Consider the following 57,671-nt stretch of genomic DNA (forward strand, 5'->3'; position numbering starts at 1 on the left):
GCTAACCACAAAGACCGATGATGCAAAAAAATATTTTTTCGCAAACGCGAGTCAAACAGTAAATCTTGCTTCAATTAATATGACAACCCTTGCTAATGTTCCAGTTCCTATTCCTCCATTTGAAGAACAAAACGAAATCGTCCGCCGGGTGGAAGCCCTTTTCAAAACCGCTGATCAGGTGGAAGCCCGGTATAAAAAAGCCAAATCCCAGGTGGACAAACTTACGCAGTCGATCCTTGCCAAAGCCTTTCGCGGCGAGTTGGTGCCCCAGGACCCCAATGACGAACCGGCCTCGGAGCTCCTGAAACGGATTAAAGCGGAAAAAGCGAAAACAATCGCTGAAAGCAAGACTATAAAAATGACAAAAAAGACAACCCGGCGTAGAAAAAGCAGCGGTTCACTGTGAAAGCTCCAAATATGTACTGAAAATCTCCCCCGGCCCCTCTTTTCAAAAGAGGGGGGGTATTCCTCCCTTTGCCAAAGGGAGGACAGGAGGGATTTTTATACCGCTATTATCCTAAGACGATTAGATGGAGGGCGTTCCGGAAATTGCTGCCGAAGTTGCAACCTTTTCGGTGCTGTCTCATCTTTTTATAAATGTTCCTAAATAGGGAACAATTATATTGACATCCATTAGGGAACATCTTAATATATGCACATCATATCCCGGAAAAAATTAAAGGAATTTTGCGAAAGACCGGACGGCAGGGATGCCGAAGCTCCTCTGGATGCATGGTGGTACGAAGTGAAAAGGGCAAACTGGGAATCACCATCAGATATCAAAGATAAATACCGGTCGGCAAGCATCCTGAAAGACAACCGGGTGGTATTTAATATCGGAGGCAATAAATATCGATTGGTCGTCAAAATCAACTATTCCACCAAAGCGGTATTTGTCCGTTTTGTGGGGACACACAAAGAATATGACCGGATCGATGCGGAGGTGATCTGATGATCAGCCGACTCATTAAAACAGAAAAAGATTACAACCTTGCATTAAACCGTATCGAGCAGCTTATGGATGCAACATCCGGCTCCCCGGAAGCGGATGAACTTGAGCTGTTGACTGCCCTTGTGGAAATGTATGAGGATCAACACTTCCCCATGGATTTGCCTGATCCTGTTGAAGCCATCAAATTCAGGATGGAGCAGCTCGGGCTGAAACAGCAGGACCTGGTCCCCTTTATGGGAAGTCGCAGCAAGGTATCCGAAGTTCTGAACCGCAAGAAACCTCTGACGCTATCCATGATGCGGGGACTTAATAAGGGATTGGATATTCCGGCAGAGGTGCTTCTGCGGGAGCCGGGGGCGGTTTTCCCTGAAGGATTCTCTGATTTAGAGTGGTCCCGATTTCCGGTAGTGGAAATGGCCAAACGGAAATGGATTCCCGAAATCGATGGTTGTACGGATAAGAATGAGGAGTTGATGCGCGGTTTTATCAGCCGGGCAGGTGGTATTGAAGCTGTTGCCGGCGCCTGTTTGCGACAGGGATTTAGCGCCCGCATGAACGCCAAGGCGGACAAATATGCCGTTTCAGCCTGGTGTTTAAGGGTGCTGGAAAAGGCAACTGCGAGGCCGCTGGAACAAAAATACGATAAGGGGGTCTTAAGTTCCTCAGCACTTAGGGAGATTGCAAAATTGAGCTATTTCAGCAATGGTCCCCTTTTGGCCCGTGAATATCTGGAGAAACAAGGTATTCATGTAATCGTTGTCTCTCATTTGTCCAAAACCTATCTGGATGGCGCGGCCATGCTTTTGCCGGACGGCTCCCCTGTGGTAGGCCTTACCTTGCGCTACGACCGTCTTGACAATTTCTGGTTTTGTCTTTTGCACGAACTTGCTCACATTATTAAGCATCTTTCAAAAAACAAACAAATTATCGTTGACGATCTTGATCTGCGTAAACATGAGCATGCGGCCGCCGATCCTGTTGAACAAGAGGCCGATGAACTGGCCTCCGCTTCTCTGATACCGCCAAAGTATTGGGAAAAAATAAACACGCGCCCGATTCCTTCCGCCGAAAAAGTAAAAGCCCTGGCAGAAAGTCTTAAAATTCATCCGGCCATTATAGCCGGTCGAATACGATATGAATTGAATAACTTTCGGATTCTTTCACAACTTGTCGGGCATGGAAAAGCGAGGATGCTTTTTGAAACGAATGGGTAGAATTCATCATCAAGGATTGAATTCGGCATGAAGAAAATAAAAGACATACCAATATCCGACCGACCGCGTGAAAAACTTCAGCAAAAAGGGGCTGCGGCATTATCCGATCAGGAACTGCTCGCCATCCTTTTGGGCAGCGGCACTAAAACGCATGATGTCATGACCCTGTCCAATCGTATTCTGAAGGTTATGGACAAAACCAGCGCCAGTCCCACTCTTAAAGAACTTCAGAGCATCGAGGGCGTCGGTCCGGCCAAGGCCACCCTTATTGCCGCAGCTTTTGAATTTGCCCGCCGGCGCATTCGTCCGGAAGGGTTAAAAATATCCTTCCCTCCGGATGTCTTGCCGCTGATCCGTCACATAGCCGACCGCAAACAGGAGCACTTCCTCTGTGTTTCCCTCAACGGCGCCAACGAGGTCATTGCCACCCGCACTGTTTCCGTGGGCCTGGTCAATAAAACCCAGGTGCATCCCCGCGAGGTGTTTGCCGATCCCATCACCGACCGGGCGTCCGCCGTCATCGTGGCCCACAACCACCCCACCGGCAACCTGACCCCCAGTAAAGATGATGTTGAAATCACGAAGGAACTGAAGCGAGCCGGTGAAACCCTGGGCATCAAACTGCTTGACCACATCATTTTCAGCCATAAGGGGTATTATAGTTTTTTGGAAAAAAATGAACTTTGAACCTGATCACAAACAACAAATTTGCCGGTTAAATAAAAACGGTGTTGATTTAGATCTGTAAATTTGATTTTATCAGGAATCAAATGGCAACCGACCCCACTTTGATATATCATATAACCCATAAGGATAACCTTGGAAGGATTCTTTCAAATGGAGGACTGGTTGCGCAAAGCCAAATCAGCAAAGCAGATTTAACTTATTGTAATATTGCTCATAATTCCATCCAAGACCGGCGTTCTCAAAAATCAGTCCCATGTGGTCCAGGGGGATGCCTTCATGATTATGTGCCTTTTTATTTTGCCCCAAGATCACCGATGCTTTATGCGATCAGAATGGGGAATGTAACTGACTGCACAGCAGGTCAATCCGATATCGTATATTTAGTTTCAAGCGCCCAAAGAGTGAAAGCTGCGGGCATAGAATTCGTTTTTGCAGACGGCCACGGTATCATGGCTTTCTCAGAATTTTTTGATGATTTGAAAGACCTCGATGCAGTTGATTGGGATATTATGAGTGAAACATATTGGACAGACACATTAGAAGATCCTGACCGAAAAAGAAGAAGGCAGGCTGAATTTCTGGTTTGCCAAAGATTCCCATGGACCCTAATTGAAGAGATTGCTGTTATGGACAGCCATGTTGAATCAGAAGTAGAGACTATAATTTTAAGGGCTTCCCACAAACCTCCCGTAATTATTAGACCAGCTTGGTATTATTAAAAGGAGGGCAAGATGATTAAGCTATCGGAAGGAAATTTATTGGAAGCAAAGGCCGAGGCGTTGGTCAACACCGTCAATTGCGTAGGAATCATGGGGAAGGGTATTGCCCTTCAGTTCAAACAGGCATACCCGAAGAATTTCGAGGAATATGCCAAAGCCTGTAAAATAGGACAGATACGAATTGGTCGCATGTTTGTGCATAAAAGAAATGAAATGTTTTATCCTAAATATATAATCAATTTTCCGACCAAGAGACATTGGAAAGGCGGGTCACGGATTGAGGATATTGAGTTAGGCCTCAAAGATTTAACAAAAAAGGTAATAGAGCTGAAAATAAAGTCGATTGCGATTCCGCCGTTGGGATCAGGATTAGGGGGGTTGAACTGGCGGGATGTAAAAAAACGAATTAATGAAGCTTTTGAAGATATTCCCAATGTTGAAATCCTTCTGTATGAACCAAAAGGTGCACCAAAAGCTGATGAAATCCGAATCTCGACCTCAAGGCCAAGCATGACTAAGGGAAGGGCTTTATTAATCAGGTTGTTAGAAGTTTATAAAAGTCAGGGATATCGCCACACATTGTTAGAAATTCAGAAATTAATGTATTTCTTGCAGAAAGCAGGGGAAGATCTCAAACTCCGCTTTATGCGAAAAAAATATGGACCTTACGCCGAGAACCTTCATCACGTATTACAAAGAATTGATGGACACTTCATAAGGGGTTATGGCGATAGGAGCGGCGGTTCCGAGATATACCTCCTACAGGGAGCCGTTGAAGAAGCAAGATCGTCTCTTGAAGAAGATAAAGAGGCTAAAGAACGGCTCGAAGCTGTTGCCCGACTCATAAGAGGTTTTGAAACACCTTACGGCATGGAGCTTCTTTCTACAGTGCATTGGATTGCTATTGAATATCCTGAAGCTGCAAAAGATCCAGAAATAGCCGTAAGGAAAATCCAGGACTGGAGTTCCAGAAAAAAGCTTAAAATGAAACCTCAACATATCAAAAAAGCATGGGAAAGATTGAAAGAGGAAAAGTGGCTCAGTGCGGCCTAACCAAATATAAAAATTTCGTTCTGGAAAGTCCTTAATTTTTTTCAGATTATCTTAGAATAGCCCTCTATTTGATCGCAAATCAGTTATATCCCCAGGTACGCTTTTTTTTAACGGATTCATTCGAAAGCAGATTGGCGGCGAACTCCGACGGGATGGCGGTGCCACGGTGCGATGGTCGCCGGCGTTGGCGTACTCTGCGTCGGGTGAACCCGGCGCGACAGCGGATACGGGTTAGGTGCTGCCCCAGGGCTTGATGGCTTCCTTGAGCTTGTGGTAACCGTCGATGTAGCGCGGACGGTTGCCGCTGTAAATCCGGTCGAACGTCGCCAGTTGCGCGTCCAGCCATCCGGCCAGCTCGGTGTTGCCCGGATTGGCGGCCTTGTAGGCCTCGTTGATCAAGACAAAGTGGATGCGCGGATCGTAAGGCTGTTTTTCGCCGCCGACCGTTTCGTCCCCCGCCAGCAGGCGCAAGAGCATCGCGTCCGCAGAACCTAGGGTTTGTTCGAAAATCGGCGCGCCTTGCATGCGGTACATGACGCTGGTCATGTCCTTGCCGTTGGTCATGGTGAACCCCATATCCTTCCAGACATTTTGCATCTTGGCGCCGGTCTTGACGTGGTCAAGGACCATCTGGCCCCAGTCACGCAGCACATCGGGGGCGTCCGCCATCAGGTCCGTGAGCCGGTCGCCGTCAAGGTCAGTGGCATATATGATGCAGTTGCGCTGCCGGATCATGTCGTGCAGCAGGAGCCCGAAATTGGTGTCCGAGATGTGTTCGTAAATTTCTCCCCCCCAGCTTTCCATGCCGGCCTTGAAGTCCTTGGGCAGCAGCGCAACGATGGCATCGACGTTGGCTTTATGCTCCTCGTAGGCATCCACCGCGTACTGACGCTGGAGCTGGAACCGGGTGCCTTTCAGCAGCCAGCGCATGATGCCGGCGTTGACGGCGTCTTCCTGGGCCTGGGTCGGCTTGGTGGCGACCCGGCCGATTTGGCCGGTCTCATGGACCATTTTCAGAAACAGGCGCGCGGCGTACGCCATCCGGATGCCCGGGGTGTTCATTTCAGAGTGGATGGTGCCGGTGGCGCGGTCGACGCTGAATTTCTTCTTGTCCTGGGAGTAGGGCAGGCCGGGCATGAAACGGATGCTGGTAATCGAGCCATAGGGCCGCACATTGCAATAGACGCCGGCGGCGGTGCGCAGCGGGGCGTTGCCCGACTTGCCGGTCACCACCACCTTCCGGCCGTTTTCGTTAACCATAAAGTCGCCGGCCGTCGACCACTTCAGCGCGGTATAGTCGAGCTTGCCGAACCACTCAAGGGAGGCCAGTTTCGTGTCGTGCCGGAACTGGGCCATCATCGGCACACCTAAGAACGGCAGGCCGAGGACATCCAGGGCCATCAATGTGCCGTTCAGGGCGAACCGGTCGGTGAACGCATGCGCCACCGGCTTTACGCCGCCATGGGGGTTGCCGCCTTCCCAAATGATGGCACCGGTGCAGCCCCGGGGCTGCACCTTGGAGCGTTTGTAAATGCTGTCCAGATACTTGAACAGGTCGCCGCTTTCTTCTTTCTGTGCGATTTTGAGCAGATCCAGTCTTTCCGTCATTATTCTCAGTCTCCGTTTTGAATAAGAATTCCCTTTCTGGAAGGGAATGCATCAAAAATTTATGGGTCTGTGTAGCGCTCGTGCCGTCCGCAACATATGCCAGTTTATCGGTTGCAGCAACAATTAGGACGCAATTACCAAAAACAAGTTGTGGAGTCAATCGCAGTTTTTGTACAACCCCGATGACCTTTGGAGATCCCCGCTTTTGCGGGGATAATTTTCAACAAGGTTTCTCAGCTGATCATTCGAGAGATAGCGGCTTTGACCGGATAGACAGGGGCGACCCCATCATAATCCGCAGAGGGGATTATATTTAAAACCGGGTTGAAGGGGGGATGGACGTGTGGTGACGGCTATTTTTTTAGTCCCCGCCTGTCGAAATTCCGGATAGACCATCCCGGCGCCGGTCGCATGGACAGGCGCCGGGGTGCTTGGATCAGGACGAGCTCCTGTTGAACAGCATGAACGGCTTGAAAATTTTCAATAATCCATTAAGTTACACCAGTTGATCCGAGAGTTTCAACTCGGCGGCAAGCTGCCGGAGATTGGATACGACAATCGGTGCAAGGGGAATGCCTTTTTCCAGCCGTTCGTGAATTTGGTAATGCTCGATCTCGCCTGGCAGCCAGATGCGGTCGACCCCCTCCATGCGTTTGGATTCCCTGATTTCCCTGATCACCCGGTCCATCTCCTGTTTGAAGGCGTCAACAGGCTGGAAATTGTCCACGCGCATCGCCATGATCATATGACCGCTGTTGTTTCTGCTGGCGACGTCCTTGTTGAAGTCGACGACGTTCCGCCCGAAGGCCGCCCCGTTGAGCACTCCGGCCAGCATCCCGATGATGACATTCAAACCGTATCCCTTGTAATCTCCGATCGGCAGCAGCATTCCTTCCGACGACCGTCGGGGGTCCGTGAGCGGCTGACCTTTCCGGTCGATCATCCACCCGAGCGGGATCGATTCTCCCTTCTGGGCCGCCAGTTTTACCTTGCCGTAGGAGGTCATCGTTGTTGCGATGTCAAGGACGATGGGGGGTTCGCTTCCGGCGGGAATGGCAAAGGAGATGGGATTGGTGCCGAGAATCAGCTCGATGCCCCCCCAGGGCGCCATGTGGTTGGCGTTGGCTACGGTCATGTACATGCCGACCATGTCATGGGCAACCGGCATCGAGGAATAGACAGCGCCGGCCCCGGCATGATTGCCGTTGAAAGTGCCGACCCATGCCAGTCCCGATGCCTGGGCTTTTTGGATCGCAAGCTCTGTCGCAAAGTTCACCACCAGGTGGCCCATCCCGTTGTCTCCGTCCACGAGTGCGGTTACCGCGTTTTCCCGGACGGTATGAATATTCGGGTTGAGGTTGATTCCTCCCGCCTTGATCCGCTGACTGTAATGGTTCAGGCGGAAGATGCCGTGCGTATCCACGCCGCGCAGGTCTGCATCAATCATTCGGACGGCGCAAAGAGCCGCATCGGTCGGGGGAAGCCCCATGGCCGCAAAGGCGCTTGCGCCGAAATCCTCCAGCCGTTTTGCCGGGTAAATCCGTTTCTGTTCCTGTTCCGTCATTTCATTTCTCCTTCTGTGATCTCGACCGGACCCTTGGGCCTCTCGGCTGCTTTGGCAGTTCTCTGCAAGGTAAACAACGTGGATTTAAGCTGTAGTGTAATCTTATTAAATTCCCAGATACGCCTTTTTAACGGATTCATTGGAGAGCAGATTGGCGGCGGAATCGGTCAGGGTGATCCGGCCGGTTTCCATGACATAGCCGCGGTGGGCGACCTTTAGGGCCAGGTTCGCGTTTTGTTCCACCAGGAAAATGGTGGTCCTGTTTTCGCTGTTTATTTTTTTGATGATGTCGAATATGCGTTTGACCACCAGGGGCGCCAGTCCTAAGGAGGGCTCATCCAGCAAGAGCAGCCGCGGCTTGGCCATCAGTGCCCGGGAGATGGCCAGCATCTGCTGCTCACCCCCGCTGAGGGTTCCGCCGGCCTGATGCCGCCGTTCCGCCAGGATGGGAAACAGTTCAAAAATATAATCCAGGTCCCTTTTTATTTCCTCCCGGTCCTTTCGCAAAAAAGCGCCCATATCCAGATTTTCCAAAACGGTCAGATAAGGGAATATCCGGCGGCCTTCCGGCACCTGGCAGATGCCGAGGGATACGATTTTGTTGGGGGGCAGGCCATGAATGGGAGCACCCCTAAACAGGATTTCGCCGAAACGGGGCGGGACAATGCCGCAGATGGACATGAGCGTCGTTGATTTTCCGGCGCCGTTGGCGCCGATCAGGGCGATGATTTCACCCTCGGAAATGTCGATGTTGATCCCTTTCAAAGCCTGAATATTGCCGTAGAAAGTTTCGACATTCTTCAGTTCAAGCATCGGATTCGTCTCCGAGATAAGCCTTGATGACCGCCGGATTGTTTTTGATCTCCCGGGGCGTACCCTGGGCGATTTTTTTGCCGTAGTCCATGACAACGATTCGGTCCGACAGGCTCATTACCAGTTTCATGTCGTGTTCGATTAAAAGGATGGAGACGCCCTCCTGATCCCGCAGCCGCACAATCAGCAGGTCCAGCTCCCTTGTTTCCAGGGGGTTCATGCCGGCGGCCGGTTCATCCAGCAGCAGAATAAACGGATCGGTGGCCAGCGCCCGGGCGATTTCAAGGCGCCGCTGGGCGCCGTAGGGCAGATTTTTGGCAAATTCATTTACAAATTTTGTCAGCCCGATTTTTTCAAGGATGCTGTAGCTGTCGGCCACAACCTGTTTTTCTTCCGCAATCGTCGATTGGGGCCTGAAAACAGCGCCCATAATCCCTGCGGACATTCGGCAGTGGCGGCCGATCATGACGTTTTCAAGGACCGTCATGTTGGGAAACAGGCGGATATTCTGAAAGGTGCGGGCCAGTCCCTGGGCGGTGACCTGGTTGGGTTTTAAGTTGTTTATTTTTTTTAGCTTTTTCCCCGGAGGCGTGATCAGCATTTCGCCGCTGGTGAGGGGGTACATGCCGGTGATGCAGTTAAAAAACGTGGTTTTGCCGGCGCCGTTGGGGCCGATCAGGGCAACGATTTCACCCTGAAAAACCTCGAGGTTCAGGCTGTCCAGGGCCCGTAGGCCGCCGAAATCCTTGGTCAGGTTTTTAACTTCCAATATGGGATGTGCAACATTATCGTTTTTCATTATTATCGCCAAGCGCTTCGAACTGGTAAGTTCGGCGAACCGTACTGATAATGCCGCCGGGCCGAAACACCATCATGGCCACCAGGATGATGCCAAAGAGCAGCGTCCGGTATTCCGAAAATGCGCGCAGGTATTCCGGCAGCAGTATCAGCGTTAAAGCCCCGGTAATGACGCCGACAATGGAACCCATACCGCCCAAGACAACGATGCAGAGGATAATGATCGACTCCCAGATGGTAAAACTGGCCGGGTTGATGAAGGTGGTTTTGGCCGCAAATACGACCCCCCCCATCCCGGCCCAGGTGGCGCCGAGGGCAAAAGCGGTCAGTTTCGTTCGGGTCTTGTCGATGCCCATGGCCTGGCAGGCAATTTCATCTTCCCTTAACGCAATCCAGGCCCTGCCGATCCTGGAATCCTGCAGCCGGTTGACCACAAAGATCGTAAAAATGACCATCCCGATCATCAAAAAGTAGATAAAGATAGTGGATTGATGCAGGGAGAAATCGATGCCGAAGAAGCCCGGGCGGGGGATATTGGCGATGCCGCTGGGGCCGAAGGAAAAATCGTTCCAGTTTTCCAGGACCAAACGGATGATTTCCCCGAAACCCAGGGTGACAATCGCCAGATAGTCTCCGCGCAGGCGCAGAACCGGAAACCCCAGCAGGATGCCGAAAAAAAATCCCATGCCGGCGCCGATGGGCAGAGCGGCCCAGAAACCGATGCCGAAGTGGTAATTCAGCAGGGCATAGCTGTAGGCACCGACAGCATAAAAAGCCACATAGCCAAGATCGAGCAGCCCGGCGAGTCCCACCACGATATTGAGCCCCAGCCCGATGACGATATAGATCAGCGCATTGACCATGATATTGGTTTGGTACATTGAAAAGAGAAAGGGGAATGCGATGGTGAAAAGCGCCAGAACCGTCAGCGCCGGGATGAGAACTTTTGGTTTGTCAAAGGCCGATTGGAGCAAGGATTTTCCGGGTGCCGATCCGGATTGAACCTTTTTTTGCCCGGTTTCTTTTCGCTTGATGAGGTAACGCCATAAAAAGGACAGAAAAAAGCTGCCGACACCCACAAAAAAGAGGTTCCACCAGCGCCACTCTACCGTCTTATAGATCGTATTCACCCGGATGACCATGACGGGAAAGGTCAGAAACATGAACCAGATGGAAGTCAGCAGGGATTTTCTTATTTCTGCAAGACTTGGCATCATGCAATCACACCTTCTCGGTTTCGGATCGACCCAGGATACCGGAGGGTCTGAAAATCAGAATGAATACCAGGAATAGAAATGCAAACACGTCTTCATAATCGCTGGAAACATATCCGGTAAAAAAACTCTCGGTCCAGCCCAGGACCAGGCTGCCCAGGACTGCCCCGGGAATACTGCCGATGCCGCCCAGGACCGCCGCGACAAAGGCCTTAATGCCGGCGATGAAGCCGATGTAAAAATTGATCTGTCCGATATGGGAGGCGATCAGCACCCCGCCGATGGCGGCCGTGGCCGAACCGACGATAAAGGTAACCGAGATAACGCGGTTGACGTCCACCCCCACCAGCATGGCCATATCGCGGTCTTGGGCCGTGGCCCGCATGGCTTTGCCGATTCTGGTAAATTTGATCATCAATGTCAGGAGAATCATGACGGCGGTGGTTGTAATCAGGATGACGATTTCCGAAGACCGGATAATGTGGGCGTAGGGCGCAAGAAATTTAAATTCCGGGATCAGACTGGGAAAAGGCAGAAAGTCGGATGTCTGGGCCAGCAGGACATAATTTTGCAAAAACAGGGACATGCCGATGGCGCTGATCAGGGCGGACAGTCTGGGGGCATGCCGCAGGGGCTTGTAGGCTAACTTTTCAACCGTAAAGCCGTACGCGCTGGAATAGACCACTGCCACCAGGGAGGCGATTACCAGGATCGCCACCTGATTCCAGCCCAGCAGTGTCAGTACGCCGGCCACGATCAGGGCCGTAAACGCCCCGATCATATAGATTTCACCATGGGCAAAGTTGATCAGCTGGATAATGCCGTACACCATGGTATACCCCAGGGCGATCAGGGCATAGATGCTGCCGCGCGTCAAACCTCCCAGTAAAAGTTCGAGAAAGTAATCCATATGAAAAAATCATAAAAAATCAGGGGGCAGGCACATCTCCGCCCGACCCCTGATTTTTTTTCAAGTAACAGGATTATTTAATTTCAACATAAACGCCATTTTTGACTTGATACATGGAGAACCCGACGCCGGTGGCATCCCCTCTGTCATCAAAGTGGATTTTCCCCAGCGGGGTTTCGACATCCTGGGTGCGAAGCGCTTTGGCGACGGCGTCATAATCCGTTGAACCGGCCTTTTCAATGGCATTCAGAAGGGCCTGGGTTGCGGCGTAAGCATTCAGGAAAAATGCGCCGGGATCCGAACCATAGGCTTTTTTATGGGCTTCATTGGCGGCAATCGCCATGGGGTTTTGAGAAACATCTTTCGGGCCGGTGGCGTAAACCCCTTCCGCGTATTTGCCGGCGACTTTGATAAAGGTGTCGTCCTTTACGCCGTCATCGGAGATAAAGACGGTTTTCATCTTCTTTTTGCGCATTTGGGTGACGATCTTGGAAGCTTCCGGATGGTAGCCGCCGAAGATGACTGCGTCGGCATTGGCGCGTTTTATTTTCTGAACGACGGCGGAATAGTCCACCGCGCCGGGCGTAATGCCTTCATAGAGAACCACTTTGGCCCTGGAATCTTTTTCCAGAAATGCTTTGGCAAATTCTGCCAGCCCTTTGCCGTAGTCGCCCTTGTCATGAAGCACGGCTATTTTTTTCAGCTTCAGGGTGTCCAGGGCAAAATCAACTTCCAGTCGTGCCTGGGCGTCATCGGACGCGATGGTTCGGTAAAAGTTGGGATAATCGCCGCTTTGGGTCAGGGCCGGGTTGGTGGCCGAGGGGGACATGGCGATAATTTTGGAATCCTTGTAGATGCCGAGGGCTGCCTTGGTGGCGCCGCTGCAGATATGGCCGATAACCACATGCGCTTTCAGGGATACCAGCTTGGTTGCCGTGTTGGTGGCCACTTCCGGCTTACAGACATCATCTTCCACCAGCAGCTCGACCTTTCTTCCCAAAATGCCGCCCTTTGCATTGACATCCTTGACCACCAGCTCTGCGGCCTTTGTGGTGGGGATGCCGTATGATGCCAGGTCGCCGCTATGGGGACCGGCGACGCCCAGCCGAATGGGCTCTGCTGCGAAAGCATTTCCCATGAACATCAAAATCGATACCCATACGATCAATGATACTGCTATCGGGATTCTTTTGGTTAACATAACGCCTCCTTTGTGAAAAAAAATGAAATGTGAGTTTCAAATAGGGCTCGTCCAAATTTTTTCTATATACCATAAAGCTTACAAGTCAAGCAAAAGAAATTCTTAGGAAAATGAAATTTAAAAAACAGGTCTTAAAAAACTCTTGCCGTAATTAAAAATTGCTTGTAATTAACTATTTACGGATCAGCAAGATCGGTCCAGACAAAAATTAACATGCCAAAAGGTATTTTGCAGGAGTTGATTCTATTTTGAAAAAAATTGGTTTGGTAGTTAAAAACGATCCGGAGGCCATTCAGAAGGCGGATGAGCTTGAAAAATGGCTATGCTCGAAAAAAGTTCGGGTGATCCGAAAGGAAAGCGCGCCGCCTGACCGCAGGCTGAAGTCCCACCGAAAGACACAGGCGCCGGCGGATTTGTTTTGTGTTTTTGTTCTGGGCGGGGACGGCACTTTCCTGAGTGCGGTTCGCTGGATCGGCGACCGGAAAATCCCCATTTTGGGGGTGAAGTTCGGGGAGGTGGGGTTTTTAGCGGAAACGGCGGAAGAGAGTCTGTTCCGGGTCGCCGAGGCGATATTAGATAATGATTTTAAAACCGAACCCCGGATGCGCCTGAAGGTCACGGTGGACCGGGCGGGCCGCGAAAGTATCAGCGAAACGGTGCTCAATGATGTCGTCATCAATAAGGGGGCCCTGGCCAGGCTGGCCCAAATTAAAACATTTATTAATGAACACTATCTCACCACCTATCGGGCCGACGGCCTGATCATTGCAACGCCCACCGGTTCAACCGCCTATTCTCTGGCGGCCGGCGGCCCGGTCATTCATCCGGATGTGCCCGGCATCATCATGACCCCCATCAGTCCTTTTACCCTTACCAACCGGCCGCTGATCGTTCCGGATTCGGTGACGATCACCATCAAGCTGGCGGAAAAGTCTGCGGATATCCTCTTGACGTTTGACGGCCAGGCCGGCATCGAGATAGATGAGCACGATACGATTACCGTCCGCCGGGACCAGCACCCCATTCACATGATCACCATCCCGGGACAGGACTATTTCGATGTGCTCAAGGCCAAACTGAGGTGGAGCGGGGGCCGGGTCTAGAACCCATCTCAAAAACACCAAGCGTCCACTGGCTGCGTCATCTGCCGATTCAAAAGGAAGTGCATTAAACCATCTTCCCTTTTCCATGTTGACTCCTTTCAGCCATTTCTTTATAGTCAGCACTCACCACCGCGTTATTTATCATAACTTACTGAAATAATTTTAAATTAAACTTTTTCGAGTTCGTAGTTCAGCTTTAAGGTGCAGCTGCCTTTCGGCGCGAGTGCGGTAAAGTCAGCACTGCCAGACATGTAAGAAATCATGACTTGGATCTTTGTGGATTAAACCCAACAGTAGCGGAAGGACCAAATGATGATGCGTAAAGTAATGCGTGTTTTGAGTTTCAGCGGCTGTGTTATCATCATGGCGGCGATTTTAGGATGTGCTGCGTCGGGATCAAACATAAGTACGGGAAACACCCAGCCCGAAAACGTTGTTCCCTGGCCCGGCGGCGTGTATCAACCGAAGCTTCCGTCAGCCATCGAGACCCTCGATGCTGCGAAAAGAGAACTTGCGGCGCTTCTTCAAAGTCAACAGGTCGATGACAATGCCGGTATTAGATATCATGGCCAACTCGATTTCAATAAACCGGCCGATCAGAATAGCCTGGCAGCGTACTCGATGAGGGTGCAGGCCTACATGCTCATTCGTGATACCCGGGGTGAATTCAGATACATGCTACCGAAATCCGCCATTACGGCCCTGGATGATCGAATCCATGTGGGCCCGGTCTTTGCCTTTTTCTATACGGATTTGCTCGAAAGCCGCATCACAGTTGAAAAGAGCCGGGATGAAGAAATACGCACTTCCTGGCTGGGTACGGACCGGAAGATATATAATGATACCGATCCTGCGTTTGCAAAGTATGCGGAACCTTAACGGCCGCTATATCAGCGGCCCTATATGATCCAGTGCAGCAGCCTGATTTCATTCTTCTTTAAAAAGCAGGCCGCTGCGGAAAAATTTGCCGATGCCCTCTTTTTTGTACAGCAGACGCTGAAAAAACAGCATGACGAGCGACGCGCCCTTTTTGAATCAGAGGCGGCGCAATACCGCGCGCTGGCAATCAAACCGCCGATGTCGGAGGAGCAGAGAAAACATATTGTTCTGGCCAATGTATTGACTCAGCGCAAAGACTATGCCGGAGCCATCGACCTGTACCTGAAAGCCATCGATCTGGATCCGGTGTCCTATCCCGGGGCCTACTTCAACCTGGCCCTGCTTTATGCGCAGGTGCAGCGGCATAACAAGGCGATTTCCTTTATGAAGCAATACCTGCTGCTCGTTCCCGACGCTGCAGACGCCCGCAGCGCCCAGGACAAAATCTATGAATGGGAGCTGATGATAAATAAATAGGATTGTAAAAATGGACCGTATGATAAAAATTTTCTTTTTTACATTATTGCTGGCAGGCATTCTATCCGGCCGGGCCGATGTTCTGGCCCAATCCGTCCCCGGGGCATCCGGGCCCACGATAGATTGCGCGGGGTCGGCGGCGGCCTACCGCGCCCAGGGGATTCCCTGCGATTGTGTCGGCGGACGAATCGTTTGCAACAACTCCTCATCCGGGGGGAGTTCGTCCGGCAAAAAGTATAGCGCAGATCATGACGTCAAGATGATGGTGGTGGGCACCATATTCGAGAGCCTTTTAACCTCCCTGTTCATGGATGATACCGCCAGTCAAAAGGAAGCCCTTGCCGCACAGCAAAAGGCGGCTGCGCTGGCCGCCCAGCAGGCGGCGGCATTGGAAAGGGCCAAGGCTGCGGCCGCCCAGGCTGAATATGAAAAAATGATGCGGTTTTACAAACAGTTGGATGGCGGCGGGGGAGCGGCCTTTAAAACCTTGTCGAATTCAAACCTTGCCTTTAAAACCCTGGACGGGGACGCCGAGACCCTTGCCGCCAATGCCCGAAAACCCTTTGACACTCCTTTAGATACGGCAACGCCCGACTCCGGGACAATCACCGCAGGCGGCGCCACGCCCTTCTTTGGGGACACCATGCCGATCGAGCAAATTCAACTGCTGGTCCATCCCGAGAAGGACCCTAATGTGGTAGACCTCAGAAACGCGACGACCTATGTGGTCGAGAATATTAAAAATGATGGCCAGAAACTGGCTGCGGCTGCAAAACCGGATGCGGGAAAAGGCAAGGACGAACCCGCTAACCGATCCTTGGAGTGTGAGAAGCTATCTCAAAGGCTGAACGGTTATATCGACCAGAGGGCCAAGTTTCAGAAAACCATCCATCTGGCTCAGGATCAGTTGACCACCTGGCAAACCGCCAACCGCAATGCCCTGCTGAATGCCGCCAAAGAAGGACTGGAGGTTTACACAGGGCACCTGCTTGAAAAATTTACCCAAAGGGCCAAGGCGGCCGAACGTCTTCAGCGGATTTACGAAAAGAATGCCGGGAAGATGGCCCAGGACGGCCTGAATGTTGCTGAAATTCATGCCAAAATAGAGCGGTTGCGACTCCTTTCTTCAGCCGGCCGGATTGTTGAACTTGGCAGCAACATCAATGACTGGCAGGCCTTCATCAAGGACGGCGTATCCGGCCTGATGGCGCAGCTGACCTCTTCAAATCAGGAGATTCAGGCAATGATAGAAGATCCCAGGATGCAGAAATACTTCGAGACGGAAGCCCCGGAGTTGAAGGCCCTGCTCGACATCTCCAAGATTGCCGCCTCGAACAAGGTGTTCGGGAAGTGGGTTGCGAAAAAACTGCCTATCATTGCCGGCGTTGAGTTTGCGATCAATCAGGCTTACAATGCCTTTGACTGGTACCTGAGTTACGAGCGTCTGTCTGAGGCCCATAAAATCAACGGGCGCGTAATGAATTCCGCCAGATACATCCAGAAAAACATTGATGACACCTACCTGGCATTGGGAGAATGTCGCTGAGCGGAACGAACGACTTCACGTTGTGCGATGGTGGTTTTAGGAAATGGGAGAAAAACGACCCTTTCGGTTCACCCCTGCGTAGGCGGGGAACATTTGAAACCATATCCGAACCGCTCTTGGGCCAGATGACCCCGTTGCGATCGAAATAGGGCTTGTCGATTCCCTTGGAGATGGTGAGTTGGAAAAGGCCACCCGTTCAGCTGCAGGGACTTCACCACCTTGTTGGTTGCACCCCTAGCAGGTCAAAATTTACAGGACAGGAAATTTTCTTTTTCATCAGGATGAATAAACGCGATTCTTCCCCTTCTGTTTGGCCACATACAACGCATCATCGGTTCTTTATACAAGGGCTTCCATCTCCTTCCCCGGTTTAAATTGGGACGCACCCATGCTGACAGTAATGGTTAAAGTCTCATTTGTAATGAAAGAGAAATCCTGTGCTTCAAACCCCTTTCCGATTCTTTCAGCAACATTCATGGCTGCCTCGATCCCGGTTCCGGGCAAAAGAACTGCAAATTCCTCTCCGCCATACCGGTAGGGGGTATCTGTTTTCCGTAAAAAAGCCGCGATGATCCCTCCCGCAATTTTCAGGACTTTGTCACCGGTCAGGTGCCCGTACTGGTCGTTTACTTTCTTGAAGTCATCGATATCAATAAGCAATAAGGACATTGGCTGTTTATAGCGCATCATCCGGTTGATTTCTTCTTTCAATTTTCTAAAAAAATGTCTCGCGTTGTATAGTCGGGTGAGATCGTCAGTAATGCTTAGATTCTTATATTCTTCCTCGCTCATCAGGAGTTTTCTTTCCACCTCAAGGCGCTTGATCACCTCAGACTCCAGTTTTTGGATTCGGCGATAAGAAAACAACACGAATCCAATTGCCAAAAAGGAAGGCAGAAAAGCAGCAATTTCATCAAATTGAAAGTGTTCTAACGGACGGGAGAACATGAAAAGTTTTTCAAATGCATTCAGATACATCATTAATGCAGTGCCCAGGAATGCAAAAATAATGACGGCCAAAAGTTCTTTCAATTCAGAGCGCAGAAAGTTTTCAGCAACCCGGGGACCCATCGATTGATCCTCGGCCTGCAAATCATCTTTTTGCAGCAGTTGAATTGGCTCTAATTTCTGATTTTTTACGTTAGACGTAGCCATGACCGTCCCACTTTATATTTACCTACTGCCTTAAACCCGCATCAGTATTTCTGCCCACCGGTTCAGGCGGGAGATTCGGCCGGATCAAAAAGTTCTGTTGTAGCGACTTCACCACCTTGTCGATGTTTTCGATGCTTTCCCTGACCTCTTTGATTCCTTCAGCCGTTGATCGGGTAACTTTTGGGACGTCAAAACTTGCCGTTTCCATGTTGTTCAGGATGACTTTGAATGCATCCAGATTTTCTTTGACCTCTTTCAGAATTGCCTTAAGCTGCGTTATATTCTCAACCAGGCCTTCCCCCGCCGCCTGGATCGTTACCAGGTTCTCCTGAACCTTATCCATTGCCCCGGGCGTCTTGGCGGCAGCCTCATTGATATGGTCAAGGATCTCATCGATCCGGGTCGCTTTCTGGGGCAGCGTTGCGGTGGTAATTTCAATATGATCGAGAATCGCGCCTACTTTGGTTAAATTTTCATGGATGCTGTTTATGAGCTGATTGGATTTTAACAGCGAGCCGGCCGTTCCCTTGCCCGCCTGGAGCCCCCGGGCAATATTTTCAATATGGCCGATGGTGGTGGTGATGTCGTTGAGTATCCGGAAGAGGGGACCCTCGGGCTGGCGAATGATGTGGGCCAGCTCTGAAAAATCCTGGACCGCCTGGACGACCAATTTGGCGGTTTTTTCCACTTCAAATTCTTCCAGAAGGTCCGTAAGGGATCTTCTGGGGGAGGAAGGGATCAGACCGCCTTCGGGGATCAGGGGCGCATCTTTGTTTTTGCCGGGCTTGATGGAAAGATATTCGGAGCCGATAAAGGTCGGACTGCCCACGGTCGCCACGGCGCCGGTCCGGATCCTGGGGGCGTATTCTTCCAAAATCAACAACTCCACCCGGACCCGGTCGCCCAGGAGTGAAATATTTTTAATTTTGCCGATGTTGGTTTCCAGCAGTTTTACCGCGGTATCTTGCTGCAGGTTATAACTTTCGTCAAAGGTGGTATAATAGGGGACATATTTTTTAAACCAATCCTTGCCCCTTCCGATAATGACCAGTGTGGTGACAAGAAGCAGGACGCTGCAGATCACGAAAACACCCGCAACCCTCTCTTTGCTGCTGTATTTCAGTTCCATGTGTTTTAACCGATCCTGGATACGCTATTGAGAAAGCAATGTTAAACGGCCTTTGGATATTTTTATCTTTTTATTGGAAAATGATTTTATAAAAGCCCTATCGGACGAATAAAACACCACCGGCAGGTTTCGCCGGGTCATGCCCCTTATATTGTCCATAAAAAGGCTGAACTTGGTATGGTCGATGAAATCTTCCGGACGTTCCAGCACCAGCACATCCGGATATTTGGACAGCTCCCGGATGGTTATGGTGTTTTTTATGTCCTGGGGGTGCAGTTCTCCGGGGCGCCGTTCAAGTTTGTCAAATATATCGAATTTGCGGCACAATTGGGCCGCATGGTCATCCAGGGTTAACAATAGGGAATCTTCATGAAAGTATCGCATGAAGAGCAAGTTTTCACGTAACGTACGGTTGCTGATTAAGGCGGCATCCGAAGCAATATATCCTATTCGTCTCTTGCAGGAAAGCGAGCTGCGGTAGTCGGACAAATCAATTTTCACATCGTTAAAACAGTATGTCCCTTTCCGGGGCGATACAAGGGTGGCGAGTGCTTTTAAAAAAAGGGCTGCATCATCAATAGAATCGGTCTCGATTGAACAGCCGTCGCCGCTGGAAAGCGAAAAACTGAAATCATTTAAGCCGTTTCCGGCGCCTTCCGGTTCAAGGGTATAATCCGTCAATTCAATTATCGGCATATCATTTTTCACAGGTAAAATAAAACCGAAATAATGACATCTATGACCAAACAGCTGAAAAAGCATTCTATGGCCACTTTTGAAGTTTGCGCCGGAATTCCCGTTATCTTCATGTCGGGTTTAAACCCGTGGTAGAGACATATAACGGTAATGGATAGCCCGAAGAGAAGCGCTTTGATAATCCCCACCAGGATGTCGGTGAATGTAATCGCCGCCTCGATTTGTCCAAAGAGATTTTTTATGGGAATATAAGTGAAAATCCACACTATCAGATATCCGCCGATCACGGCCACCAGGTTAAAGATAACAAAAAGACAAAGAATGGCGGCCGTTATCCCCACGAGTCTGGGAAGACAAATAATTCGCAGGGGGTCGATGCCGGCCATCTCAATGGCTTCCATTTCATGAAATACCTGCATGTAGCCGATTTCGATGCTGACGGCGGTGGCGGTTCTTAATATGACAACCAGCGCCGTTACAAGGGGGCCGATTTCGCGGACGACCAGTAAAACCATTATTTTGCCGAGATCATACTGGGCTGAAACCTTGGCAAACTGGACGATCAGCATGCTGCCGATGAGCAGTGCAACGGGTATGATGACGTAAAGCGCCTGATAGGCCGTAAAGTATATTTGTTCGAGGGTGAACTTTTTTAACATCGCCCGGCCGGTTGGGGGTCGATGGAAAATCAGCTTTAAAATACTGTAAATAAAAGCGAACAAATCAAGCATATGATCGACGGCTGCCAGGGTCCGCCGTCCGATGTGACCGGCCAGTTGATTCATGGGTAATCTGTCGTCTCGTTCACGCAGCAGGCGTGGTTGTGTAAATCCTAAATCAGGTAGTTGACAATTAAAAACTCTTACAATATAAGAGGGAGAAAGATCAACAAAATTAAATAAATACCTGTTTTTCTCAAAGAGCGTCTTCTCCTCCTGAGATTTTTTTATTGTTCTTAAAAATAATGCAGCAACTCTCAATGGGGGTCTGTATCGCGGTCCGTGAGGGTTGTTGTGTTTTTACCGGTAATGAATTTAGGCCGACGGTCTGGGTGAATCTGTTTTCCGGAAAACGGTATTTTTATGAAGATCAGTAAAAAACTCCACCCGTTTATGCTGACGATGCTGGCCGTTATGGCAGGGATCGGTGCGTATTTGTTCGGAATTCCTTTTCTCGACGTGATGGAGCTTAAAACCATTGACTTGCGGTTTGAATCCCGGGGAAGCAAAGTTCCCGGTCCGGAGGTAGTGCTGGCAGTCATCGACGAGAAAAGCATCGCCCGGGAAGGCAAATGGATCTGGCCCCGTTCGAAAATAGCGGAACTTGTCAATCGGCTATCCGCTTACGGTGCAAAAGTGGTGGCTTTTGACATCGGTTTTCTGGAGCCCGATGAAAATGCCGGCGGGCGGGTCATCGAGCAAATCATTGAAAAAATCAACACAAGCGGCGGGCAAAATCAGGCGATTCAGAATTACTTGAAAAAATTAAAATCTGAATCGGATAATGACCGCCGCCTGGCGGATGCGATCCGAAACTCAAGCGCAAAGGTGGTGCTGGGATATTTCTTCCAGATGGCCCCCCACGGGTCAGACCAGTTGTCGGCGGAAGAATATCATCGGCACCAGGAAAACGTCAAAGGCTCCCGGTACCAATTTGTTCGGTTTAAGTCTGACAATGCCCGCAAGGTCAAATTGATGGAGCCGGCGTTGCCGCAATCAAACATTACGGCCATTTCAGAGGCAACGGATTATGCCGGTTTTTTTAATATGGAAGCGGATCGGGACGGCGTTGTCCGGTGGATTCCAGCGGTTTTTAAATACAAAGACACCCTTTATGCCCCGCTGGCGGTGATGGCCGCCGGGGCTTTTCTGGACAGTCCGCCGTCCCTTCAAGTGGCTGATTACGGGATTGAATCCTTGCAGGTGGATCGGATTTCCATTCCCGTCGACGAACTTGGGCGCATCATGATAAATTATCGCGGCGGCGCTAAGACCTATCCGCATATTTCAGTTACCGACATCCTTAACGGAAATGTCGCCGAGGCGGATTTAAGGGATAAAATCGTCATCGTCGGCGCCACGGCCGTGGGAATTTATGATTTAAGGGTAACGCCTTTTTCCAGTGTTTACCCCGGAGTTGAGATTCACGCCAATATCATCGATAATATCCTGTCAAAAAATTTTTTGTACCAACCCTCATGGGCGGCTGTGTTCGATATTTTTGGAATCATAGCGACCGGATTAATATTGGGCTTTATTTTGCCGCGTACGGGTGTTTTTACAGGTATTCTGTCCAGCTTAATGGTCTTTGCCGGGTATATCTTTGTGTGCCAGTTGTTTTTCACGCAAAAGGGATTCATCCTCAACCTGGTATATCCCCTGGCCGTTCTGTTGATGGTGTATGTCATTATTACGGCATACAAATATTTGGTTGAATCCCGGCAAAAGCGGTTTATTAAAGATGCTTTTTCCACTTATCTGGCCCCCTCGGTGGTCAAGCAGCTGATCGATTCACCGGAAAAGCTGGTGCTGGGGGGCGAGAAGCGTGTCATTACCGCTTTTTTTTCAGACGTCCAGGGCTTTACCAGTATTTCGGAAAAGCTGAGCCCTGAAAAGCTGGTTGAAATTTTAAATGAATTCTTGACGGAGATGACCGATATCATCCTGAAAGATGAAGGAACGGTGGACAAATTCGAAGGGGATGCCATTATTGCATTTTTTGGCGCGCCCAACGAACTTGAAAATCATGCGGCAACGGCCTGTGCCGCCTCCATCGAAATGCAAAAAAAGCTGGCCAAGCTCCGGGCAAAGTGGAAGGCGGAAGGAAAGTCCGAACTCATGATGCGGATCGGTCTTTGCAGCGGCGCGGCCGTCGTCGGCAATATGGGCTCCAAAAATCGCATGGATTATACCATGATGGGCGATACGGTGAATACCGCCGCCCGCCTGGAGGGCGTCAACAAGGTCTATGGCACCTACACGCTGGTCAGTGATACGACTTGTCATGCGGCCGGCCAAAATTTTATATTCAGGGAAATCGACAAAATCAATGTTGTCGGGAAAAAAGAACCGATCACCATTTATCAGCTGTTGGGCTATGCGGGCGAAAGCGATGAGCGCATGGATAAGGTGCGCGATTTTTATGCACGCGGTCTTAAAGCCTATCAATCCCGGGAATGGGAACAGGCCATCGGTTTTTTTAATGAGGTTTTGAAAATTGCCCCCGAAGACGGCCCCAGTCTGAGCTTGCGGGGTCGCTGTCAGACGTTGCATGAAAATCCTCCGGGGAAAGACTGGAACGGCGCTTTTGTTATCAAACACAAATAAAGTAATCCCTGCCGCAATAGAATTTTGTATCTGTTGCACTTTGGTCGTTCAAATTTTAAACCCAGACTCCGGCGTTCGGGCAAAATTGCCGAAACCTACATTTATTGATGGAAAATTCGCATAAAACGGAGCTGTTTTTGAGATTATTTGTCGCATAAAACGAGTTCAATCATGTATTAATTAATGGTGTTTTTAAAGATTTTAAAATGTTTGCAAATAATATATTATAATCAATTCAAACGGATTAACTGGTTTAAGGACCGGCTCGGTTTTTTGCAGTTCTGCTTTAAAAGTATATTTTTTAAAATACAGGGCTTGGCATGAAATATGAATAAATAATCGATCTGCTCAGGTAGGGTTAATGCAGAAGGGCCGAAAATATTCATGGGAAATCGATCACCTGGTGGGGGTCATTATCAGCAAAGAGAGAAAATAAGCGGATGCTGAAAAAAACAGTTTTGATCATAACGACGCTGGTTTGCTTTTTCCCGACCGCCTTGCCGGCCGGGGAGCGGGTTACCGCAAAGGGGATGAGTTTTTTTGAGGCCGGACGCGAGGTCGTTGCCCGCGAGAAGGCCATGGACGAGGCCAAGCGGGCTGCCATTGAGCAGGCTGTCGGTACGATGGTTGAATCCAGGACGGTGGTGGAGGATTTTCAGGTCGTTAAAGACCAAATCTTCAGCCGCACCACCGGGTATCTCAAGAACCTGAATGTCCTGGAAGAAAAAAAATCGGATCTCGGCACCTATGAGGTGACGATTCATGCGGAGGTCGAAATAGCAGACCTGGTAAGCGATCTGGACCGGTTTAACAAAATTATAGGCTGGCAGAAAAACCCCCGGATTGCCATTGTCATCGAACCGAAGCCGGCAAATGAATATCTTGCCGCCGCCCAGAAAACGGTCGGCCTGCTGACAACCAAATTAAAGGACGACGGCTTCAAGGTATTTAAGTATTCCGGACCAAGTGATATTCAAATGGGATTGCTGGTGAGCCTCAACCTAGAACTGAGCTCGAAAGGGACAAAATTTCAGGACCTCGACCTGACCTTGAACGAAGTCAGCCTCAGTGCCAATATCTATCGGCCCGGCGACGGCGAAATTGTCGCCGCTGCCAGCGCCGTCAAATCGCTTCCCGGTGAAAACCGGCTGCAGGCGCTGGACAAAGGCGCCCGGTTCTGTGTGGACAACATCTGGAGGGATCTGCGCCGAAAACTGACGGCAACCTGGGAAAAAGAACTATACAGCGAGCGGGAAGTCTATTTGATCGTCAAAAATATTTCTTCCCACGCCGGGGCTGAAGAAACAGCCTTTATTTTTAAATCGGACGTCAGCGGCGTTCTGGATAGCGGACTGATCACGTATCGCGACCAAACGGCCGAGTTCGGCATAAAGTATCGGGGCTGGCCGGAGCAGCTGTTAAATGAACTGCAGATGTCTTATTTTAAAAATAAATATTTTGACGCCGACCTTGAAGCGATCAGCGGGAATAAAATCCTAATCAGAATAAAATAATATGTTGCAGCAGGAGGGGAGTTATGTCTCAAAAAAGATATTTTCGTATCGGAACCGCCCTGTTCATGGCGCTTTTCCTTTACGCCTGTGCCGCGGGTCAAAAACAGTATGATATCGGAACGCAGCTGGGACAGGCCGGCAAGTACAAGGAAGCCATTGCCTATTTAAAGCAGGCCATTGAACTGGAGCCCGGCAACACCGCCTATCAGAAGGCCCTGGCCGATCTCATCGACAGCCATGTCAATAAATTTGTCGCCCAGGGGACGCAGGCTTTGAATTCCGAGTCGCCGGTGACATTGACGGCCATTAACCGGGCCATGGACCAACTGCAGCTGGCCAGGGAAATCGCCCCGGATTCTCCGGCCGTGACAGATCTTTCCGCAAAGATCGAAAGCCAGCAACAAGTTCTGCTGGAAGATATCCAAAAGCTTTATTCCCAGGCAAAGCAAAATACGGCCGCGCAGGAATGGGTCGAAGCCTATTTCAACCTGCAGCAGATCCAAAACAGATATCCCAATTATGAAGACTCCTTCCAACTCTTAAATGAAGTCGCCAATAAGGGATCAGAGGCGTTTTATCAAAAGGCCCAAGCCCTATTTGACCGGGAAGATTTTAAGGGGGCCGACGAGTACCTGCGTAAAGCGCTTTCGTTAAGGGGGGACAGCAGGCCCGCCCGGGAAATGCAGGCGCTTATCCGGGAGCGTAACAACAAGGAATATTTTATCGGCCGGGCACGGGAGGCGATTACCGCGCAGAAATGGGATCGTGCCGTCGGCGCCTACGAGCGGGCGCTGGAATACGACCCGGAAAACAAAGACCTCCGGCAGCTGATTATACAGGTTCGCACCAAAGCCGGGGAATTCAATATTCGTAAATCCAAGGAGTTAATGGATCAGGGCTGGCTGCTGCAGGCTTTTGAAGCATACGCGTCGGCCGTCCGCAACATCGATGACCCCAAAGACTTTAAGCTGAACAGCCTGCTCAAGGACCTGACGGACCGGGCCGTTTATGCGGCTGAGCAGTTCAAAGAGCAAAACCGTTTCGGTGCAGCCTGGTTCTGGTTTGAAAAAATAAGAAATGTCGATCCCCAGTACAAGGACATTTTCTTTTTGACCCAGGCGATGGAGGATCAGATCAAGCAGCGGGTCCAGAAATCCATCGCGGTTTTTGATTTCAACAGCCCGACGGACAATAAAGATGCCGGCGTCATTGTTGCCAACAACCTGATTACAAACTTATTCAATAACGCCAGCGGCGACATTAAAATCCTGGAAAGAGAAAATTTAAAATCCATTCTGGAAGAAATGAAACTGGGACAGATCGGCGTGGTTTCGGCAAACTCGGCCAAGGAGATGGGCCGGGTATACGGAATCGATGTCGCCATTATGGGTAGCGTGTTGTTGTATAAAGTGGATTCCTCCGTTTCCCAGGGAACCAAGTCGGTCCGTTATCAGATCGGAACCAAGATCGAAGACAACATTGAATACCTGAACTGGAAGGCCAAGCATCCGACCCCGAATGAAAAGCAGCTGGCCGAGGCGCCGCCGGCTAAAGTCACCGTCCCTGAGATTGCCGAAAAAGATTATCAGGTTTCCAATCACAAAAAAGTCGGATTTGTACAGCTGTCTTTTCGGATTGTGGATGTTCGCACCGGCGAGAACATCCAGGTCCGGACCATCGAGAGCAAAAAAACCGTTCAAGATGAAACCAGCGCCGGACTGCCGGAGGCAAAAGTCAAGTTTGACCCCCTGGATATTCCGACGGATACGGAACTGCTTCAAAAAATGACGGATGAGGTGGTGTCGGAACTGGGAAGGGAAGCCTTGCGGCCGTTGAGCAATCTTGAGAAAACCTATTTCCAGGAAGGGGAGAAGCTTATCCGGCGCCGCGACAGGCTGGAGGCGGCTGAGAATTTCATAAATGCGGTTTTTGACGAAAGATTAAAACAGATTCAGGGATCTCCCATGACGCAACAAGCGTTGGAAAACCTGGATGATATTTTTCGGAATTATAAAATAGCCATTGGAGGGTGAGCCATGTTCCGTGTGCGGAACACCTGCATTTTGCTCTTTGCGGTCTGCGGCTTGCTTTTGCTTCCTGCAGCCGCGACCGCTCGCCAAAATGCCCTGGCTATTTTCAACCTGATTCCCACGAACATAGAAGCGATGGGATATAACGGCGATATTTTATATGCGCTGATCTCCACCCTGGAAAAGGAGAAAAATATCGAACTCATGCCCCGGCGGGAAATGGAGGAAATTTTGTTTCACGCCGGAATTGTCCAGGGGGACAATCCCGAGATGATTCTTAAGGCCGGAAAGGTTCTGGACACCAATTTCATTCTGTTCGGCCAGGTGACCAAGGCCGGACAACAAATTCAGGCCCGCCTGAAATTGATGGACATCAAGAAGAATACCGTAGTAAAAACCTGGACGCCCACATATTCGGGACGCGAAGCCATCTTAAGCGGGGTGCCGGAACTTGCCAGGGAACTGAGCGCCAGCGTCTTAAAGAGTCCCCAGACAGCCGCCCCCCCTCCGGCCGAACGGATCGAGCCCCGGATTGACATCACTAATTTCCGGGCCGAATTCCGGGACGGTAAAGTGGTTTTAAAATGGGAGGTCGATTCAAGCCGACCGGCGGTTGGGTTCAACCTGTATCGCTCTGAAACCCTTGAGGGGCCCTATCAGTATCATGGCAAGGCTACGGAAAACATGTTTGTCGATGCCAATATCAAAAGGGGACGGTCCTATTTTTATCGAGTGGGGGTCCTGCTTGCCTCCGGAGAAGAGATAAAGGGGAGACAGGCGGCCCGGATTCAGAGCGTGGGCGAGAAAATACCGCATCCCCCTTTAATTTTAGAAAGCAGGGGACACATTGGCAGAGCGGTCATAAAATTTGTGCCCTCGCTGCAGAATGAGCAGGAAAAATTTAGTATCAAGGAATATAAAATTTATCGACAGAAACAGGTGGACGGCAACTGGGAAAATATTTCAACGATCGAGGCCAAGTTGTCCTCCCAGTCCGAACTGGCATTCAGTGTTGAGGATACCCGGGAGCTTGACGACGGCCGGACTTACATATATGCGGTCGCCAGCGTGGACCAGGAAAAACGAGAAAGCCCGTTGTCGGATACGGTGTCCATTACCACGGTGGAAAGGCCGGTTTTGACCCTGGTAAAAGACAATCTGCTCCGGCGGACGATTTTTTCCTGGCAGCCGATCCAAAATGTTGACGGTTATTATCTATACCGACAAGGGGATGGAAAGGATTGGGAAAAGGTCGGCCGGATCAACGATGCGGCGGCCGTAAAGACAGAGGACACTTCAGAACTTGAAGACGGGCGGTTTTATCGGTATTACCTGTCGGCCTATGACGCCAAGGGTGAAACCGGCCCATCCAAACTGGTTAAGGCCAAAACAAAAGACTTGCCCCTGCCGCCGGCAGATCTGCTGGCGGAGAGCGGCCTGGTAAAGGCGGTCCGCCTGAGCTGGACCCCGCTGAAGGATCCGGATGTGGGGGGATATTTTATTTACCGGGGCACCCAACCGGAAGCGCTCAAACAAATCGAAAAAATTAATAGCCATACGGTCGGCGCCTATCAGGATAAGGGTGCGATGTTTGTTTCGCTGGAAGATGGGGCCACTTACCATTACGTGGTCTCCAGTTTCAATCTTTTCGGAGCGGAAGGAAAGCAGACCCCGGCGGTCACAGCCAAAACCAAACCCCGGCCGGTTCCTGTAAGGGGCCTGTCGGTCAAGGCTGAACAGCAGCAAATCAGCGTGAATTGGGCGCCGAATCCTGAAGGGGACATCCAGTCCTATATCCTTTCCCGCAGCCGCAATGGCGGGTTTTGGTCTGATATTTCAACCCTGGACGGAGACAAAAACAGTTTTGCCGACAGTGATTTAAGGCCGGAGTCCGAATATCGCTATAGGATAATCGCCCAGGATAAGGACGGACTTCAAAGCGATCCGGTTGAAAGCGATGGAATGTTAAGCCCGATTATAAAGCTGAAAAAGTAAACCCTGCAACAACAGGGGAAACATAGAAGTTGGTTCGGAATGAAAGATGATATGCATTCAACAGGAGTCCATGCCATGTTATCGATCCAAAGAAGGTATTGTTTTATTCTGCTGTTTATAGCTGCGGCAATGGCCATGAGCTGCGCGCATGTGTCCACCGATGGAGACACACTGGGTATCGTCGCAACCAGTGAGGCCTTTAAATGGTTTGACGGTGAATTTGAAAATACCCCTTATTTTTTAAAGCACAAACCCATATCCGTGGCCGTGCTCCCCTTTGCGTATTCAGGCAGTAAGGGCTATTCCATCGAAAACAAGGAGGAGAGCCCTGCAGATATCGTCCGGCGGGGGTTGTATAACCATGTGTCTTCGCTTCCCTTCAGAGACTTGGAGCTTTTCAGCACCGACCGGCAGCTTAAAAATGCGGGCTTTACTGATATTCAAAAAATCAACCAGCTCATCAGTGAAAACCCCAAAAAACTGAAAAGCATCCTCGGGGTGGATGCCGTTGTCTCGGGTCAGGTGACCCATTTCGACCGGATCTTTTTGGGCATCTACTCGCAGGTGGCAGTGGGTTGTGAAGTCAAAATGTGGGATTTAGACAGCGGGAAGCTGTTGTGGCGTGCAAAACACGTGAGCCGGGCCCACGCCGGCGGCCTTTCGGTCAATCCCATCGGCCTTGCAATGGCGACGGTGGCATCCGTATGGAACCTTCGCAAAACCGAAATGTTGAGTCAGACCGATGAACTTTTTCGCGAAGTTGTCTCCACCGTCGATGTGCCCCAATCGGCCCTGGCGGTTCAGTCGCCGCCGCCCCGGATCGATCTGTTTGCAACGATGAATTCGGGAAAAGCTTTTACCCTGGGCGAAAAGGTCGCCTTCAGACTGATCGGAGACCCGAACGGCGCCGCGTATGTGGATCTGGGGGATTTCAAATCCGCAATCCAGCTGACGCCTGTTTCAGCAGAGATGAAACAGGCCCTGCAGGCGGAAGTTTTAGAGGTGATCAAAAAGAATTACAAGGATACCGGTCAGGAGCTGACACCGGCGGTAATTGAGGCGGTCCGACAGGAACTGGGGTCGCGCGAAGTGTATGAAGGCAGTTATACGGTTGAACCCCGGGAAGAGGCCTATGGCCTGATGGCAAAAGGGTATTTGGTGAATTCCGCCGGTGTTCAAAAAACGGCGCTGGATGTGGCCCACACCATTGATGTGGACAGCCTGCCGCCCAAGGGCGTGGCCGGATTGACAACAGCATCTCTGGACGGCAAAATTATGGTTCGCTGGCACCCCAACAGTGAAAATGATCTGGTGCTTTATGAGGTCTGGTCCAGCACGACCCCTTTGAGCGGGTATTCCCTCAGCCTTAAAAGTGAAAAAAATGAGGCTTTGGTTCAGGGCCTGGCGAACTTTTCAAAGATATATATTCAAGTCCGGGCAGTGGACAAGGCCGTCAACAAGGGCCCATTCGAAAAGTATGTGGAAGCCGTTCCCCTGCCGGAGCCCGGCCTCTTTAACTTGCCCCAGCCCGGACCGATGTTGGGCGGCCCCATAAATGAAAAAATTTTACTGCTGGCTGAAAAAAGTCCATATACAGTTCAATCCGACCTAAGCGTCAATCCCAATGGTGCGGTTTACATGGCGCCCGGCGTCACACTGGTGTTTGCCCCGGATACGGCCTTGGTGGTTGCCGGCGGCGATTTGTTTGCTTATGGCAGCGGCGAAAAGCCGATTCAATTTTCTTCTCAATCCCAAAGCAGGCAGCCGGGGTCCTGGCGCGGCGTGGTTCTCAACGGCGCCAAGCGAACGGATTTGCGGCATGTGACCATCGAGGGGGCTGTTGTGGGATTGACCATCCGCGACAGTGCGCCGTCCATAACGGCTGCGACGGTACGCGGATCTTCACAGGCCGGTCTTCATCTCAAAGACAAAGCCAAGCCTAACATTGTGTGCTCATTATTTAAGGACAACGAAGGCCAGGGAGGCGTTGTGATTGAAGGTGAAGGGGTCTCTCCCATGATCCGAAACAACGTATTCAAAGGCAACCTGCCATTCCAGGTGCAGAGCTACACGCCTTTGAAGATGAATCTGAGTGAAAATTTCTGGGGTCTTTCCGAGCCCCGGGCCGAATCGTTTTTAGGTGATGTCGTCTGGCAACCGGCGCTGTCGACTCCCCCGGGGAGCTGCGCTGAAAGGCAGTGGTAATATTCGGAATGGATCCGAAACGGCAATTATAACCCTGCAGCAACAGGGTTAACCCTAACGTTTCATAAACAACATGGCAAAGAGTGGTTATCAATTCGATATTCTAATGAAAATACGAAAGCAGGCCTCATTTTTATTTCCAACCTCTGGTGAATTCAAAGGTTGGTGTCGATTTTTGCCATGTTGTTTACCCTTCGGGAAAGCCGGAGAACTCCAGATCCTGTGTTGCCAAGGGTTGGCAGTAGGGCTGACTACGGCTTCACCCTTGGCGTCTTGGCTCTGGCGCCCTCCGACTTTTGCAACGATAGGGTTAAGACCAGGCCGCAACAGAAAAGGGAGGTATGCATGAAGGTCCGAATAAAAGAAATCGGGCTTGGCTTAATCTTCTTGGGAAGCCTTTTTATCAACCAGCCATGTCAGGCCCGTGAGCCGGATTTGGAACCGGTGGGTCAATACGGCGCTATAGACTGGATAGGTCAGAAAATCAGAGCCACCGGAATCGGGGCGCCCTCGGCCGAAGCCGGTCAGAATCCGGCCCAGGCCAGGGCGATGGCCAGGCGTGCGGCCGAAGTGGTTGCCCGGCGGAACCTGCTGGAGGTGATAATGGGGGTACGGATCGACTCAAGGACTACCGTGGTCGACTATGCCGTCAAGGATGATACCATTGTCTCTAAGGTTAAAGGTGTGCTGGATAATTCTGTGGTCGAAGGTTTTCGCTACATGACCGACGGTACCGTTGAAGCAACCGTCAGCATGCCTCTCGGCGGACAGCTGAGAGGGATCCTATTGCAGGTTCCGGGTCGACCGGATACGGCGCCGGCGGCACCCCCCCCGGCTGAAGCCGTTGAAAAACGAATGTTTATGCTGGAGGAACGGATTCGGGTGCTGGAAGAAAAATTAAGCGGTTTTAAACGGCTCAATTTTGAACAGGAGCAAGCGATTCTGCTTTTCAGACAGCTTCTGGCGGCATGGGGAGACTACCTGTCATCCAGCCCGCAACTCATGCCGGCGGGTTATGTATCGGACAGCGATCTGGCGGCATTACGAAATGAAATCATTCTGCAGGGAGCTAAAATGGCCGAGCTGTCGAAGAGGCTTGACGACATGTCCAGCCGGGTAAAAGCGATGGAAACATCTCCAAGACAGCCGGACCCAGCCCCTAAAACCATGGAATCGAGGACGTCTCCTTCTTATACGGGACTGGTGATCGATGCCCGCCAAACCAACTTTAAACCGAGCCTTAAGCCCGAAATATTTTTTCAGGGACAGCTCATTTATCCGGGCGATTACGTAAATTTAGAAAAGGCGATTCGCAACGGCTATGTCCGCTACTATCGCAAAATAGAAGGCGCCCAGCAAAGCACCCAGGCCGGCAATCTGCCCCTTACCATTACCGCTAGGGAAGGCAGCCTGGGTCCGGGCAGTTTGGAGATCGGTTCGGAAGCGTATGGGACTTTAAGAAAGATGATGCAGACAGCCGATAATTTCATGACAAATTGTAATGTGGTGATTGTGTTTTAATGTGATATAAATCATATTTACTTGGTATATGACACTGTATAAGTCTGAGCGGATTAGAGGAGGTACTATGAGAAAGTATAAAATGATCGTGATTATGTTCTGCCTGGCACTCATGTTTCCTGTTTGGGGAAATGCGCAAGAGTGGCAGGACCTGGTCGAAAAAATGGGGAGCGGCAACATCAATTGGACCAAGGGACTTGTGGTGGCCAAAGGGATTGGGGCGCCGCCGCAACAATATTACGGCAAACCCCAGGCACGACCGACAGCGTTAAGGGCTGCACGTCTGGATGCGATGCGAAACATCCTTGAAGTCATCCAGGGCGTGCGGATCGATTCCACAACAACCGTGAAAAATTTTGCAACCGAAAGCGATGTCATTACCTCCAAGGTTGAAGGCATGGTCCGGGGCGCCAAGGTGGTCAAGCAGGAATATATGTCGGACGGAACCGTGGAGGTTACGCTTGAGATGAGCCTGCATGGCGGTTTTTCCCAGCTGGTTCTTCCGGCTGAAATCAGACAGGTGGAAACGGTTAAACCGATGACGCCGGGGCCCGCGCAGGAGTCTGCGACGCCTTCAGTTTCTTCCGAAGTTTATACCGGCCTGGTGATCGATGCGCGCGGACTGAATGCCAGGCCCGCCATGGCGCCGAAAATCATGGACGAGACCGGGCAGGAAGTTTATGGCTCCGCCTATGTCAGCCGGGAGTTTGCGGTTCAGCAGGGCATGAGTGGCTATGCCAAGGAAATCGACGCCGCGCGGCAGAATCCCAGGGTTACCGATAATCCGCTGATGGTCAAAGGGTTAAAAACGGATGGACCCGGCGGCGCTGATGTGGTTATCAGCAATGCCGATGCCGCCAAACTTCGGAGCGCATCAGAAAATCTTTCATTTCTGAAAAAGTGCCGGGTCATGATTGTGGTGGATTAAGTCTTCAGTTACGAGAGGCATCCGAATGGATCTCATAATAAATATACCGATTCGCCTGCTGGAAAAATATTTGCCGAAGCGCAGCAATTGCTTTCCGGCAGCTTGGTCAAGGAGGTTTTATGCTGTATAGAAACAAATTTCTCTACCTGTCGATGGTATTGATATGCCTGCTGGCGTTGGCGGCATGCGGCCCGAAAGCTGATGCGCCCCAGGCAAAACTGGATACTCCGGAACATCATGTCAAGAACGGTAATAAGTTGCTCGAAAACGGAAAAATCGATGCGGCTTTTTTTGAGTTCAACCGCGCCAAGGAGCTGGATCCGGAATATGCACCCGCCTATATCGGCTTGGGGCTGGTGGCGGCTTACCGGGGGGATTTTGCAAGTGGAATAAAAACCATGAAGACCGCCCGAAAGTACAGCCGCGATGACGAGCAGAAGCGATCCGTCAGCGTCGGTTTCATGCGGGTTTATATTATGGGCGGCGAAAAGATCGACAAAGACTGGCTGGAGCTGGTGGAAGATGAATTCAGCACAGCCAAAAAGAACGGGCCCAACCACCCGGAGGCTTATTATTACATGGGGGTCGCCTATAAATTATCTTTTGAGTTTGCCAAGGCTTCGGAACAGTTTAAGAAAGTCCTCCAACTCAACAGCGGTTTTATCGCCCAAGCGGACCGGGAATACGCGTTGACACAGAAGATCGAAAGGGCCATGCCCGGCTCCATTTATGGGAAAAAGATCGCCATTCTGGAGCAGATAACCCGTGCGGATGTTGCCGCTCTTTTTATCGAAGAGCTTAAAATCGATGAGATCTATGCCAAAAAAACACCGAAAAAATTTGATTCGTCTTTTAAAAGTCCGGATAAAGGGTTCGTCTCCGGACAATATGTTAAGGTGGCGCCGGCCATTGACATCGATGACCACGTCCTGAAAGCCGACATCAACGCGGTGATCGAAATCGGCATCAAAGGTCTGCAGCCGTTTCCCGACCACACCTACCGGCCCAACCAGATGGTCAGCCGGGCTGAATTCGCCATGATGGTCGAGGATATCCTGATCAAGATTACCCATTCGGATGCATTGGCCACGCAGTTTATCGGCAGCAAATCACCCTTTCCGGACTTGCGATCTGACTTGCCGTATTTTAATGCCGTAATGACCTGCACGACTCGGGGCATTATGACCGCAAAGGACATTCGGACCGGAGAGTTCGATCCGATGGGTCTGATATCAGGCGCCGATGCCCTTTTGAGCATTCGGGCGCTGAAAACACAGCTGTAACCATCAGGAGTGGAGTCCATGAGGCTTTTTTTTAAAACAGCGCTAGCGTTAATGGTAATCTGGTTGTTTTTGAACCCGTGTTTGTCACAGGCCCAAAGCAAGGCCGTCAGCATCGAGACCGCGGGCGGCCAAACGGTCGTTACAATGCTGGAGGGGCGCGCGTTTTTAATCAAGGAAGATCTGACCCGGATTCGTTCCCTGGCCCGGGGGGATTATTTAAAACAAAACGATCGCGTGCAAACCGAAAAAAAATCCAGGATCGAACTCAAGCTGCCGGATCAAAGTTATATCCGCTTTGACGAAATGACCATCTTCGTCCTCAAATCGGCATCCTTTGATCAGGAGCAAAAGCAGCGGGATATCGATGTGGCCATGATTTTAGGTAAATTGTGGGCCAAAGTGGCCAAGTTTTTAAACAAGGAAGACCGCTTTGCGGTTTCGGCCCATACAGCCGTTGCCGGTGTCCGGGGAACCACCTATCGGATGAATGTGGACTCGGATAACTCGGCCATGGTCAAGGTGTATGACGGAGAGGTCGAGGTCAGCGGCAGAAGACCGGAAACCGCTGCTGCGCAACCCCCCAGGCTGGGGGAACCCTCCGTCATCCAGGGTCCGCGGCCGATTCCCGGGCCGCATCCCGTATCCATGGAGCAGTGGACCCGTATCGTCGGCGCCATGCAGCAGATCAACATCCAACCGGACGGCACCCCGTCGGAACCCTTTCGATTTTCAGCAGAGGCCGACCTGGATGATTGGGTGCGCTGGAATATTGACAGAGACCGGTAAAGGGCTGACAGGATTTACTGGAGAATCAGGATACTTATGGCCTTTCCTCAGGAAAGGCCATAAGTTTTATCTCTGTTGATATTATCAAAAAACCTGCAAAACTATAAATTGAAACCTTATGTCCCCATGGTCCATGACGACAGATACTTTTTCTGTTCGGCCGTCAAGTTGTCAATGCTGATCCCCATGGCGGTGAGTTTTTCCCTGGCGATGGACATATCGATATCCGCCGGCACCGGATACACATCATTGGCGAACTTTGTTTTGCTTTTGACCATGTATTCGATACTGAGGGCCTGGTTGGCGAAACTCATGTCCATCACGCTGGAAGGGTGGCCTTCGGCAGCCGCCAGGTTGATCAGCCGGCCTTCGCCGAGGACGTTGATGCGACGCCCGTTTTCAATGACATGCTCTTCCACAAAGGGGCGGATGGTCCGCTTTGATTTGGTAATGGTGGTCAGTCCCTCCAGGTCCAGCTCCACATTGAAATGACCGGAATTGGCCACGATGGCGCCGTCTTTCATGGTTTTAAAGTGTTCTTTGCGGATGACGTTGATATTTCCCGTCAGGGTGCAGAAAATATCGCCGACTTTGGCGGCCTGTTTGATGGGCGCCACCGTGAATCCATCCATGACCGCTTCCAGGGCGGCAACCGCGTCGACTTCCGTTATAATCACATTGGCCCCCATGCCCCGGGCCCGCATGGCCAGTCCGCGGCCGCACCAGCCATACCCGCAGACCACGAAACTGGAACCGGCTATCAGGCGGTTGGTTGCCCGGATGATGCCGTCGATGGTGCTTTGGCCGGTGCCGTAGCGGTTGTCGAAGAAGTGCTTGGTGCGGGCGTCGTTTACCGCGATGATGGGGTATTGCAAGACGCCGTCGGCCGCCATGCTTTTCAGGCGAATGATGCCGGTAGTGGTCTCTTCGGTGCCGCCGCGCACGTTGGCGATCAGCTCGGTCCGTTCGGAATGCAGTACCGATACCAGGTCGGCGCCGTCGTCCATGGTATAGTGCGGTTTGGTATCGAGGGCGGCGTTGATATGTTGATAATAGGTTTTGTTGTTTTCGCCCTTAATGGCAAAGACGGAAATTTTGTCATTCTTAACCAGAGAAGCGGCGGCATCATCCTGGGTGCTCAGGGGATTGGAAGCGCACAGGACGACGCCGGCGCCCCCCGCCTTTAATGTTTGCATCAGCGAAGCGGTTTCAGTGGTGACATGCAGGCAGGCGGCGATGCGGATGCCTTTTAATGGTTTTTTCTTGTTAAACCGGTCTTTGATGCGGTTGAGCACCGGCATGCTTTGGTTGGCCCAGCCGATTCTGAGCGCGCCTTCTTTTGCGAGTTTTATATCCTTTATATCAAAATTCATGATGAGTATTCCTCTCTTGTTTTGAAGCCATTAACAACCCCTACAGGCCTGCTTTTTCTCTCAGTTTGTCCGCCATGTTGGTCTTTTCCCAGGTCAGATCCGGATCGTTCCTGCCAAAATGCCCATAGGCGGCTGTTCTTCGGTAAATCGGCCTTAAGAGATCGAGATACTCGATAATGGCCGCCGGCCTTAAATCAAAAACCTCTTTAACAATTTCAACCACACGGTGTTTGGGGATCACGCCGGTTCCCATCAGGTCCAGCATGATGGACACCGGCTGGGCGACGCCGATGGCATAGGCGATCTGAATTTCGCATTTTTTGGCAATGCCGGCCGCTACAATATTTTTAGCCACGTGTCGGGCCATATAGGAGCCGCTGCGATCGACCTTGGAGGGGTCCTTGCCGGAAAAACAGCCGCCGCCGTGGCTTCCCTGTCCGCCGTAGGTGTCGACGATAATCTTGCGTCCGGTCAGACCGCAGTCGCCCATGGGCCCTCCGATGACAAACCGGCCGGTGGCGTTGATGAAATAACGGGTGTCGCCGTCCACCATGTTTTTGGGAATTACCTTTTTGATCACCTCTTCGATAATGGCCTCGGTCAGGTCTTCCCGGGTAACATCGGGTTTGTGCTGTGCGGCAATGACCACCGTATCGACCCGTTTGGGCGTACCGTTTTCATATTCGATGGTGACCTGGGATTTGCCGTCCGGCCTCAGAAAATCAAGGGGACCGTTTTTACGGACCGCCGCCAGCCGTTTACAGAGATGGTGGGCATACATGATCGGCAGGGGCATCAGTTCCGGCGTTTCGTCACAGGCATAACCGAACATCAGGCCCTGGTCCCCGGCGCCCTGATCCAAAGTGCTTTCTCTATCCACGCCCTGGGCGATATCGGGGGATTGGTGGTCGATGCTGGTAATCACCGAACAGGTTTGCCAGTCAAAACCCATCTGGGAAGAATGGTACCCGATATCGCGGATGGTGTTTCGGACAATCACGGGCATTTCAACATAGCAGGAGGTCGTTATTTCGCCGGCGATAAACGCCAGGCCGGTCGTTACCAGGGTTTCACAGGCAACCCGGCATTTTTTGTCCTGGGCGATAATCGCGTCTAAGATGGAATCAGAGATGGCATCAGCGACCTTGTCCGGATGTCCTTCCGTAACGGATTCAGATGTAAAAAAGAATTGTTCTTTACTCATTGGGTGTCTCCTTTGTTTTTTTCACTGGGATCCAGTATCCTGTTGTCGATCAGACGGGTTGCCCCTATCTTGACGGCGAGCGCCATTAATGCCGGTTTGTTAATGGTGGTGATGTCTTCAAGTGTTTCCGGGTCACAGACGGCGATATAATCAATGTCGGTTTGGGGGTGCGAAAGAATCCGTTCGGATGCGCCCTTAATCAGACGACCGGCATCATCAATGCCGCTGTCGAGCAGGACCTGGGCATTTTCTAAGGCCTCATAGAGACAGCGGGCATGGCGCCGCTGGTCCGGCGACAGATAACTGTTGCGTGAACTCATGGCCAGTCCGTCCGCTTCCCGGACCGTTGGGCAGCCGACGATTTCAATATCAAAGTTTAAATCCTGAACCATGCGGCGGATGACGGCCAGCTGCTGAAAGTCCTTTTGACCGAATATCGCCACCTGGGGGTTTACGATATTAAAGAGTTTGGTCACCACCGTGGCAACGCCGCGAAAAAAGTGGGGGCGGGAAATTCCGCACAGATGTCCGGGAAGGGTTTCAAGGCTGACAAATGTCTGGAATCCCGCCGGATAAAGTTCTGTTTCGGAAGGGGCGAACACACAATCCACGCCTTCTTTACGGGTCAATTCAAGGTCCCGGGAAAAATTGCGGGGATAGGTTTTTAAATCTTCAGTCGGCCCGAACTGGGCCGGATTGATAAATATGCTGACAATCAGGCTATCGGCCCTTTTACGCCCTTCCCGGATAAGGGCAAGGTGACCGTCATGCAAAAATCCCATGGTGGGAACAAAGGCGATGGTTTTGCCTTGTTGCCGCAGCAGGTTGGAATGCGTCTGCATTTCTGCAATGGAATAGATAATTTTAATGGATGTCACCTCAGCTTATTTGAAAAAACGATTATTTAGATCAATTCTATCGGAATGTCAACTTATGGAGAAAAAAAGCAGCAATTCTCTGTGGAAATGGTCAACGCCTGTTGTTTGCCGGGCAATTGCGTTTTAAACCGGGAAGCTCTTTGAGCAAAAAGATTGCCTAAAAAAGGGATTGAATATCAGGATGATTCTGGATCGCTCTGAGAAATTGTTCGGTGCGATGATCCAGCCGTTTTTTAATGATCCGCAGCAGCCGCTGGGTGAAAATATACCCCATGGAGGGATCCGCGTTCATCAGGGTCAACATTTTTTCTCTTCTGACCGAGTAAACTGCACAGGTTTCAGCGCAAACCGCATCGGAGGTATAGGCCCCGTCGTCCAGCATGGACGACCAGCCGAAGGAAAATCCGGCTTTGACCGCACCCACCGAAACGGTAACCTTTTCAGAAAGTCGTTTTTCTAAAAGGACCTTTCCCCTTGCCAGCATAAAAAAATAATCCGCCATATCGCCTTCTTTAAATATGATGTCATTCTGATGATACATCATCTGATTGACGAGCGGCATTAACTTGTCCAGCATCTGGTCGTCCAGATATTTCAAGATGACAATCTGCTTTAAATCTTCCCGCGAAACCATGGGTTGCTCCTTTAAGGACCGATAAAAATATAGGCGGCAGCCATATTGGCCAGGGCGACAAATGGCTGTGGATAGAAAAACAGAACAATTGAAGCGACAGCCGTCACAACAAGCGACACCAGGCACCAGGGCGGCGCTTCCCGGCCCTTGCCGTCGAACAGGGCGTCCTGGGGCGCACAGAAAAAGGCGCGATAGACAATCGGCAAGAAGTAAGCTGCGTTTAAAATCGAACTGGTCAAGAGCACCAGCAGCATGAGCCGCTGATCGGCTTCCAGCGTTCCTAAAACCAGATACCATTTGCTGATAAAACCGCCGGTGGGCGGCAGACCGATGACGCTCAAGGCGCCGATAAAAAAAGCCGCCATGGTCACCGGCATCTGTTTGCCGATTCCGGTCATTCGGCTGATATGTTTGGTTCCGGTGGCAACAAAGATAGCCCCGGCGCAGAAAAAAAGGGTTATTTTTCCAAAGGCGTGCATGGCGATATGGATCATGCCGCCGGCCAAGCCTTTGGGCGACAGCAGTGCCGCCCCCAAAACGATATACGAAAGCTGGCTGATGGTGGAAAATGCCAACCGCCGTTTCAGCTCATCCTGAGCGAGCGCGATCAGCGAAGCGGCGATAATGGTAAAAGCGGCGATGTAGGCAACGACCTCACCCATATGAAGTGATGATAAAAACTGCGTTCCGAATACGCCGGTCAGGACTCGCAGAATGCTGAAGACCCCCACTTTGACTACGGCAACCGCATGCAGCAGTGCGCTGACCGGTGTCGGGGCGACCATAGCCGCCGGCAACCAGGAATGAAACGGCATCATGGCAGCCTTTGCGAACCCGAACAACAGCAGCAGGAGAAGCAGGAAGGCTAAAGACGGTGATGCGGCGCCGGCCAGAATTCCCTGGCGTGCGAAATCAAGGGTGCCGGTTTTGCTGTAGATAATCAGCATGGCCGGCAGGACAAAAGCAATGGATAAGCCAACGATGTACAGCAGGTATTTTCGTCCGGAGCTTCTGGCCTCGCTATCCTGATGATGGACAACCAGCGGATAGGTTGCAAAAGAAAGCATTTCATAAAAAAGATAGAGGGTCAGCAGGTTTGCTGAAAAGGCTACCCCGATGGTTGCGGAAAGGGAAAGGGCAAAAAAACAAAAATAGCGGGTCTGACTGTGTTCATCCAGCCCCCGCATGTACCCGATGGAATAGGCGGATGTGATAATCCAGAGGAAAGAGGATACCAGCGCAAAAAGGATTCCGAATGCATCGACCCGGAACTTGATTGCGACGGCCGGCAGGATCCGGGCGACGGTAAATTCGATTTGATGGCCGCTGAGGATTGCCGGGAGCATGGACACGATAATCAGAAATTTTGCAACGGCTGCAACAAACGTCCAGGTTTCGCGCAGATTCGGTTTTCCGCTGACCATCAGCAGGATGGGGATCAGCAGTGAGATCAGAACGGCCAGCAAAGGTTTTATGGATATCAGTGTGTCCATATTCAGGTAATACCGGCTGGAATCGCAAATCGAATGATGTTGTTTACAATGTCGTCCGTATAAAATCCCAGAACAATCAGCAGGGCGGCTACAACCATCAGCGGCACCAGCATCTCTATGGGCGCCTCTTCAACCGGCGTACTGTCGGAGGAGTGGTGTTCCTGGGCCGGCTCAAAAAAGCCGATTTCAAAGATCCTGAAAAAGAGGACCACATTCACCAGGCTGCTGAATATCAAGGCAGCCACAAAACCATACTGGCCGGCATCAATCCCTCCCCAAATGAGATACCATTTGCTGAAAAATCCGCAGGTGGGCGGCACCCCTATAATGGATAACGCGCCGATTACCAGGGCCGCCATGGAAAAAGGCATTTTACGAAACACTCCCTTCAAATGGTCGAAAGAATCATGTTTCAGTTTAAATAAAAGGTTGCCCGCCGCCAGAAAAACACACAAGGTCATGGCGGCGTCGTTGATGATATGCAGAATCGCTCCGGTTATGCCGTTGCGATTGCCCAGCCACAAACCGCCGACCATATAACCGACTTCGGCAATAATAATGTACGCCAGCATCTTTTTCACACTTCTTTGTGAAAGCGCCAGGATCGAGGCCATCACAATGGCGATGGCGGCCAGCCATACAAAGGAGGTGCTTACTTTCAGGCTGGCAAATGTGAAACGAGGCGTAAAGACCGTCAGCGCGATTCGGATCATGACATATACCATCACTTTGGTGGTCAGGGGGGCGATCAGGCTGATGGATGCCGATGGGGAATAGGCGTACGCATCCGGGAGCCAGAGATGCAGGGGAAACATCGCCATTTTTATAAACAGCCCTGTCATGCAGATGATAAAGGCCAGCAGCACGACTTTAGAATGGTAAATCTCCGGCAGCAATGCGGCAATATCGGCCATGTTCAACGAACCGGTGGCCAGATAAAGATAGCCGATTCCCAGCAGATAAAAACTGGCGCCGATGGTTCCCATGAAGACATAGTTCAGGCTGGCCAGCGGCGCCCGGCCTTCCCCCATTCCAAGAAGGGCATAGCCGGTCAATGCCGCAATTTCCAGAAGAACGTAGAGGTTAAAAGCATCGCCGGTTACGACGATTCCCAGAAGCCCGGTGACAAACAGGACATAAAGCGCGTAAAACGGGCCGAGTTTTTCAGGAAACTCCAAAGCGACGCTGCTTCGGGTAGCCAGCAGATTAATAAAGGCGACCGCTGCCACCACAATCAAAACAATACTGTTTAAATAATCAATGTGGTAAGCGATTCCCCAGGGGGGCGACCAGCCGCCCAGATGGTAGATGACCTGCCCGTTACTGACGACCTTGAGAAGCAGCGCAACTGCGGAATAGAGCGATACGGCCATGGCAAATACTGCGATGGGGAAGCAGAGCATCCGCCTGATCCAGCCGGTTGCGGCAATCAAAAAGGCGGAAAGCAGTGGAACCACAATGATCAAGGCCGGAAAATGGTCGCTCATTTTTACTCCACCTGCTTTTTCAGGAAGTCATGGATCTCGTCTTCTTCCAGCGTATCGTAATGCCGGTAAACCTTTATGGCCAAAGCCAACGCTACGCCTAACGTCGCCACCGCCACGACGATGGCGGTGAGCATGAGAACATGCGGCAGCGGATTGATGTAGTCGCTGGCCCGGACGATATCAGCAGCGCCGTTGTGTCCATGGGTGATGATGGGGATGGTCGCGTTTTTTTTAACCCCGACGGACACATAAAAAAATATAATGGCGGTCTGCATGATGCTCATGCCGATGATTTTTTTCACCAGGTTTTTCTTGATGATCATGGCGTAGAGTCCCACCATCATCAGAATGATATAGCCCCAATAATTATATTTTGAAATCAGGATGGATAATATGTCGTCCATGTTCAGAGGCCCTCATCTTGCCTGCCACGGGAAGAAAGGTTGTAATAAATCCAGACCATGACCGCCATTACGGTGGTGCCGACCCCGATTTCGACAATAAGGATTCCGTGGGAGCGCGCGGTCACCGGATCAACACCCAGGATTGACGCCAGGGCGCCGTAGTCTAAAAAATTTGAGGCCAGCAACAGGCAAAGCGCGCCGGTGCCCGCATAAATAAAGACACCGATGGTGCTGAGAAGAGCGGCCGCCTTTTCGGACAGTTTTCGGTTTGCGGATCTCAAGTCATATGAAATTGCAAACAAAATAATGGCGGCCCCAAGGATCACCCCGCCCTGAAAACCGCCGCCGGGGCTGTGATGTCCATGGGCGATAACATACAGGGCGAAGATCAGTATGAAGGGGATAATCAGGCGGGCTGTGGTTTTAATGATCAGATCATGGGGAGCATACAGCGTGTCGATTCTTTCAAACACCTTGGAATCCTCCGGAAGTTTCGCCCCTTGTTCGATGCGAAGGGTGATGCCGGTGGGAATATGTCGGTAGTATCTTATTTCAGGCTCTTTACGACGGACCCGCAGCAGAAAAAAACAGGCAATTCCGGCCGTAAAAATTACGGTTGTCTCAAACATGGTGTCGTAGCCGCGGTAATCCGCAAGTACGGCAGTGACAATATTGGGGACGGAAGTTTCCGGAATGGATTTTTCAATATAATACGGCGAAACATGCCTGCTGGCCGGAGATTGCGGGTCCCCCCAGTCCGGGAAATCGGCTGTTCCGATCAGCAGCATCACGCCGCACAGTACAACGGTGATGAACCCAATGGTTTTATTCAATCTCTGGATCTCCGGGTTGTTCGAAAAACGGCGGCCACAAACAGGACGGTGCTGACGCCGGCGCCCACCGACGCCTCGGTAAAGGCAACATCCACGGCCCCCATGATGGACCACAACAGGCACATCATGAAACTGTAAGCCCCGAATAAAACAGCCGCGCCCAACAGGTCCTTGATGCTGATGGCCGCGATGCCGCTGATAATCACCAGCGTCAGGATGATGAAATCGAGCTGCCAGATCATTCCGGTTCCTCCTTATGCTCCTTGGTCCACGGCTGCAGGCCGGCTCTGGCGCCGGCATCCATAATCGCATGGGTCGCGGTGGGGCTGGTGATAAAAACAAAGACGACGATCAGCATGATCTTCAGACTGGTCAGCAAAGCATCCACGGAAAAATGGTTTAGGGTATAGCATGCCATTCCCGCCATGGCCATCAGCACCCCCATGGTGTCGAGTTTTCCCGCCGGATGCAGACGCGAATAAAAATCGGGGAAACGGATGATGCCGACGGAACCCCCCGTGAAAAACAGCAGCCCCAGGAGTAAAAAAATGACGGCCGCGATCACCATCGGTCAGCTCCTTCTCTCGGTGGCTTTAAGGCGAGGGGCCTCGTCATACAGGCCCTTGCGCTTATGAAAATAACTGGAAACCGCCAAGACGGCTATGAAATTCAGCATGGCATAAGCCAGGGCGATATCCACAAACATGTCTACCCGCTGATAGATGAGGCCGACCATTAATAACAGGACGACTGTTTTGCTGCCGATGGCGTTTGCGCCGATAATACGGTCAAGGATGGTCGGCCCGGCCACGGCGCGGTACAGCGGCATCAGCATCAGAATGCCCAGGTAAATGCCCGAATAAAGAAAAAAGGTATCCATTATTCACCGAAAATTTCAGCTATCCGAGCGTCCATGATCCAGGGCAGGGACTGCCCGGACTCCACGTCGATGGCGTGAACCGTAACATCACCGAAGATTGAAACATAAACCGTAATCGTTCCGGGGGTCAGCGTGATGGAATTGGCCAGCGTTACCAGGGACAGGTCACTTTTTAAGCGACTTCTAAAAACGATAATTTGCGGGTCGATCAGATCGATCATTTTGGGATGAAACGCAAGGTACATCACATGGATGTTTGCCACCAGCACCTGGTACAGCAGCCAGGGGACATACCGGATAAAGCGGAACCAGACAATCGGGAGTTCCTTTATTTTCAGATCAGGGAACAACAGTTCGCTGCCGAACACTGAAACAAGCGCACAGGATATGATGCCGAGGGAGATATGGAATCGGTCAAATTTGCCCGAAAAAAGAATCCATACGCTGAACATGATTATAAACGTCAGTATATGCGGGAGTACATTCTTTTTGGGTTGAGAACGAACCGGCGGGTCTTCCGTATCCTGAGAAAACGCGGGCGCATTCTGGTGGTTTTTTTGCTTTTCAGCCGTCACGTAAGATGCTCCTGTTCAATCGAGATGGTGAAGATTCGGGACCAATGCAAAACTCAAAAGCGCGACATGTGCATAACTTCAAGTAAAACCAACCATTTTGTTCAAATTATGTTATGCTTAAAGACAAAAAAATGTCAAATTTAATATTTCCCTACCAAGGCGCAAATCAATTTAAGGGCTCGTTTCAAATCGAGCTGGCTCATATTGAGGACCAGGTGGTACAGGTGCGGCTGGTCATAATCTTTCCTGCCGAACTTGCGATACAGATTTGCCCTTCGCTTTTCCCGGCGGTTTACCACCTGTTTTGCCTTTGCAGGCGGGAATCTGTAATGTTTTTGCAGAAACTTGAGGCGGTCCACTCTATCGGCTACCAACAGGACATGATATACACTTTTTTGATCTTTAAGGATGTATTGACTGGCTCTGCCGAGGATGACTGCATTTCCTTCCTTGGCAATTTTGGTAATGATCTGATTTAACAAATCAACGTAGATTTCTTCGTCAATCTAACCTTTCTGGGTGTCGGAACAGCGGTGCAGAAATTTTTTTCGGCCCGGTCCGGAAATAAACTTGAGCAGGGTGCTGCCGGCCTCCCTTTCAATGCACTCCACCCAGTCTTTGGATACCTTTGCTGCACGGGCAACCATTTGAATGATATCATCCTCGGCAAAATAATATCCCAGTTTCCGGGCGACCATCTGGCCCAGTGTTTTACCCCCGGCGCCGTATTGTCTTGAAATTGTAATTACCGCCATGTGTCCTCCTTCCGTATAAAGCGATTTCATCTATGAAGGGGGTATCAAAAAAATGTAGACAGTCTCAGGTAAACCAGCCCATAGAAAAAAAGAAAAAGTATTGAAACGCAGACACCCCATCCGATGGGAAACGGACGGTTTGTTGTGGAACTGATACGACCGGCCGGGTATTTGTCCGGCACGGCTTTACCCTGCAGCTTATGCCACAGCATTTCCAGTACGGTCAGAGGGTTCCGGCTGAAATCGGCAAGGCGGGCGGTTCCGCCGGTAGTGCAGGACCGGAGGGAGTTGCTGAACCCCTGCAGGGGAGAATGGCAAAACCGGAAGAGCGCCCGGCCGAACATCCGGTAAAACCAGTCGGTATCCAGAGAAACGGCCGGTTTGCCGGCCATTAATTTGTCGATAAAAATCCAGAAGGCGGCCGCCGTCAAGAGCAACAGTTGCAGTGCGGCGACGACATAACCGGCTTCATAAGGATGAAAGTCAACGGCATAGGGCAATAGATCATAAATCGGTTTTGGATAAATCCCTGTAAAAATGCACAGAAAAGCGGTCAACCCCATGGCCAGCAGCATGTTGATGGGTGGTTCCTTGGCCGGGGATATTTCGTCCGGTTTAGCGTCCGGCTTGCCGAACCAGGTGCCCCACGGGAGTTTCAGGCCGACGCTGAGAAAGGTGCCGATGGAGGCCAGGTGCAGCATCAGTTCAATTGCGGGCCGGTCGAGTTTCCCGGCGGCAGCCACCACCATGGTTTTGCTGACAAACCCGTTAAAGAGCGGCACCGCCGAAATCGAAAACGCGCCGACCATGTATAAGGCCAGGGTGAGCGGCATTTTGCGATAGAGATTATGTCCCTGCAGGTCGGTCATTTTTCTTTTTCCGGTAACATGGATCACAGCCCCGGCCCCCATAAACAGCAGGGCCTTGTAGAGAATATGGCAGAAAGCGTGGGCACTGGCCCCGTTGATGGCCATTTGACTGCCGAGTCCAACGCCGCAGACCATGTACCCGACCTGGCTGACGATATGGTAGGCCAGCAGCCGCCGCAGATCTTTTTCAAGGACGGCGTAGACGACCCCGTAGATCGTCATAACGGCGCCCAGCCAGACCAGAATTTCAACGCCGGCAAAGGAGCGGGCCAGGACATATACGGCGCTTTTCGTGGTAAAAGCCGTCATAAAGACGCTGCCGGTGATGGTCCCTTCGGGATAAGCGTCGGGCAGCCAGGCATGCAGCGGCGGCACCGCGGCATTGATGATAAACCCCGCCAGAATAAATTTGGCGGCGGTGGTGCCGAAGTCGAACATTGAAAATCCAATGGAGCCGGTTTGAACCACCTGCATCACGATGCCGGCCATCAGGATGCAGCCGCCGGCCAGGTGCACCAGAATATAACGAAACCCCGCATCCAGAGAGGCTTTTGTTCTCCCGTACCAGATCAGGAAGACCGAAGCGGCCGCCATAATTTCCCAGCAGACAAACAGCGTGAAGAGGTCGCCGCTAAACACCACGCCGAGCGAGCTGCCGACGTAAAGATAGGCGGCGACATGCTGGCCGTATTCTCGGATATGAATGGCGTAAAGGATACTGAGAAAAGAGATGATCACAAAAACATACCCAAAGACCATGCTGAGCTTATCCACTCTTCCCAGGACCAGCTCGTAGCCGAGGAACGGATAGGTCCAGTAGACACCGTGGGGCATGTAGAGAAGATCGATAAAGGCAATCACCGGTATCAGCAGCGCCAGGGTCTGCTTCATCTTTCTGCCGGGCAAAAAAGGCAGGATGAGAGCGCCGATAAAGTAGATAAAGGCCGGCGGGACGATGCTAATCATAGTAATCCTCGTCTCGCGTCAGCCAGCGGTGACCCGGCCCTTTGGCAAAGAGGATAATGACGATGCAACCGACGAAACCAAAAACAGCATCAAAGACGGGAATTTTTTGCCACCAGAAATGGGGATGCTGGTAAGGAAAGATAAAACCGAGAAGAGACACTGCTGCAATGCCGATATACAGGGCCAGGCGTAGTTTTTTCACCAGCGGTAATCCTCCAAGATCGATATTCGCGGTCCGGTGATTCTCTGGAGACAGCGACAACAGGTCGGTCAGTTTTCCAACGCGCTGAAGTTAACGGACATTAAAGGATCTATAGTGAAAAATCGGTTTAAGGTCAAGCGGGAATTTGGGGGTCGTTTTTAGTTGTAATAGATTTCCCCCGAATCAGATATTGATCACCTTGTCGGCCAACTGCATGGCGGTGACGATGTCCAGCATATTGGTCGTCTCGCCGGACTGTTTTCTTTCCAGAAGATTGAAATGGTTCAAGCAAGTGCCGCACACCAGAATCTTGAGCCCTTCCTTTTCGTAGTTTTTGAGATCCTCTATCACCTCCGAGCCGTCGATGGTCAGCTTCACACCATTGTTCACGAATACCAGCCGCCACAACTCGTTGCCCATTTCTTTAAGCGTGCGCAGGAAATTGAACATCAGCTTCCGGCCCAGGTCATCGTCTCCGAAACCCATGCGGTCGGTAGCGCACATGACCATGATCTTTTTTTCACCGGATTTTTTCTCCTCGGATAAACGGGGCGGTATATCGGGCGCTGCATCACAGGTCCCGATGACCAGGTAATCAGCCTCATTTTGTCCAAGCGTCGTCTGAAAACCCTGGGACTCCAGGAAGCGTTGAACATTCTGCTGGGAAGCGGCATTGTCGACAACAATTCTTACGCTTTGGAGATTTTCCTTCTGCAGCGCTGCTTTGGTTTGAAGCACAGGCGCCGGGCAGGCCAATCCACGGACATCTATTTCCTTCATGCTAAAACCTCCTATATAACTTTTATTTGAAATTTTGTTGTCGTAGGGTGTAGTGGGGTGACTGGCGCCTTATACAACCCATATTTTTTCTTCCGGACCGCTTAGTATTTCCCCAATCTGAGCCGCATCGGAGATGCCCGCATTTTTCAGGGCTTCAACGAGTTTGCCAGCTTGATGGCCGTTTATGCTAATCAGCAATCCACCCGACGTTTGGGGGTCGAACAGGATATCCTGCCGGGTACGCTTTACCGGTTCCGCAAAGGCGATCATCGGCTCCCGAAACTCCCTGTTCTTGTATGCACCGGCAGGGATCAGGCCCATAGCTGCAAATTCAAGGGCTTCCGCAATCACCGGCACCTGCTCGGAAAAGACCCGCGCGCTCATTCCCGACCCGCAGACCATCTCGGCCAGGTGCCCGAGCAGACCGAAGCCGGTAACATCGGTACAGGCACTGACGTTAAAATTCGACATGCTCCTGGTGGCGTCTCGGTTGAGCAAGGCCATCAAATGGGTCACTTTATCTGTGAGGTGCGCAGAAGCCATCCTTGCCTTGATGGCGGTGCTGACAATTCCTGTGCCGAGCGGTTTTGTCAAAATTATCTGGTCTCCCGCCTGCAGGTTCTTCTTGATAAGCACCCGCGCCGGGTGCACGAATCCGGTAACGGACAGGCCGTACTTTAATTCCTTGTCCTCAATGCTATGCCCGCCGATGAGAACCACTTCAGCCTCCGTCAGTTTGTCAAGGCCACCCTGGATAATTTGCCGAAGAATCGATAAATCCATTTCCTTGACCGGAAAGGCCACCAGGTTCATGGCGGTCTTTGGTGTTCCACCCATGGCGTAGACATCGCTCAGTGCGTTAGCGGCGGCAATTTGTCCGAACCAGTATGGATCGTCCACGACGGGTGTGAAGAAATCAACCGTCTGGATCAGCGCCAGGTCGTCTGAAATTTTGTAAACACCGGCATCGTCCGCACTGCCTAACCCCACGAGAACGTTCTCATCCGTCGGAAACACCATGCCGCGCAACACCCTGTCCAGGTCCCCTGGAGGAAGTTTGGACGCTCAGCCGGCCCCTGTTAACATCTCCGTCAGGCGCATTCTTTTTTTATCCTCCATGGGTGTCCTCCTTTATTTAAATCGCAAAAACGAGCGCATTCCCCGTCCCGCCATGGCGGGAATGCAGGGTTCTTCAATAAAAAAATTATTCCATGGAAATTATAAATATGTTAAATAGGTAATTATGATGTATAAATTTGCTTTCATCGAAAATCTCAATGCATATTATAAATCGTGTGTTATTTATCGGTATCCACGCTGAGGCTAAAATGTTCTCTTAATATATCTCGGCGAGAGGGATTTACTCATATTTTTTGAAATCGCATTCGGATCGTGCTATGATTTTTCAAACTCAAACAGCTTGATAAAAAAACAGGCAGGTGACTTTAATGGTTACAACAGTAGATGCAGTGTTTTCTCCGGACCTTTCCACAGCTTGTGAGCGGCCCTTGTTCATGGTTCCGGTGGCGGCCGGGTTTCCTTCCCCGGCTGAAGATTACCTTGAGGGTAAGCTCGATCTGAACAAATACCTGATTAAACACCCGGCCGCCACCTTTTTTGTGCGTGTAGCCGGCGATTCCATGATCGCAGCCGGCATCCACCCCGGCGATATCCTGATCGTGGACCGTTCCATCGAGCCGGCCGACAAAAAAGTCGTCATCGCGGTGATTGAGGGAGAGCTGACCGTCAAACGGATCCGCAGGCTCAAGGACAAAATTTTATTAATGCCCGAAAACGAAAACTATAAACCGCTGCAAATCAACGCGGAGATGAATTTTGAGATCTGGGGGGTGGTGACGAGCGTCATACATCCGTTATAGCCGGCTGGAAAGCTGGGAGGCCGGGAAGCAAGGAAAGTTCAAAAGAAAATTCCCTAACACCATAGCATCCACGCATCCTGGCATCCCGGCAAAACCCGGAACGTTTTCAAACCGTGAACCCTGGAATCCTGGATTCCTTCCTTTCAATTGGAAGACTAATCAGAAAAGATCGCTTTTATGTCCAAGGTTTTTGCACTGGTCGACTGCAACAATTTCTATGTTTCCTGTGAGCGGGTGTTTAACCCCAGGCTTGCCGGAAAGCCGGTCATCGTCCTGTCCAACAATGACGGGTGTGCGGTGGCGCGCTCAAACGAAGCCAAGGCGCTCGGTTTCCGGTTCGGCGTGCCGGTGTTTGAGATCCAGGCCCTGATAAAAACCCATGATATCCAGGTGTATTCCTCCAACTACGCCCTGTACGGCGACATGTCCCGGCGGGTTATGGAAACCCTTGCGCAGTTTGCGCCGGAAATGGAAATCTATTCCATTGACGAGGCCTTCCTGGACCTGTCGGATCTGCCGGGGGACGGTCTCACCGAATACGGGCGTCGCATCCAGGCCGCTGTCAGGCAGTGGACCGGGATTCCCGTTTCCGTCGGGATTGCGGAAACCAAGACCCTGGCCAAGATAGCCAACCGGCTGGCGAAACAATCGGAAAAAACGGGCGGTGTCCTGAATTTGACCGCTTCCCCCCTTCAGGACCGGGCGCTGGCCGAAGTGGAAGTGGCCGACGTGTGGGGGATCGGCCGCCGCTATGCCGAGTTTCTTAAGAAAAGCGGCATTATCAACGCCCGGCAGCTTCGCGATGCCGACCGGGAGTTTATCCGGGGCAGGATGGGGGTCGTGGGGACCCGTATGCAGCAGGAACTCAAAGGATGTTGCTGTTATCCCCTGGAAGAAAACCCCCCCGTTAAAAAAGGGATCACGGTCTCGCGAAGTTTCAAGGCGGGAGTCGAATCCCTGGCGCAGCTCAACGAGGCGGTTGCCGCCTATGTATCTCGCGGGGCCGAGAAACTCCGCAAGGAAAACGTCGCTGCCGGCGTTCTCATGGTTTTTCTGATGACCAACCGTTTTAAGCAGGAACGGTACTACTGCAACCTGGAAACCATCCGGCTGCCGGTGCCCACCAGCGATACGGCCGAACTGATCCACTATGCCGGTGAGGGGCTCCGGGCGATTTACCGCCGGGGGTATTGCTATAAGCGTGCCGGGGTGATGTTTAAGGATCTGGTGAGCGCCGGTCCGATTCAGGCCGGCCTCTTTGATGACAGGGACCGCCGCCGGTCCAAAAAACTGATGCAGACGCTGGACCGCATCAACACCCAAATGGGCGCCGGCACCCTGCTCTATGCCGCCGCCGGTCTGGGAAAAGGGCAGCGCTGGCGGACGGCCTTTAAAAAGCGTTCCCCGGCCTATACCACCAACTGGGCGCAGTTGCCGACGGTAACGTGAGACCTTTGCAAAACGCCCCCTTTTGCCCATTTCCCGGGGCTGAAGCGTTATTTGATTTCGGTAGATTTTCTGCAGGGGAGCCTTCGCTCCCGGCGGCAAACCTGACAGCGGTCGTCCCCGCAGTTCTGGCAGGAAAAACAATCCTCACAGGCGTGTTTTTTTTCGGTTTTCGGCTTTTTGTCCGGGACATATAATTTTCCGGCAAGCCCCGGAATTTTGACAAATGCCATGAGTTTTCTCTCTATCTTGCCTACCGCCAAAAAGATGTCATGGGGCAGGCGGAGGTGCTGCTTGAAAAAGTTTCCTATTTGTTTTACAAAACCAAAGCAGGGTATTTGTCAAGAAAATATACCGGGCAGAAGACCACACCGAAAGTGTTGAACGGGTGAAACTATAAAGGAGGGTTCAGATGGTCGATTTGACGAAAATCGGATATGCAGGAAAAATTTTGCGGGTGAATTTGTCCGAAGAAAAAATAGGGGCGGAGGATCTGGATGAAGCAACCGTCCGGAAATGGGTCGGCGGTGTCGGCCTCGGCGCAAAATATCTTTATGATGAGGTGCCGTCGGAAGTGAAATGGTCTGATCCGCAAAACCGCCTGATATGGACTTCCGGACCGCTGGCCGGTACCGGGGTTGCCGGCGCCGCAACAATCAACATCATGGCAAAGGGCCCCATGACCAACCTGGCCGGGTCTTCCCAGGCAAACGGTTTTTTCGGGGCTTACCTGAAATTTTGCGGTTACGACGGCATTATTTTCCAGGGCAAAGCACCGAAGCTTGTCTACCTTCTGCTCAGACCGGGAGCGGCTGAAATTCGAGATGCCAACCACATCAAGGGAAAAACCGTTGGTGAGGTCGAGGCTATCTTAAAAAAAGAACTGGGGGTCGGCAAATCCGGGGCAAGTGTTTTCGGCATTGGCCCTGCCGGAGAAAATCTCGTTCGACACGCCTGTATTGTTGGCGACGCCGGCCATTCCGCTTCCCACAACGGCCTGGGGGCCGTAATGGGGGCCAAGAATCTGAAAGCGGTGGTGGCCCTTAAAGCAGCGGCAGCTTTCAGCGTCTACGATCCGGACCTGCTGAAAATAAAAGCGGCGGATATGGTAGCATACGCCAAAACCACCCGAATTTATGAGTGGGGCACCGGCGGCGGGTTTTCAGCGACGCATGGTCTCGGCGCCCTGCCGGTTAAGAATTATACCACCAATGTTTTTCCGGAGCATGAAACAATGAACGGGCAGTACATGCGGACCCATTTCAAGATTCGCTCCAGACCCTGCTACAAGTGCGCGGTCGCCCATGTCAAAGAGGTTACCGTCACAGAGGGACCCTACAAAGGGTTTGTGGGCGAAGAGCCTGAATACGAAATGCTGGCGGCCTGGGGGCCTCAGATCGGCAACACGGATTTGGGGGCGGTGGTCATGCTGTCCAACGAAGTCGATACCCTTGGGATGGACTGCAACGAAACATCCTGGGTGATCGGCTGGGCCATGGAATGCTTTCAAAAGGGCGTCTTTACCACCAAAGAGACCGACGGGCTCGATCTAAGCTGGGGCAATGTGGAAGCCGTCAAAACCCTGATGAACCGGATTGCCCGGCGGGAGGGCGCTTTCGGCGACCTGCTTGCCGACGGGGTCATGCGGGCCTCCAAAAAGATCGGCGGTAAAGCCGCCGACTGGGCCGTCTATACCCAAAAAGGCTCGGCCCCCAGGGGCCACGACCATCGTGGTCGCGGAAGATGGTTTGAGCTTTTTGACACCTGCCTGACCAACACCAGCACGTTGGAAGCGACCCACGGGCCGATCCAGCCTAAACTGGTGGATATTGAAGAGCCCAGCGATTATTTTTCCCATGAACAGGTTTCCACCTTCAACGCCAGGCATAACGGTATCGGTCTATATCACGACTGCACCGGCACCTGCCGATTTGTGGCCGCCGATCCCAAGCGGTTGATCGCCTGTTTCAACGCGGCCACCGGATGGGACTGGGCGCTTAAAGATGCCTTTACCCTAGGCCGGCGCATCGTCAACCAACTGCGCATTTTTAACCTCAGGCACGGGTTGGATATTGAAGATGAGCGGCCATCGGTCCGTTACGGCTCAGTGCCGGTTGACGGTCCCAACAAAGGGGTCGACATCATGGAAAAATGGGACTGGATGGTAAAGAATTACTACACCCTGATGGGCTGGGATCCGCAAACCGGCGTGCCGCTGCCTGAAACGCTGGAAAAGCTTGATCTCAAAGAGCTGATCAAAGACCTGTAATTGACTGCGCCTGGACCATGCAAAAATCAGGAAAAGACGAAAGAAGCTTTTGAAGGAATTTTATTCTAATTTATTTAAGGAGATATAGGTGATTATGGGTGGAGCCCTTGAAGGTATCAGAGTCGTTGATCTTGGCCATGTGCTGGCGGCGCCGACCGCAACCATGTTTCTGGCGGATCTGGGTGCTGAAGTTATTCATGTTGAACCTCCCCGTGGAGATGATGCCAGAGAATACGGACCCTTTATAAAAGAACCCGATAAGAATCGGAGTGGATATTTTATAAGCCTCAACCGGAATAAAAAGAGCATGGTTTTAAACTTGAAACATGAGCATGGTAGAAAAATACTTCGCGAGCTTATTACGAAGTCAGATGTTCTTGTTGAAAATTTCAGACCGATAACGATGAAAAAAATGGGCTTTAGCTGGGACGAAATACAGAAAATAAATCCCAGAATGATATATGCTTCAATTTCCGGTTTCGGTCACGACGCTCCTTCTGACTACGCTGCGCGACCGGCTTATGACATGGTAGCTCAGGCTTACAGCGGTATGATGAGTATTACCGGTCCCACGGATGGACCGCCCTGCAGGGCCGGATCATCCATCGGGGATATCTTTGCCGGTCATCAGGCCGCAATCGCTATTCTTGCCGCGTTGATTCATCGAGAGAAAACAGGCCGAGGGCAATATTATGACGGATCCATGCTGGACGGTTTGTTTGCCGTTTTGGAAAGCGCCGTTGCCAGATATACAGTTGACGGTATCATTCCGGGGCCATTAGGCTCTGCGCATCCATCCATTTCACCTTTTCAGGCGTTTAAAACCAAAGACGCTTGGATAATCGTTGCAATCGGGAATGACAACCTGTGGTCAAAATTTTGTAAAATCCTTGAAAGAGAAGATTTACTGAATGACCCCAGGTTTAATTCCAATCTGGCCAGAACCGAAAATATAAAAACGCTTGCCGGAATTATTCAAGAAGAAATAGGCAAACAGACAACGACGCAATGGATTGATATTTTTAAGAAAGCCGGCCTGCCGTATTCACCCATACATAATCTGAAACAAATATGTGACGATCCGGTTATCAAGCATCGAAATATGCTGGTAGAGATAGAGCAGCCGGCAGCTGGAAAAGTAAAAATTGTGGGCTCCCCGATTCACCTATCTGAAACTCCCGGAAAAATTTACACGCACGCGCCACTTCTGGGAGAACATACGGAAGAAGTTTTACAAGAAATCCTTGGTTATTCTCGGCAAGAAATAGACCGGTTGACTGCCGAAGGTGTTTTAAATATTTAATATTTTTGACAGCAAGCGCCGAAGGTGATAATTAAAAAAAATTGTGGACCGAAACACTGCCTGGTCCAGAATGCCTGTTGCCAATTCACCCTCTTTCAGAAAATGGTTTTATATCACCATGCATCATCGACGGAGCAGAGAATATTTCCGGCATATGGCTGTGCTTTTTGGAAAACAGCAGGGTTTGGTTCTGACGTTGACGGGTTCAATTAAAATAAAAAAAGGAGGCCGAGTATGTTTAAAAAAATTGCAGTATTGATGACCGTAGTTTTTTTTCTGATTGCCGGCATTGCCCTGGCCCAGACAACTAAAAAACCAAAGCCGCCCAAAAGGCCGGCGGTCCCCAAAAAGGGGGTACGCTGGTTTACGGCCGTGGGGGGGATTCGGTGGGACTCGATCCGGCCTATGAAACCGACGGCAACTCGTTTATGGTTTGTGACAATATCTTCGAGGCCCTGGTGGCCTACGCGGATGAGTCAACTCAACTGGAACCCGGACTGGCCGAGTCCTGGGACATTTCAGCGGACGGCATGACCTATACCTTCCATCTGCGCAAAGGGGTCAAGTTCCATGATGGAACACCCTTTAACGCCGACGCGGTGGTTTTCTCCATCGGCCGGATGATGAAAGAGCGCAAGGTTAAATTCCTGAATCAGCCCCTGACGATTCCTGCCCAGGAACGGACGCCCGAGTATTGGGTGTCCATGGAAATGGACAACACCGTCGACACCATTGAAGCTATTGACGATTACACGGTCGTTTTTAAACTCAAGCGCGTAGAGGCTCCTTTTCTGGCAAACATGGGGATGGACTTTGCCGATATCATCAGCCCCACCGCCTTTACCAAAAATCCCAAGGAATTCGTCCGGAATCCCGTGGGAACCGGTCCTTTCAAGTTCGTCAGTTGGGTGAAAGACGACCGTATCATTCTGGAAAAGAACAAGGACTACTGGGATAAAAAGGGCGGTCCGTACCTTGATAAACTCATTTTTCGCAGCATTCCGGAAAATTCCGTCCGCTTTCTTGAACTGAAAACCGGCAATATTAACATCTGTCAGTATCCCAACCCCGCCGACATTCCCATGGCCGCGAAAGACAAGAAGCTCAAGCTGGTATCCCAGCCCGGCATGAACATCGGCTACCTGTCTTTCAATCACACCAAAAAGCTGTGGCAGGATGCCAGCATGCGCAAGGCCATTGCGCATGCCATCAACCGCGAGGCCATCGTGGACAACATCTATCAGGGCATGGGCCAGGTCGCCAGCAATCCGATTCCGCCCACCATGTGGGGATATAACAAAGAGGTCCCGGGGTTCAAATACGATCTCGATCTCGCCAAAGCCTATCTGGCCAAGGCCGGTTTTCCCGAAGGCAAAGGCCTTCCTGAAATCACCCTGTGGTCCATGCCGGTGCCCCGACCCTACAACCCCGAAGGGCTGAAGGTCGGCGTCGCCATGATTTCGGATCTGAGCAAAATCGGCATTAAAGCCAAAATCGTCAGCTATGACTGGGGAACCTATCTCAAGCGGCAGCGGGAACAGCCCGACGACATGGACCTCTTCCAACTCGGCTGGACCGGCGACAACGGCGATCCGGACAACTTCCTGGCAGTGCTGTTTGACGGGTTGGCGTCTTCTTCCATCCGCACCCAATGGAAAAACGAGCAGTACCACAACTACATGCTCGAAGGAAAACAAACCGTGGATCAGGCCAAACGGGCCGAGATTTATAAAAAAGCCCTGCAGCTCATTTATGAGGAGTGTCCGGTCATCAGCATCGCCCATTCCACCGTGATTTCCCCCATCACCAAGAATGTGATGAACTACAAGCTGCACCCCACGGCTTCGGTTCGCATGAAGGATGTCTGGATGCAGAAATAGTGGATCCTTAGGGGAAAAGGCGCTTTTCGCCTTTTCCCCTGAGAGCCTGCCAACGCACGGGTGAATGCGAGAGGGCTAAGCATGCCGGCCTATATTTTGCGAAGATTCCTGATTCTGATCCCCACGCTTCTGGGTGTGTCCATTATCGTCTTTATGATGCTGCGCCTTACGCCCGGGGATCCGGCCGAACTGCTGTTGGGCGAACGGGCCACCGAAAGCGCGCTCCAGGAAGTCCGGGAACACCTGGGGCTCAA

Annotated in this window: 53 protein-coding genes and 1 pseudogene (1 of these 54 running past the window's edge); 25 read left to right on the forward strand and 29 right to left on the reverse strand. The window is 51.3% G+C overall.

The features are described from left to right. The 6 genes from P1P89_02755 to P1P89_02780 form a co-directional block, all read left to right on the forward strand. A partial coding sequence (locus tag P1P89_02755; protein ID MDF1590411.1) for a restriction endonuclease subunit S occupies positions 1-406 on the forward strand: 406 nt, incomplete at its 5' end. Between the two features lie 246 nt (positions 407-652). After that, positions 653-952, forward strand: a complete 300-nt coding sequence (locus tag P1P89_02760; protein ID MDF1590412.1) for a type II toxin-antitoxin system HigB family toxin — start codon at positions 653-655, stop codon at positions 950-952. Next, a complete protein-coding gene (locus P1P89_02765) occupies positions 952-2,166 on the forward strand; it encodes an ImmA/IrrE family metallo-endopeptidase (protein ID MDF1590413.1) in 1,215 nt (404 codons plus the stop codon). The genes P1P89_02760 and P1P89_02765 overlap by 1 nt, the downstream gene beginning before the upstream one ends. 27 nt (positions 2,167-2,193) lie before the next feature. Beyond that, positions 2,194-2,853 (forward strand): DNA repair protein RadC, encoded by a 660-nt coding sequence (gene radC, locus P1P89_02770; protein MDF1590414.1) that lies wholly within the window; start codon positions 2,194-2,196, stop codon positions 2,851-2,853. An 83-nt stretch (positions 2,854-2,936) separates the two neighbouring features. Next, a complete protein-coding gene (locus P1P89_02775) occupies positions 2,937-3,572 on the forward strand; it encodes a DUF4433 domain-containing protein (protein ID MDF1590415.1) in 636 nt (211 codons plus the stop codon). A 12-nt stretch (positions 3,573-3,584) separates the two neighbouring features. Further along, positions 3,585-4,625 (forward strand): macro domain-containing protein, encoded by a 1,041-nt coding sequence (locus tag P1P89_02780; protein ID MDF1590416.1) that lies wholly within the window; start codon positions 3,585-3,587, stop codon positions 4,623-4,625. A gap of 231 nt (positions 4,626-4,856) precedes the next feature. Here the strand turns inward: P1P89_02780 and P1P89_02785 are convergent, their stop codons facing one another. The 7 genes from P1P89_02785 to P1P89_02815 form a co-directional block, all read right to left on the reverse strand. Next, a complete protein-coding gene (locus P1P89_02785) occupies positions 4,857-6,233 on the reverse strand; it encodes a hypothetical protein (GenBank protein ID MDF1590417.1) in 1,377 nt (458 codons plus the stop codon). 496 nt (positions 6,234-6,729) lie between these two features. Next, the gene (locus P1P89_02790; GenBank protein ID MDF1590418.1) at positions 6,730-7,797 is read right to left on the reverse strand and encodes an Ldh family oxidoreductase; all 1,068 of its coding nucleotides are present in this window, start codon (positions 7,795-7,797) and stop codon (positions 6,730-6,732) included. A 105-nt stretch (positions 7,798-7,902) separates the two neighbouring features. Further along, positions 7,903-8,610, reverse strand: a complete 708-nt coding sequence (locus P1P89_02795) for an ABC transporter ATP-binding protein (protein MDF1590419.1) — start codon at positions 8,608-8,610, stop codon at positions 7,903-7,905. Beyond that, positions 8,603-9,409 (reverse strand): ABC transporter ATP-binding protein, encoded by an 807-nt coding sequence (locus P1P89_02800; protein MDF1590420.1) that lies wholly within the window; start codon positions 9,407-9,409, stop codon positions 8,603-8,605. The genes P1P89_02795 and P1P89_02800 overlap by 8 nt, the downstream gene beginning before the upstream one ends. Then, the gene (locus tag P1P89_02805) at positions 9,396-10,622 is read right to left on the reverse strand and encodes a branched-chain amino acid ABC transporter permease (GenBank protein MDF1590421.1); all 1,227 of its coding nucleotides are present in this window, start codon (positions 10,620-10,622) and stop codon (positions 9,396-9,398) included. Before P1P89_02805 ends, P1P89_02800 begins: the two co-directional genes overlap by 14 nt. Positions 10,623-10,629: 7 nt before the next feature. Then, the gene (locus P1P89_02810) at positions 10,630-11,532 is read right to left on the reverse strand and encodes a branched-chain amino acid ABC transporter permease LivH (protein ID MDF1590422.1); all 903 of its coding nucleotides are present in this window, start codon (positions 11,530-11,532) and stop codon (positions 10,630-10,632) included. Between the two features lie 73 nt (positions 11,533-11,605). Then, on the reverse strand, positions 11,606-12,733 hold the full coding sequence (locus P1P89_02815; protein ID MDF1590423.1) for a branched-chain amino acid ABC transporter substrate-binding protein: 1,128 nt from the start codon (positions 12,731-12,733) through the stop codon (positions 11,606-11,608). Positions 12,734-12,981: 248 nt separating this feature from the next. Here P1P89_02815 and P1P89_02820 point away from each other — a divergent pair, with 248 nt between their 5' ends. From P1P89_02820 to P1P89_02835, 4 genes are all read left to right on the forward strand, one after another. After that, entirely contained in the window at positions 12,982-13,836 is an 855-nt protein-coding gene (locus P1P89_02820; protein MDF1590424.1) for an NAD(+)/NADH kinase, read from the forward strand. Between the two features lie 309 nt (positions 13,837-14,145). Beyond that, positions 14,146-14,715 (forward strand): hypothetical protein, encoded by a 570-nt coding sequence (locus tag P1P89_02825; GenBank protein ID MDF1590425.1) that lies wholly within the window; start codon positions 14,146-14,148, stop codon positions 14,713-14,715. 24 nt (positions 14,716-14,739) lie between these two features. Beyond that, complete coding sequence (locus tag P1P89_02830) at positions 14,740-15,192, forward strand: tetratricopeptide repeat protein (protein ID MDF1590426.1); 453 nt, start codon at positions 14,740-14,742, stop codon at positions 15,190-15,192. A 10-nt stretch (positions 15,193-15,202) separates the two neighbouring features. Beyond that, entirely contained in the window at positions 15,203-16,738 is a 1,536-nt protein-coding gene (locus tag P1P89_02835; protein ID MDF1590427.1) for a hypothetical protein, read from the forward strand. Between the two features lie 339 nt (positions 16,739-17,077). On the opposite strand, the gene P1P89_02840 is transcribed toward P1P89_02835, so the two are convergent. The 4 genes from P1P89_02840 to P1P89_02855 are packed head-to-tail and all read right to left on the reverse strand — an operon-like array spanning position 17,078 to position 20,503. Further along, positions 17,078-17,893: a GGDEF domain-containing protein gene (locus P1P89_02840; protein MDF1590428.1), complete on the reverse strand. Its 816-nt coding sequence runs from the start codon at positions 17,891-17,893 to the stop codon at positions 17,078-17,080. Between the two features lie 22 nt (positions 17,894-17,915). Further along, on the reverse strand, positions 17,916-19,022 hold the full coding sequence (locus P1P89_02845) for an MlaD family protein (protein ID MDF1590429.1): 1,107 nt from the start codon (positions 19,020-19,022) through the stop codon (positions 17,916-17,918). A 24-nt stretch (positions 19,023-19,046) separates the two neighbouring features. Then, positions 19,047-19,718: a hypothetical protein gene (locus P1P89_02850; protein ID MDF1590430.1), complete on the reverse strand. Its 672-nt coding sequence runs from the start codon at positions 19,716-19,718 to the stop codon at positions 19,047-19,049. Positions 19,719-19,726: 8 nt separating this feature from the next. Further along, entirely contained in the window at positions 19,727-20,503 is a 777-nt protein-coding gene (locus tag P1P89_02855; GenBank protein MDF1590431.1) for an ABC transporter permease, read from the reverse strand. Positions 20,504-20,800: 297 nt separating this feature from the next. Here P1P89_02855 and P1P89_02860 point away from each other — a divergent pair, with 297 nt between their 5' ends. From P1P89_02860 to P1P89_02900, 9 genes are all read left to right on the forward strand, one after another. Continuing rightward, the gene (locus P1P89_02860) at positions 20,801-23,044 is read left to right on the forward strand and encodes an adenylate/guanylate cyclase domain-containing protein (GenBank protein ID MDF1590432.1); all 2,244 of its coding nucleotides are present in this window, start codon (positions 20,801-20,803) and stop codon (positions 23,042-23,044) included. Positions 23,045-23,484: 440 nt separating this feature from the next. Continuing rightward, entirely contained in the window at positions 23,485-24,558 is a 1,074-nt protein-coding gene (locus P1P89_02865) for a hypothetical protein (GenBank protein ID MDF1590433.1), read from the forward strand. A gap of 23 nt (positions 24,559-24,581) precedes the next feature. Continuing rightward, positions 24,582-26,591 carry a CsgG/HfaB family protein gene (locus P1P89_02870; protein ID MDF1590434.1) on the forward strand — a complete coding sequence of 670 codons (2,010 nt, stop codon included), beginning with the start codon at positions 24,582-24,584 and terminating at the stop codon, positions 26,589-26,591. Between the two features lie 3 nt (positions 26,592-26,594). Beyond that, complete coding sequence (locus tag P1P89_02875; GenBank protein MDF1590435.1) at positions 26,595-28,583, forward strand: fibronectin type III domain-containing protein; 1,989 nt, start codon at positions 26,595-26,597, stop codon at positions 28,581-28,583. Positions 28,584-28,658: 75 nt separating this feature from the next. After that, the gene (locus tag P1P89_02880) at positions 28,659-30,788 is read left to right on the forward strand and encodes a DUF799 family lipoprotein (protein MDF1590436.1); all 2,130 of its coding nucleotides are present in this window, start codon (positions 28,659-28,661) and stop codon (positions 30,786-30,788) included. Between the two features lie 345 nt (positions 30,789-31,133). Next, positions 31,134-32,309: a hypothetical protein gene (locus P1P89_02885; protein ID MDF1590437.1), complete on the forward strand. Its 1,176-nt coding sequence runs from the start codon at positions 31,134-31,136 to the stop codon at positions 32,307-32,309. A 67-nt stretch (positions 32,310-32,376) separates the two neighbouring features. Beyond that, positions 32,377-33,237 (forward strand): LPP20 family lipoprotein, encoded by an 861-nt coding sequence (locus P1P89_02890; protein ID MDF1590438.1) that lies wholly within the window; start codon positions 32,377-32,379, stop codon positions 33,235-33,237. Positions 33,238-33,356: 119 nt separating this feature from the next. Then, positions 33,357-34,520, forward strand: coding sequence for an S-layer homology domain-containing protein (locus tag P1P89_02895; protein MDF1590439.1), 1,164 nt, complete (start codon positions 33,357-33,359; stop codon positions 34,518-34,520). An 18-nt stretch (positions 34,521-34,538) separates the two neighbouring features. Further along, positions 34,539-35,306 (forward strand): FecR family protein, encoded by a 768-nt coding sequence (locus P1P89_02900; GenBank protein ID MDF1590440.1) that lies wholly within the window; start codon positions 34,539-34,541, stop codon positions 35,304-35,306. A gap of 116 nt (positions 35,307-35,422) precedes the next feature. On the opposite strand, the gene ahcY is transcribed toward P1P89_02900, so the two are convergent. The 17 genes and pseudogenes from ahcY to selD form a co-directional block, all read right to left on the reverse strand. Beyond that, entirely contained in the window at positions 35,423-36,679 is a 1,257-nt protein-coding gene (ahcY, locus tag P1P89_02905; GenBank protein MDF1590441.1) for an adenosylhomocysteinase, read from the reverse strand. Positions 36,680-36,719: 40 nt separating this feature from the next. Beyond that, complete coding sequence (metK, locus tag P1P89_02910; protein MDF1590442.1) at positions 36,720-37,883, reverse strand: methionine adenosyltransferase; 1,164 nt, start codon at positions 37,881-37,883, stop codon at positions 36,720-36,722. Then, a complete protein-coding gene (gene panC, locus P1P89_02915) occupies positions 37,880-38,752 on the reverse strand; it encodes a pantoate--beta-alanine ligase (GenBank protein ID MDF1590443.1) in 873 nt (290 codons plus the stop codon). Before panC ends, metK begins: the two co-directional genes overlap by 4 nt. Positions 38,753-38,918: 166 nt before the next feature. Beyond that, positions 38,919-39,395 carry a cyclic nucleotide-binding domain-containing protein gene (locus tag P1P89_02920; protein MDF1590444.1) on the reverse strand — a complete coding sequence of 159 codons (477 nt, stop codon included), beginning with the start codon at positions 39,393-39,395 and terminating at the stop codon, positions 38,919-38,921. Between the two features lie 11 nt (positions 39,396-39,406). Next, complete coding sequence (locus P1P89_02925; GenBank protein ID MDF1590445.1) at positions 39,407-40,888, reverse strand: monovalent cation/H+ antiporter subunit D family protein; 1,482 nt, start codon at positions 40,886-40,888, stop codon at positions 39,407-39,409. Positions 40,889-40,890: 2 nt separating this feature from the next. Continuing rightward, complete coding sequence (locus P1P89_02930) at positions 40,891-42,375, reverse strand: monovalent cation/H+ antiporter subunit D family protein (protein ID MDF1590446.1); 1,485 nt, start codon at positions 42,373-42,375, stop codon at positions 40,891-40,893. A gap of 2 nt (positions 42,376-42,377) precedes the next feature. Continuing rightward, complete coding sequence (locus tag P1P89_02935; protein MDF1590447.1) at positions 42,378-42,779, reverse strand: cation:proton antiporter subunit C; 402 nt, start codon at positions 42,777-42,779, stop codon at positions 42,378-42,380. A 2-nt stretch (positions 42,780-42,781) separates the two neighbouring features. Then, positions 42,782-43,612 carry a Na(+)/H(+) antiporter subunit B gene (locus tag P1P89_02940; protein MDF1590448.1) on the reverse strand — a complete coding sequence of 277 codons (831 nt, stop codon included), beginning with the start codon at positions 43,610-43,612 and terminating at the stop codon, positions 42,782-42,784. Continuing rightward, entirely contained in the window at positions 43,609-43,854 is a 246-nt protein-coding gene (locus tag P1P89_02945; protein ID MDF1590449.1) for a DUF4040 domain-containing protein, read from the reverse strand. Before P1P89_02945 ends, P1P89_02940 begins: the two co-directional genes overlap by 4 nt. Then, positions 43,851-44,180, reverse strand: coding sequence for a monovalent cation/H(+) antiporter subunit G (mnhG, locus tag P1P89_02950; protein ID MDF1590450.1), 330 nt, complete (start codon positions 44,178-44,180; stop codon positions 43,851-43,853). Before mnhG ends, P1P89_02945 begins: the two co-directional genes overlap by 4 nt. A gap of 3 nt (positions 44,181-44,183) precedes the next feature. Continuing rightward, a complete protein-coding gene (locus P1P89_02955) occupies positions 44,184-44,492 on the reverse strand; it encodes a monovalent cation/H+ antiporter complex subunit F (protein MDF1590451.1) in 309 nt (102 codons plus the stop codon). Next, a complete protein-coding gene (locus P1P89_02960) occupies positions 44,492-45,067 on the reverse strand; it encodes a Na+/H+ antiporter subunit E (protein ID MDF1590452.1) in 576 nt (191 codons plus the stop codon). The genes P1P89_02955 and P1P89_02960 overlap by 1 nt, the downstream gene beginning before the upstream one ends. Before the next feature lie 140 nt (positions 45,068-45,207). Beyond that, positions 45,208-45,822 (reverse strand): annotated as a pseudogene (locus tag P1P89_02965) (cytidylate kinase-like family protein). A gap of 44 nt (positions 45,823-45,866) precedes the next feature. Next, positions 45,867-47,657, reverse strand: a complete 1,791-nt coding sequence (locus P1P89_02970) for a Na(+)/H(+) antiporter subunit D (protein MDF1590453.1) — start codon at positions 47,655-47,657, stop codon at positions 45,867-45,869. Continuing rightward, complete coding sequence (locus tag P1P89_02975; GenBank protein MDF1590454.1) at positions 47,650-47,859, reverse strand: hypothetical protein; 210 nt, start codon at positions 47,857-47,859, stop codon at positions 47,650-47,652. Before P1P89_02975 ends, P1P89_02970 begins: the two co-directional genes overlap by 8 nt. A 183-nt stretch (positions 47,860-48,042) precedes the next feature. Beyond that, the gene (yedF, locus tag P1P89_02980) at positions 48,043-48,639 is read right to left on the reverse strand and encodes a sulfurtransferase-like selenium metabolism protein YedF (protein ID MDF1590455.1); all 597 of its coding nucleotides are present in this window, start codon (positions 48,637-48,639) and stop codon (positions 48,043-48,045) included. 69 nt (positions 48,640-48,708) lie between these two features. After that, a complete protein-coding gene (gene selD / locus P1P89_02985; protein ID MDF1590456.1) occupies positions 48,709-49,758 on the reverse strand; it encodes a selenide, water dikinase SelD in 1,050 nt (349 codons plus the stop codon). Between the two features lie 329 nt (positions 49,759-50,087). Between selD and umuD the strand changes: the two genes are divergently transcribed. Both umuD and P1P89_02995 read left to right on the forward strand, forming a co-directional pair. Next, positions 50,088-50,519: a translesion error-prone DNA polymerase V autoproteolytic subunit gene (gene umuD / locus P1P89_02990; protein ID MDF1590457.1), complete on the forward strand. Its 432-nt coding sequence runs from the start codon at positions 50,088-50,090 to the stop codon at positions 50,517-50,519. A gap of 177 nt (positions 50,520-50,696) precedes the next feature. Then, positions 50,697-51,968, forward strand: a complete 1,272-nt coding sequence (locus P1P89_02995) for a Y-family DNA polymerase (GenBank protein MDF1590458.1) — start codon at positions 50,697-50,699, stop codon at positions 51,966-51,968. 47 nt (positions 51,969-52,015) lie between these two features. Here P1P89_02995 and P1P89_03000 read toward each other — a convergent pair whose 3' ends face one another. Continuing rightward, positions 52,016-52,198 (reverse strand): hypothetical protein, encoded by a 183-nt coding sequence (locus tag P1P89_03000; GenBank protein MDF1590459.1) that lies wholly within the window; start codon positions 52,196-52,198, stop codon positions 52,016-52,018. A 179-nt stretch (positions 52,199-52,377) separates the two neighbouring features. On the opposite strand from P1P89_03000, the gene P1P89_03005 reads away from it, so the two are divergent. From P1P89_03005 to P1P89_03020, 4 genes are all read left to right on the forward strand, one after another. After that, the gene (locus P1P89_03005) at positions 52,378-54,234 is read left to right on the forward strand and encodes an aldehyde ferredoxin oxidoreductase C-terminal domain-containing protein (GenBank protein MDF1590460.1); all 1,857 of its coding nucleotides are present in this window, start codon (positions 52,378-52,380) and stop codon (positions 54,232-54,234) included. Between the two features lie 94 nt (positions 54,235-54,328). Next, the gene (locus P1P89_03010) at positions 54,329-55,537 is read left to right on the forward strand and encodes a CaiB/BaiF CoA-transferase family protein (GenBank protein MDF1590461.1); all 1,209 of its coding nucleotides are present in this window, start codon (positions 54,329-54,331) and stop codon (positions 55,535-55,537) included. Between the two features lie 386 nt (positions 55,538-55,923). Further along, positions 55,924-57,417: an ABC transporter substrate-binding protein gene (locus P1P89_03015; GenBank protein ID MDF1590462.1), complete on the forward strand. Its 1,494-nt coding sequence runs from the start codon at positions 55,924-55,926 to the stop codon at positions 57,415-57,417. Positions 57,418-57,498: 81 nt separating this feature from the next. After that, positions 57,499-57,671 carry the beginning of an ABC transporter permease gene (locus P1P89_03020; GenBank protein MDF1590463.1) on the forward strand. It continues 832 nt past the right edge of the window, so the window shows 173 of its 1,005 coding nt (coding positions 1-173); it begins with the start codon at positions 57,499-57,501; its stop codon lies off the right edge, out of view.

The organism is Desulfobacterales bacterium, assembly GCA_029211065.1.
Taxonomy (GTDB): Bacteria; Desulfobacterota; Desulfobacteria; order Desulfobacterales; family JARGFK01; genus JARGFK01.

Excerpts from the sequence above, each read along its gene's own strand:
- P1P89_02760 (MDF1590412.1), top strand. The coding sequence starts at position 653 with ATGCACATCATATCCCGGAAAAAATTAAAGGAATTTTGCGAAAGACCG.
- P1P89_02765 (MDF1590413.1), top strand. The coding sequence starts at position 952 with ATGATCAGCCGACTCATTAAAACAGAAAAAGATTACAACCTTGCATTA.
- radC (MDF1590414.1), top strand. The coding sequence starts at position 2,194 with ATGAAGAAAATAAAAGACATACCAATATCCGACCGACCGCGTGAAAAA.
- P1P89_02775 (MDF1590415.1), top strand. The coding sequence starts at position 2,937 with ATGGCAACCGACCCCACTTTGATATATCATATAACCCATAAGGATAAC.
- P1P89_02780 (MDF1590416.1), top strand. The coding sequence starts at position 3,585 with ATGATTAAGCTATCGGAAGGAAATTTATTGGAAGCAAAGGCCGAGGCG.
- P1P89_02785 (MDF1590417.1), bottom strand. The coding sequence starts at position 6,233 with ATGACGGAAAGACTGGATCTGCTCAAAATCGCACAGAAAGAAGAAAGC.
- P1P89_02790 (MDF1590418.1), bottom strand. The coding sequence starts at position 7,797 with ATGACGGAACAGGAACAGAAACGGATTTACCCGGCAAAACGGCTGGAG.
- P1P89_02795 (MDF1590419.1), bottom strand. The coding sequence starts at position 8,610 with ATGCTTGAACTGAAGAATGTCGAAACTTTCTACGGCAATATTCAGGCT.
- P1P89_02800 (MDF1590420.1), bottom strand. The coding sequence starts at position 9,409 with ATGAAAAACGATAATGTTGCACATCCCATATTGGAAGTTAAAAACCTG.
- P1P89_02805 (MDF1590421.1), bottom strand. The coding sequence starts at position 10,622 with ATGCCAAGTCTTGCAGAAATAAGAAAATCCCTGCTGACTTCCATCTGG.
- P1P89_02810 (MDF1590422.1), bottom strand. The coding sequence starts at position 11,532 with ATGGATTACTTTCTCGAACTTTTACTGGGAGGTTTGACGCGCGGCAGC.
- P1P89_02815 (MDF1590423.1), bottom strand. The coding sequence starts at position 12,733 with ATGTTAACCAAAAGAATCCCGATAGCAGTATCATTGATCGTATGGGTA.
- P1P89_02825 (MDF1590425.1), top strand. The coding sequence starts at position 14,146 with ATGATGATGCGTAAAGTAATGCGTGTTTTGAGTTTCAGCGGCTGTGTT.
- P1P89_02830 (MDF1590426.1), top strand. The coding sequence starts at position 14,740 with ATGATCCAGTGCAGCAGCCTGATTTCATTCTTCTTTAAAAAGCAGGCC.
- P1P89_02835 (MDF1590427.1), top strand. The coding sequence starts at position 15,203 with ATGGACCGTATGATAAAAATTTTCTTTTTTACATTATTGCTGGCAGGC.
- P1P89_02840 (MDF1590428.1), bottom strand. The coding sequence starts at position 17,893 with ATGGCTACGTCTAACGTAAAAAATCAGAAATTAGAGCCAATTCAACTG.
- P1P89_02845 (MDF1590429.1), bottom strand. The coding sequence starts at position 19,022 with ATGGAACTGAAATACAGCAGCAAAGAGAGGGTTGCGGGTGTTTTCGTG.
- P1P89_02850 (MDF1590430.1), bottom strand. The coding sequence starts at position 19,718 with ATGCCGATAATTGAATTGACGGATTATACCCTTGAACCGGAAGGCGCC.
- P1P89_02855 (MDF1590431.1), bottom strand. The coding sequence starts at position 20,503 with ATGAATCAACTGGCCGGTCACATCGGACGGCGGACCCTGGCAGCCGTC.
- P1P89_02860 (MDF1590432.1), top strand. The coding sequence starts at position 20,801 with ATGAAGATCAGTAAAAAACTCCACCCGTTTATGCTGACGATGCTGGCC.
- P1P89_02865 (MDF1590433.1), top strand. The coding sequence starts at position 23,485 with ATGCTGAAAAAAACAGTTTTGATCATAACGACGCTGGTTTGCTTTTTC.
- P1P89_02870 (MDF1590434.1), top strand. The coding sequence starts at position 24,582 with ATGTCTCAAAAAAGATATTTTCGTATCGGAACCGCCCTGTTCATGGCG.
- P1P89_02875 (MDF1590435.1), top strand. The coding sequence starts at position 26,595 with ATGTTCCGTGTGCGGAACACCTGCATTTTGCTCTTTGCGGTCTGCGGC.
- P1P89_02880 (MDF1590436.1), top strand. The coding sequence starts at position 28,659 with ATGTTATCGATCCAAAGAAGGTATTGTTTTATTCTGCTGTTTATAGCT.
- P1P89_02885 (MDF1590437.1), top strand. The coding sequence starts at position 31,134 with ATGAAGGTCCGAATAAAAGAAATCGGGCTTGGCTTAATCTTCTTGGGA.
- P1P89_02890 (MDF1590438.1), top strand. The coding sequence starts at position 32,377 with ATGAGAAAGTATAAAATGATCGTGATTATGTTCTGCCTGGCACTCATG.
- P1P89_02895 (MDF1590439.1), top strand. The coding sequence starts at position 33,357 with ATGCTGTATAGAAACAAATTTCTCTACCTGTCGATGGTATTGATATGC.
- P1P89_02900 (MDF1590440.1), top strand. The coding sequence starts at position 34,539 with ATGAGGCTTTTTTTTAAAACAGCGCTAGCGTTAATGGTAATCTGGTTG.
- ahcY (MDF1590441.1), bottom strand. The coding sequence starts at position 36,679 with ATGAATTTTGATATAAAGGATATAAAACTCGCAAAAGAAGGCGCGCTC.
- metK (MDF1590442.1), bottom strand. The coding sequence starts at position 37,883 with ATGAGTAAAGAACAATTCTTTTTTACATCTGAATCCGTTACGGAAGGA.
- P1P89_02920 (MDF1590444.1), bottom strand. The coding sequence starts at position 39,395 with ATGGTTTCGCGGGAAGATTTAAAGCAGATTGTCATCTTGAAATATCTG.
- P1P89_02925 (MDF1590445.1), bottom strand. The coding sequence starts at position 40,888 with ATGGACACACTGATATCCATAAAACCTTTGCTGGCCGTTCTGATCTCA.
- P1P89_02930 (MDF1590446.1), bottom strand. The coding sequence starts at position 42,375 with ATGAGCGACCATTTTCCGGCCTTGATCATTGTGGTTCCACTGCTTTCC.
- P1P89_02935 (MDF1590447.1), bottom strand. The coding sequence starts at position 42,779 with ATGGACGACATATTATCCATCCTGATTTCAAAATATAATTATTGGGGC.
- P1P89_02945 (MDF1590449.1), bottom strand. The coding sequence starts at position 43,854 with ATGATCTGGCAGCTCGATTTCATCATCCTGACGCTGGTGATTATCAGC.
- mnhG (MDF1590450.1), bottom strand. The coding sequence starts at position 44,180 with ATGGTGATCGCGGCCGTCATTTTTTTACTCCTGGGGCTGCTGTTTTTC.
- P1P89_02955 (MDF1590451.1), bottom strand. The coding sequence starts at position 44,492 with ATGGATACCTTTTTTCTTTATTCGGGCATTTACCTGGGCATTCTGATG.
- P1P89_02970 (MDF1590453.1), bottom strand. The coding sequence starts at position 47,657 with ATGATTAGCATCGTCCCGCCGGCCTTTATCTACTTTATCGGCGCTCTC.
- yedF (MDF1590455.1), bottom strand. The coding sequence starts at position 48,639 with ATGAAGGAAATAGATGTCCGTGGATTGGCCTGCCCGGCGCCTGTGCTT.
- umuD (MDF1590457.1), top strand. The coding sequence starts at position 50,088 with ATGGTTACAACAGTAGATGCAGTGTTTTCTCCGGACCTTTCCACAGCT.
- P1P89_02995 (MDF1590458.1), top strand. The coding sequence starts at position 50,697 with ATGTCCAAGGTTTTTGCACTGGTCGACTGCAACAATTTCTATGTTTCC.
- P1P89_03000 (MDF1590459.1), bottom strand. The coding sequence starts at position 52,198 with ATGGCATTTGTCAAAATTCCGGGGCTTGCCGGAAAATTATATGTCCCG.
- P1P89_03005 (MDF1590460.1), top strand. The coding sequence starts at position 52,378 with ATGGTCGATTTGACGAAAATCGGATATGCAGGAAAAATTTTGCGGGTG.
- P1P89_03010 (MDF1590461.1), top strand. The coding sequence starts at position 54,329 with ATGGGTGGAGCCCTTGAAGGTATCAGAGTCGTTGATCTTGGCCATGTG.